This is a genomic window from Streptococcus sp. CCUG 71758, assembly GCF_011714815.1.
Taxonomy (GTDB): Bacteria; Bacillota; Bacilli; order Lactobacillales; family Streptococcaceae; genus Streptococcus; species Streptococcus halitosis.
This window is the reverse complement of the sequence record NZ_RXXO01000002.1, coordinates 576,297-617,114: the sequence shown is the minus strand read 5'-3', so window position 1 is coordinate 617,114 and position 40,818 is coordinate 576,297. Positions and strand designations below refer to the sequence as shown.

The following is a 40,818-nucleotide window of genomic DNA, read 5'->3' as shown; positions in this document are numbered from 1 at the left end:
TATCTTCATAACTCAATTTCATAATAAAACACCCCAAAAGTTAGATTCTTTCTGTCTAACTTTTGGGGTGCAGTTCAAATTTAAAGCTTTTTTCTTTTTTGCTTATCTAAAAAAGATTGCGATTGCTAGAATCCAGTTAAGAACAGAAACTACAAGTCCTACGATATTGAGAATTTTTTCTGTTTTATAGTCTAGTCCAGATTCTTTTTGGTATGAAAAAGCCAAGACCAATCCTATGATCCCCAAAATCAGACCCACTATTGGAGATAGCAAACCGAGCACAATAGATAAGATACCTAAAATAAGTGAAGGTTTTTTCTTTTGTTGTGAATTCATATTACAAAATCTCCTTAAATTTAATATAAATGATGATACCATAAAATGCTAGCTTTATCTATCATTCGACAGTTTTTAACAGAATGTTAACTATTCTTCACTTTCCCTTTCCAGGAATCTAGTCCATAAGAAAGGATATAAATCTCAGAGAAACCTTGTTTTTTCAAATAAAGTGCTGCATTGGTCACTCGTTGTCCACGTTGGTTTTCGTAGAGAAGGACAGGTTTATCCTTGCGAAGGGCTGCAAGGCTTGACTTCAACTGATTTGAAGGAATATTGCGAGCTCCGAGGATATGTTTTCTGTGAAATTCTGCTGGTTCACGGACATCAATCAATTGCCCTTTTCGAATCAAGGCTTCAAATTCTGCATTGTCTACAATCTTAGCCGCACGACGAATACGAAGGTAGTTATAGCCCATCCATGCCACCATCGCTAGTACGATTCCCCACAAAATCCAGATTGTCATAAGTTCTTATCTCCATTTTTCTCTATATAGTCTAATTCTATCTTGTGCTCTCTACGAAGAACAGCTTCCGCCTCTAGATAGTCTAGCTTGTCCATCAGACCTGCATCATAGATCCGAGAGAGTTCGAGCTTCATCAGTTCAATATCATACAAGCGCTTCCCCATGTAAACAATAATGCCAAACTGTTTGAGAAATTGCTGCACATCATAGAATGTTTTCATAGCTTTCATTTTAGCAGATTATAGACTTTTTTTCAATACTGGACCGGCTCTTTCCCCCTATTTTCTTCGTCTTCATTGCCCATTCTTCCGCAAGTGTGGTACAATAAAAACATGAGAATTCAACAACTACACTATATTATCAAAATCGTCGAAACTGGCTCTATGAATGAAGCAGCCAAGCAGCTCTTTATCACCCAACCCAGTCTCTCTAATGCTGTTCGAGACTTGGAAAATGAAATGGGCATTGAAATCTTTATCCGCAATCCCAAGGGCATTACCTTGACTCGTGATGGGATGGAGTTTCTCTCCTATGCCCGTCAGGTCGTTGAGCAAACCCAGCTTCTGGAGGAACGCTATAAAAATCCTGTCGCCCACCGCGAACTTTTCAGTGTTTCTTCTCAGCACTATGCCTTTGTAGTCAATGCCTTTGTTTCTTTGCTCAAGAAAAGTGATATGGAAAAATACGAGCTCTTCCTTCGTGAAACTCGGACTTGGGAGATTATCGATGACGTCAAGAACTTCCGTAGTGAAGTCGGTGTCCTCTTTTTAAACAGCTACAACCGCGATGTTTTAACGAAAATGCTGGATGACAATCACCTGCTAGCTCACCACCTCTTCACAGCCCAACCCCATATCTTTGTCAGCAAGACCAACCCTCTAGCTAAAAAAGACAAGGTCAAACTGGCTGATTTGGAAGACTTCCCTTATCTGAGTTATGACCAGGGGACGCACAACTCCTTCTACTTTTCAGAGGAGATTCTTTCACAAGAGCACCACAAGAAATCCATTGTTGTCAGTGACCGTGCTACCCTCTTTAACCTCTTGATTGGTTTGGATGGTTACACCATTGCAACAGGGATTTTGAATAGTAACCTCAACGGAGACAATATCGTTTCCATTCCGCTGGACATTGACGACCCGATTGAACTAGTCTATATCCAGCATGAAAAAACCAGCCTGTCTAAGATGGGCGAACGCTTTATCGAATACTTACTAGAAGAAGTTCAATTCGATAGTTAATAGGAAAAAGGAAAAAGGGAAAAAGAAAAAGTTAGGAAATAGAAAGTGAAAAAGATACTACTGACCAGTGCTTTAATCCTTTCAATCACAGGATTAGCACCCGCATCCGTCTTAGGAGAAGAAAACACAACTCAACCCACATCTGCTGTCAAGGAAGCAATTGCCAAAGAAGAAAAGAAAGAGTCGAGTGTTGAGGAAAACTCTAAATCAGAAGTTCTTCCGAAAGTAGATGTGCAAGAAGACAAGTCAAAAAAAGAAGGGTGGTACCAAGAAAATCACCACTGGCGTTTTTACCAAGATGATAAACCTGCTTTGAACTGGAAACAAATCCAAGGCAAATGGTACTACTTCGATCAAGATGGTAATCGTCTTCATTCTACTGTCTACAAAGGTTATGCCTTTGACCAAGATGGTGTCATGATAGAAAATAGCTGGACCAAACTGGACAATCAATGGTACTATGCTGATTCTTCTGGACGACTAGCTCAGAACAGTTGGAAAAAAATTAACGGCTCTTGGTACTATTTTGATCAAACTGGAAGTATGCTCAGCAACACTGCCGTTGACGGCTATCTGCTCACAAAAAGCGGAGCTATGGCAGAAAAGGGCTGGACTAAATTAGACCAAATTTGGTATTATGTCACACCATCTGGCAGAATCTCGCAAGACAAATGGGAAAAAGTAAACGGTGCTTGGTATTATTTTGACAAAAGCGGCGTGATGCTCAGCCAGACAACCATTGGTGCTTACCTGCTCAGCAATAGCGGGGCTATGGCGGAAAACTCTTGGGTGAGAATCAATGAAAATTGGTATTACGCTAATGAATATGGGAAATACAGCCAAGACAAATGGGAGAAAATCAATGGCTCTTGGTATGCTTTTGAACAAAATGGAGTCATGCTTTCCAATAAATGGAAAGAAAGCTACTACCTCAAAGCCAGTGGAGCCATGGCGGAAAAAGAGTGGATTTTTGATAAATCCTACAATAGCTGGTTCTATCTAAAAGCGGATGGCCGTTATGCAAATCAGGAGTGGATTGGAGCATACTACCTCAAGTCTGGCGGTTATATGGCCAAGAATGAGTGGATTTACGACGACTATTACAAGGCTCGTTACTATCTGGATGATAGTGGACATTATGTTTCAGGAACTTACAAGATAGACGGCAAGGAACACTTGTTCCAAAAATATGGCCAATGGATTTCTGAAGTTTCAACTGAAGGTGGATTTACAAAAGGTCAATACAGCAATACTATCTTCCTAGATCCTGGGCATGGTGGTCAAGATTCAGGTGCCTTCTACTACAATGTCGCTGAAAAAGATCTCAATATGCAAATCTATCGCAAACTTCGCGCTAAGTTAGAAGAACTGGGCTACAAGGTCCTCACTTCTCGTGATAGTGATATTGACGTTGATTTTGTTACCGAACGTTCTCGTATGGTTAATAAGACCAACTCTGATATTTTTATCAGTATTCACTTCAACGCTACTGGTAATACCTACTCAAAAGCGAGCGGTATACAAACCTACTCCTATAGCGATGAACCTGATTATCCAAGTAAGATTAATAAATACTGGCACAATCACCCTGATCGTATGAGTGAAAGCAAACGCCTCGCTGCTGCTATCCACTCCTCTCTTCTTGCAGAAACAGGAGCTAAGGATGCTGGTCTGTTGGAGAGCAGCTTTGCTGTCCTACGCGAAACAGCCAAACCAGCGGTTCTCCTAGAGCTTGGTTATATGGATAATTTCTCCGAAAACCAACAAATCAGAGATAGCCACTACCAAGATAAACTGGTCGCAGGCATCGTAAAGGGGATCCAAAAATATTACGCTGGTCAGTAAAAAAGTCTCGAGAAATCTCGAGACTTTTTATTTGCCTTCTTTTTTATCTTTATCAGGAAAGAGGTAACCAAGTCCTACACAAGCTAGCACACCAGCACCAATCACCAAACCACTTGAAATTGGCAAGAGATCAAAAATAGCATTTGCAATTATAAAGCCGATAATCAAGCACATCAAGCTAGCCTTATAGTCTTTTTTCAAAAAGTTTTCTAGTGTGAAATAGAGGAACAATCCTACCGGAATGAGTGACCAGAGATTGACATCTAAACTTGGCCAACCAACAGAACCGAAATACAATACTAGCGCTGCTGCTACTAAAAATACAAGTCCCAATAATTTTTTCATTTTTTTGTCTCCATTTTCTTTTTTTGGTTCTTGAGTTGTCTGATACTGACCCCTCACGTCCCTTACATGAATCATTATAGCAGAGGAATTTTTCAATAACAAGCCCTTTTGCCTATCTGGTCAATATCTCTGTCTATGTGGTTGAATAGTCGTGATAAAAGAAAAAGAAGCCCGTTTGGACTTCTTGATTTTGCCGATTGCAGGGATCGAACCTGTGACCTACGCGTTACGAGTGCGTTGCTCTACCAACTGAGCTAAATCGGCAATTACCCTTTTAGTATAGCACTCTGAGAATAGATGTCAAGAAATTTTCATCTTAATTAGACAAAGCCTGTCCTGAGACAAGGCTTTGAGTTCCTTCCTTTTACGAACCCGCACTTTCGTAGGCATCTAAGCCCTTGTCCCATAGTTTCAAAGAAATGACAAAGAAGACAAGGGAAATCAGAATCAAACCACCGATATTAAAGAGTCCATCCTTGTCCTGCAAGAAATAGCTAGCAGGATAGTAGGCTGTAAAGGCGAAAGGGATGATAAAGCTAATCAACCAACGAAGAAGGGAATTGTAGATGGAAATCGGATATTTGGCAAAATCATTAAACATATAAAAAATGTAAATCATGGCGCCTGACTGCTTGGTCCAAAAAGCGATACTGGCAGTCGCGATTTTCAAGGAAGTATAGATCAAGGTCGCAAAAGGAATGCAGACTAGAAAAATCAGGAATTTTGGAAGAGTCCAAGCAATACTAGATACCGTTGTCGCTAGCAAAATCCCTCCGACCAAAAGTTCACCTAAGGCATCAATCTGAAAGGTCTCAACCAGAATGTGAAAAAGAGGATTGATAGGACGAGTCAGATACTTATCAAACTCTCCTTTTCGCACCAAGCGTTGTCCCAATGCCCAGAGATTATCAAAAAAGAGATGGTCCAGTCCCTTGGGAATCAAGGAAAATCCATAGATAAAAGCGATTTCTTGAAAAGTCCAGCCTTCTAGCGAGGGAATGTGTTGAAAGATGACATTGAGAAACAAAAGATTCAAGCCTTGGGTCAGGAAAACACCTAAAACACCAACCACAAAATCCACCTTGTATTCCATGATTTGCTTGATGTATTGCCTGATAAAAATCAGATGCATGCGTTGATATTTTTTCATACTAACCTCCTTGAATGGTGATGAAGGACTGGACTCGTTTCCAAATCAGCTGAGACAAGCCCACCATCACTAAGAGCCAGAAAAACTGCAAAGCGAATGCCAGAAGAATCTGACTGGCATCGTATTTCCCAACAATGATCATAACTGGAGTATAAATTAAAGATGAAAAAGGCAAGAAGGACAGAATATCAGAAACAATCTTTGGAAAGAAAGCCAAGGGAATTAAACTTCCAGACATAAAGGCTACTATGGAAGTCTTGAGTAGATTGGAACCCCATAGATTTTTAAATATAAAGGCTGAAAATCCAAAGCAGATATTAAAGAAAAAGTTAATCAGGTAGGCCAGTGTTAAGCTAAAAAGATAAAGGACAGTTAAGCCCAGTACTTCTACAATCCCTTGACCCGATAAGATTTTCATCAAGACAATGACACTTAAAAATGGCAGTCCAACAGAGATAAAAATCAACCACTTGGACCCAAGCTCGGTAAAGAGGTAAGAAGCCGCAAAATGTACTGGTCTCAGCAAGCGCATGATAATGGAACCATCCTTGACCTCCTCCCCAATCATGAAGGAAGAATCTGACTTGGTCAACAGATTGGTCACAAAACTCATGATGATGTAGAGGGTGATATCTGCCATACTAAAGCCTTGAATCAAAGACTCCTGCGAGGAATCAAAGACTGCCTTCCAGAGATAAAAGGCCACAAAGGCCCCCATGACATCGCCAATCCGATAGAGAATAAAGTTGACTCGATAAGTGATCAACTCCTGAATTCCTGCATTAATAAAGGGTTTATAACGTCTCCACAATTTGAACATCTTAGAGCTCCTTTCGGTAGAAGCGACGGATAATATCCTCGATATCCGTATCCAACATCTTCAAATCGCGAATTTCAAAATCAGACAGGGTTTGCTTGATAATATCGGCCGACTGGTAGCAGGAACTATCGAATTCAATATTGAGGCTGTTTCCTTGTCTATCAATAGTCATATCAGACATGCCTTCATAGTGAGAAAGGAGATGACTTTGACCTGGCACCAGTTCAAAAGAAAGAGTCTTCATCTTGCCAAAGGTTTCCTTGAGCTGGCTGACCGTTCCATCAAAAATCTCTTGCCCCTTGTCAATCATGAAAATCCGATCACAGAGTTGCTCAATATCACTCAGATCGTGAGTAGTCAAGAGAATGGTAGTCTCTTCCTCCTGATTGATCTGGGTGATGGCGCGACGAATATTGTCCTTGACCGACACATCCAAGCCAATGGTCGGCTCATCTAAAAAGAGAACCTTAGGATTGTGGAGCAAGGAAGCCGCAATGTCCGCCCGCATCCGTTGGCCAAGTGAAAGAGTCCGCACGGGGTCTTTGATAAATTCCTTCAAATCCAAGACTTCATTCAAAAAGTCCATGCGCTTATGAAAGAGCGAGTCTGGCACATCGTATATCTCTTTCAAAACCGTGTAGGTCTCTTGCAGAGCCAAATCCCACCATAGCTGGGTTCGTTGTCCAAAGACCACTCCAATATCCTTGACATAATCTTGGCGATTATCCTGAGGAATCTTGCCGTTAATCCGACAATAGCCCGATGTCGGTTTCAAAATCCCTGTCAGCATTTTGATGGTTGTCGACTTCCCAGCTCCATTGGCCCCGATAAAGCCCAAAATTTGGCCCTTGGGTACCTCAAAAGTCAAATCCTTGACCGCTTCAAATGTCTGCTTTTCAGGATGAATAAAGGAGCGCAAAGCCCCCTTTAACCCCGGCTCCTTTACTGTCTTCACAAAATTTTTCTGAAGATGTTCCACTTCTATCATTGACATATCTATCTCCCTATCGCAAGGAATAGCAACATTGTATTTTTGACTACAAATATTCTAAATCCTTACTTTCTAGACCCTCTACATTTTATTATTACAGAAGGCTTTATACCAACCTATTATAGTCTAATGAAAAATGGAATGCAAGCGTTTGCCTGAAGATTATGAAATTAGAGATTTTACTCTTAAAATAATAGTTTTAATCAAAAATTCTGGTTTAATAGTTTCCTTAAAACACCAAAAAACCTGCCATTAGGGGCAGGTTTGTATTAACAGTGATTTTATCTCAAATATTCAATTTAATCAAGACATTCCCCATTTTCATTAACTCTATACCCGTCTATGGTAGTGCTAACTGCAAGCTCTCCTGATGAATATGAATAATACCATTTTTCACCAATTTGGTACCAACCAGTTACCATTGAACCGTCATCTTTTAAATAATACCATTTTCCTGAATCTTGAATCCAACCTGTCGCCATAGCTCCATTATCTTTCAAGTAATACCAGGCATCATTATATTTTAACCAACCAGTTACTAGGACGCCATCATCACTTAGATAGTACCAATGTTCATTATCTTGAATCCACCCCTTTGCTAATGAACCGCTATTATTTAGATAGTACCAAGCACCATTATTTTGATCCCATCCTGATTCCGATGGGTCTTGAACATCATTTATTACTTGGACAGCCTCAATAATTTCCTTCAACTCAACCCGCTTTCTATCTTTTATGACAGACTTAACTTTTTCTTCAACAAACTCTTTCGCATAAGTTCGACTATTTTCTTTTCTCTGGAACATATCCTTCAATAAACCTTCTAATTGTTCATTAAAGACATCTTCTTGGATTTTTTTAAACTCTTTCTGAGATAGCGAAATAACCATCACAATATCAATAAACTCTTCTTTTAATTGAGCAAACATTTCCACACGGTCATCTTCTATGAATTGATCCGCAATTGCTTTTGCTCCTATTCCTCCTGCAATTCCTCCTATAATCGCACCCGCTAATGCTCCTATTGGTCCAGCAATTGCACCACCAACCGCACCTGCACCAGCTCCTGCCATCATACCGCCCCCAGCAACTGCTGCATTTTTTAATAGCTGCTGTGAAGAAATTCTTCCAACAAGCGCTTCAAAAATATCTGGACCCATAATAACAGCGAACGATATCACTGGTGCAGCTCGTCTTGCAACCACTTCAGCTGTAATTTTTTTTCCCAAAAAATCATTAATTTGTTTTGTAAATATTTTTGCAAATTGCTGTGACGCAACATAGATACTAGTTCCCATAGCTAGGGTTCGTAATCCTGCTTTACCAGCCATTAGAGCCGCATCTTTGGTTTCTGCACCCGACCATTTAGCCTGAGAAAAGACAATAACAAAGCTTATACCTACACCTGGTAATGAATTAATAGCTCCATCAATTGCATCAAATTTAATCGAGGTCAAATTACCTCCTTTGGCTATCAATTTTGCTTCATTATAGGTAATATTACCTTTTCTGATGATATTTTTTGCCTCAGCTGGATTATTAACTCCCTCAACTTTACCTTGTCTAATTTTTTCTTCAAATAATTCAACTGCTCTATCATACTGATCTTTAGGAACTTCCAATTGCATTCCTTTATACTTATACATTCCTCCTTCGCTTTTAGACTCGAAAGCTGAGTTTACAGTTCCGCTTGCTCTTGCATAATATTTAGTTTGAATTTTTTGATTTCCAACCATTCGATCCGCGCCATTTTTGGCATTATCTTGACCAGTTTGTTTTACATGGTGAAATGGATATTTAATCTTATCCATTAGATTATTTGCAAACTCAGCTGCATGTCCATGCCCTGAAGGAGCGCTAACCATTGCATTTATTTGAGCTTTATGCAATCTATCACCAACACTTAATAAAATCCAAGAAACAACTCCTATCTCAGTTCCTCTTCTAAAGGTAGTTGAATTAACATTCTTTTTACCAATTTTTAATAACTGTGTGTTTAAATTTTCAACTTGTACATCATTTGTATAACCAGAGGCAATCAATTCATTCAATTCCCTAACAACATAGTTCAAACTATTCGAAACATTCAAACGTTTAATAATCCCATATGGATAGTAAAATGCTAACTGATCATTATCATCTACCTCTACTTTCCATAAATTTGAAAAAGGGAAAAATTGTACATTACACCAGTCTTTATCCTTGATTTGCATTTTTTCGAAAATTCCATACTGGGTCAAGAGTAAACCATATTCTTTGAAATCTTCTTCCTTTAAACTTCTAACCGGAGAATAACCAAAATATTCAAATTCAGTATTAGAGAATTCATTATAAAATTCTTTTTCTGACTCAATAAACCACTTAGCCCGTCCATAAGGTACTGACTCACCATAATAATCAAATCCATTCTGTGCAATAGACCTAAGCACTCTTCTAACACTATCCTCACTGTGAGTATGAACCTCTTTAATTTTTCTTTTCCAAAAAAAATACTGAAAAAAACTTACAATATTATCTTTCATCTCTAACCTAAACTCCAATAATTCTAATATACTAAAACTAGCTAGTAACTTTATCAAGTTTTAAAACTATATAGTACCACACATTAAAAGTCGAAATTTTTAAAATAACTTGATATTTACCTTTAATCTAAATTAATGATATCAAAGGCATAATACAAAGTCTATATCATTTATTTTATTTTTACCAACCAAAAAACCTGCCCAATGGCAGGTTCTATCTGTATTGTTCAGCTAAATTAAGCTTTACCTTCTGAACCGAATACGTCGATACGTTCTTCAACAGCTTCTGTAATTGCTTCGAAACCTGGTTTCAAGAATTTACGTGGGTCAAAGAGTTTCTTCTTATCGTATTCTGCTTCGTTTGCTTCGTATTCAGCAACAAATTTACGAGTTGCGTTAGCAAATGCGATTTGGCATTCAGTGTTAACGTTAACTTTCGCAACACCAAGTTTGATAGCTGCTTGGATTTGGTCATCAGGAATACCTGAACCACCATGCAATACGATTGGGAAGCCTGGAACTGCTTCTGTCAATTTTTGCAAGTGATCAAGGTGAAGACCTTTCCAGTTTGCTGGGTAAGGACCGTGGATGTTACCAATACCAGCTGCCAAGAAGTCAATACCAGTTGCAACCATTGCTTTAGCATCTTCAATTGGAGCCAATTCGCCATCACCAATGATTCCGTCTTCTTCACCACCGATAGTACCAACTTCAGCTTCTACTGATACGCCGTTTGCATGAGCAAATTCTACAACTTTACGAGCTTTTTCAAGGTTTTCTTCAACTGGAAGGTGTGAGCCGTCAAACATAACTGAAGTATAACCAACTCGGATACATTCAAGTGCATCTTCATAATGACCATGGTCAAGGTGAATAGCAACTGGTACAGTAATTCCCATTGATTCTACAAGGTTTTCGATGAGAAGTTTACATACTTTGTAACCACCCATGTATTTCGCAGCACCCATAGAAGTTTGGATCAAAACTGGAGCTTTTTTAGCTTCTGCTGCACGCAAGATAGCTTGAGTCCACTCAAGGTTGTTTGTGTTAAATCCACCAACTGCATAACCGTTGTCACGAGCTGCTTGGACAAATTTTTCTGCTGAAACGATTGCCATTTTATCAGGCCTCCTGTATATTTTTATGGGTCAACCCATTTACATTGTTCATTTTATCACTTTTTGATAAAAAAAGCTAGTTTTTCCCATACTTTAGATTGAATTTCTTCTAATTCGATTGATGTAAGCCTTTTCTTTTTAATCTTGGCTAACTCTAGGAAAGCGTATAAAGAAAGTCAAGCGATCATCCTGCCTTACAAAACGATAAGGCAATTTCTCATGTTCTAATAAACTTTTGACCACAAAGAGTCCCATCCCCGAACCCTTGGCCTTGCGACTAGCATTTCCAGAAAAAGACTGGGCCAATTGTTCTTGTTCTTCAGGACTACAGCTATTCTCGATAAAGAGCTCCCCTTCCCTCTCGCCAATGCGGACCAAGCCGCCTGTAGTGGAGTGCTTGATAGCATTGCTGATGAGATTCGATAGGATTAGTTTCATGACAGATGGGTTTATGTAAGCCTGCTGATGGGTTAGGCTAATGTCTACCTGAAGTTCTCTCTCCTTGGCGAGCAAAGCATAATCCTTAACCAGACTTTGCGTCATCTGAAGGAGGTCAACCTCTTCTTTCTCCTCTCGAATTTCCTGCACAGAAGAGAGAGAAAGTATCTGGAGAACGTGGTGACTGAGGTCGTCTACAATTCCCAAGGCAACTCCCAGATAGTGGTCTCTATCCTTATAACGACCGACATTTTCTTTCATATTTTCAATCAGAATTTTCAAGCTAGCCAGAGGTGTTTTCAATTCATGAGAAGCCCCTCGTAGGAACTCAACCTTCATCTTCTCCAGCTGGAGAATAGCTTCATTCTTGTCATGCAAGTCCGCAATGACAGTCAAAAGATGCTGGTAAAGGCTATTGATTTGTTCCTTGAGATCACCAATCTCATCCTTAGAATCCACACGCAACCGTACTTCAGCATCCAGGTCCATCATCCGACGGGTCACCCGCTTGATTTCCAAAATCGGGGCAACAATGGTCCGAGCATAGATGTAGGCCACCAAGAGGGAAATTAGAAAGGATGCCAACAAAGTATAGGGAAGAAACTGGAGACTGATCTGCTCTGCTTCCTTTTGCAAATCCATGGAAGCTAGAAACTGAAGAGTCATAGTGCTATCATCTTGCGTTTTTACCTCGCGTTCCTCAATGAAGAGTGAAGTTGTCTGGCGAGCTGTATCTAGTGGAAAATTGTCCTTAACCTCTAACTTGTCCTCAGTCATCTCACCCTTAACGGACCCTTTGATATCACTGGTCTGGGAATACAAATCTAACACTTGCTCGATACTTTTCCTATCTTTTCCGTCAAGGGACTGGGCAATGGCTGTCGCTTTCTGGCCAATGGTTTCTTGACGATGACTCAGATAAGTTGACGGAAAGAGAAAATAAATGGCTAAATGAAGACAAATAACCAGAACACTAAAAATTGAGAAGGTATAGATAAATATCTTTGTAAATAGACCTGTTCGTTTCATTTTCGCTCCAATTTATAACCGACATTGCGCACAGTGAGGATACAATCCAAGTCTAGCTTTTTCCGCAGTTCCTTGATATAGACATCAATGACACGGTCAAAGGGAACCTCATCTGTCACCTTCCAAACCGCATCAATTATCTGAGAACGAGTCAAGGCCCGGCCTTCATTTTTCACCAGATAGTCCAGAATTTCCAACTCTTTGGCATTGATAGCCACTTCTTGACCTGCGAGGCTTGCACTATAACTCTCAAAGTCTACCTTGGTATCCTTATAAGAGAAGACTCGTCCCGTATCGTAGTAGCGCTTGAAAATTGCATCTACCCTCACTTTTAAAAGAGAGAGAGAAAAGGGCTTTTCCAGATAGCCGTCTGCCAGAGAGGCAAAGGCGCTCATCTTGTATTCTTCATCCTGAAAGGCGGTCAGCATCAGGACAGGAACTTGACTGCTTTTACGAATCTCAGCTAGGACTTCGAGGCCATTAAGCTTGGGCATCTGGATATCCAGCAGTACTAGAGCAACTTCATAGCTGGAAAATTTTTCCAGAGCTTCCTGACCGTCTGCTGCTTCAATGGTTTCATAACCACAATCTGTCAAATAGTCACTGATTCCCTCACGAATCATCTCCTCATCTTCTACAATTAAAATTTTCATAGAAAAAACGTTTCACATTCCTTTAAATTTTTTGTAAATCTTCTCTGTTTCATCCTGATAGGAAGAGGCCTTATACTCAATGAAAATCAAAGAGCAAACTAGGAAGCTAGCCGCAGGCTGTACTTGAGTACGGCAAGGTGAAGCTGACGTGGTTTGAATTTGATTTTCGAAGAGTATTATCAAGATGAAATAGATAAAAATGCTACCTATATTATACCCCATTTAGGAGAGAATAGGTAGCAAGTTTTTTATTCACTATCGAGCAAGAGCTCTTTTGGTTGTTTTCTAAGGAGATTGCTTGAAGCAAGCGCCATAACGAGAACCACTAGAACCAAAGCAAGGACAAAGACGATGATAAAGTCTGATGTCTGAATGGAAATGTCTAGGCTCGACAAGGTCTTGCTAAAGCCGTCTACTTCTGCACCACCACCAAGGTTAGAGGTTTGAGCAGCCTTGCTGGCTTGCTTGGCAACACCTGAAGTGACATTGGCAAGAACAGTATTTCCGATTGCTCGAGCTGTGTAGTTGGCTAGGAAGTAAGCCGAAACGAGAGCAGGGATAGCGATCAGGATCGATTCGGTGATGAATTGCCCCAAGATACTTGCCTGCTTGAGACCGATAGAGAGGAGGATTCCCACTTCCTTGCGACGGGCGTTGATCCAAAGGCTGAGCAAGAGTGCAAGGAGAAGGACTGAGAAGCTCAAGCTACCCCAGAAGAGGAGGTTGGCCATCTTGTACATACCAGAGATGGATTGCTCAAGAGCTGGGTAGTTAGAGGAGCTCTTCACAAGTGTGTAGCTCTTCCAGTTGATACCACTGATACCATTCAACTCTTTCATGACGTCATCCAAGTTCTTGTCTGCTGTTACAAAGAAGGTTGCGTCCCCATAAATAGCTGTATCTTCTGTGTATCCATAAAGTTTTGCAGCAGTGTGAATGTCTGTGATAGCTGTATTTTCATAGAGTTCTTGTGAGTAGGTTACTGCTGTCTTATTGTGACCATCAAAGAGTCCCTTGATTGTCACTTCAACTGTTTCCTTGGCACCTTTTTCATTGTCTGCATCGTAAACATTGGAGTCTAGTTTGACCTTATCTCCGACTTTCCATCCGTGTTTGGCTGCCAAGTCCTTGTGCATGAGGATCTTGTCTTTGTCGTCGTTGGTTAGGTGCTCACCTTCAACCAGCTTATATGAGCCAGAGACAAACTTGTCTTCTTTAGAGGAGTCATTGACACCTGTAATCATCAAACTGCTTCCAAACCGTTTGGCACGGTCTGCAGTGAGATTTTTCTTGGTTTCTGGCGTTTCGATGAGGTCGTATCCAGTCAAATCTCCGATAGCGTTGATGCGTTTAACATAAGACTCGATGGCCTTATTTTCGGTGATTTTTTTGATATCCTCACCCTTGATATTCCCAGCACCACGTGGCGTTCCTTGGTTGACGCGACGATTGATTTGCATGGAGAAGCTATTGGTGATATTTTTAAAGGTCTCCTGAGAAGCCTTGGCTGTAGCTCCCTTGATCGACAATCCGACCAAACTCAAGCTCGCCATGAGGAGAATAATCAGGAAGATAACAATCGATTTGAAAAACTTCCTTGTAACATAGGCAAATGCGTTGTGTAACATAGGTTCCCTTTCTAGATTTGATTTAATAATTCTATCAAAACAAGCTCATCTTATTTTGTAGTATTGCGAGTTTCAGTTAGTTTCTTATTCTTCAATTCAAGTGTAATATCTGACGCTTGTGCCACTTCTTTACTGTGGGTGACGACGATCACACATTTACCTGTTTTCTCGGCAAGTGATTTGAGCAGTTCGATAATATCTCCGGCAGTTTTAGGGTCCAGATTTCCTGTTGGCTCATCAGCTAGAATAACCGGAGCTTCTGAGACTAAACTGCGAGCGATGGCTACACGTTGCTGTTGACCACCTGATAACTGGAGAACATTCCGCTTGATCTGACTCTCATCCAAACCAAGCTCAAGAAGCGTATCCTTGCTTGCTTTTTTGTTGACCAAGCGGATATTTTCCAGCGGAGAAAGATAATCTATCAAGTTATAATTTTGAAAGACCAGGGAAATATGGTGCATGCGATGGTATGAATACCCCTTGTTCCGAATGTCCTCTCCTTGGAAAAGGATAGAACCTTCAACAGGGCTATCTAGACCAGCCAGTAGGGACAAGAGAGTGGATTTTCCTGCTCCTGACTCACCAATGATACTATAAAATTTTCCGGGTTCAAAATTATACTTGATCTGATATAAAACTGCCTCAGCAGTGTTCTTATAACGGTAGGTAACATCTTGCAATTGTAATAAAGTCATGATTTCTCCTTCTTATACTCAATGAAAATCAAAGATTAAACTAGAAAGCTAACCGCAGGTTGCTCAAAGCACAGCTTTGAGGTTGCAGATAAGGCCGACACGGTCTAAAGAGATTTTCGAAGAGTATTAACTAATAGATGATAAAATTTCTTTCGGTGATTTTCTAAATAGAAATACGAAACAAAGGGCTACAGACAAGCAACCAATCAGGAGCAGAAAGACATAGGATTCTGCAAAGGATAGGAGACTAGTTGATAGACCGCTTGCTTTGGCCAGCGTGTCTTGTAAGCTTGCCTGATCTCCACTGGCTAGTACAGTTTGGAGCAGATAGGATGTGATGGCATTTCCAGCGATAAAGGATGGAAGCAAAGCTCCGAGAGATACCAACACTACCTCTAAACAGAACTGTAGGAAGATCGAGCTCTTGCTTTTTCCAAGTGCGAGTAAAATTCCCACTTCGTAGACTCTTTCTCTCAACCAGAGAGACAAGACCAAAATCAAAGCTCCTGCTCCTGCTATCAACATCCCATAAAGGAAGATGGTGAGGAAGGTTTGGAAGGTTGCAACTGAGTCTTTGATTTGTTCAAAGGCCTTGTTTTCCTTCTCAACTTGGTAACCTTGACTTTCTAAATCCAAGTTTTCCACCTGCTTCATGAGTCCGTCCATTTCCTTAGGATTTTCTACATAGAAGCGTGCTGCACTGACTTGAGGTTCACTATTTCCCAGAAGGGTCTGGCTACTTTCATAGTCTGTAAAGACCTGGTTTTCACTGAAGTCAGAGGACAAGCCTGTGAATTTTTCTTGTTTCTTACCAGAAAAGATGCCGACAATCTCAAACTCTACTGTTTGCCCTTTTCCAGCTTCTGACTGACCAGCGTCCAAGCGAATCTTGTCATGAAGTGAAAGAGCGTTCTTCTTAGCCAACTCTTCGTGGATCAGGATTTTCTTGGAATCTCCTTTTTGAAGGTGTCGCCCTTCTTTTAGATTGAAAGCCGAACTGGTAAAGGTGACATCCTTGGATGAATCTTCAAGAGCCGTTAAGCTAACCAAGTTCTTGTCCGCAGCCGACAAATCATCACGTTCTACGCTCTGCTCACCACTCACCGCTTCCTTGTCTTTCAGTTTTGCGACCATTTCGAGTTCAGGAGAGACATTTTCCAGCCCCTTAATCTTGCTCACGGATGCTAGATTAGACAATTTGAAGGTCTGTCCATTTTCTATCTTTTTGATAGAAAACGAAGTATTGAGTGATTTGTAAAGATTTGTTTCTACTGTTTTGTTGGACTTCATCAGAGTCAAACAGGCTGAAATTCCTGCTAAAAGGACAAATAAAATCAGAAATAAAATAAAACTTCTCAGTCGTTTTCTGCTGACATAAGCCCAAGCTCTTTGGATTGGATTCATTTGTCACCTCCATATTTGTAAGACTATTATAAAATCCAAATATGAAATGTTTATGAAATCGAAAAAAATTTTTGATTTATCTTTTTTTTAAAAAACAAAAAGCTAGCAAACGCTAACTTTTCTTCCTATATAAACAAACAATTTACTAATCTAAAATCCACACCATTCTATAAATGATGGGTATCATCTTTCAGCTAAGTATTGCTTAATTTCTTCAGCTTTTAATTTCCTGACTTGTGTTTGAGGAAATTCTTGATAAGGAAAATGGAGAAACTCGATTCAACTATTCTGATAAAATAACAGCTTTTGATACCGATCTTTCGACATTCAAAATCAGCCCCTAATCTTCTTTGGAATAACAAAAAGAGCTAGCCAAAGCTAACTCTTACCCTATGCGGAGAGAGGGACTTGAACCCTCACGACCTAAAGCGGTCACAGGATCCTTAGTCCTGCGCGTCTGCCAATTCCGCCATCCCCGCGTCGATTACTTTACTAGTATATCAACTTTCAAAATCTTTGTCAACACTTTTTTCAGATTTTTTTCATTTTTCCAAGGGAATTATTCTTGGATTTCAGCCAGATTTTCATCCAGCAACTTGGCTCCCAGAGTGTTCTTAAAATGACCAAGAGCAAACTGATGATTTTCTGGCCAGATAGAGGCAACCGCAGGCTTGACAACCTCGATTTGATAACCTAGATTATAAGCATCAATAGCCGTATGAAGAACACAAATATCAGTCAAAACACCTGTTAAGATAACAGTATCAACCCGACGTTCCCGCAAACGAATATCAAGATCCGTTCCTGAAAATGCTGAATAGTGACGCTTGTCCATCCAAAAGACGCGATTATCCGCCTCATGCTCAGCATAAAAGTCAGCTAGGGGACCATAGAGATTACGACCACTAGTTCCGATGATGTTGTGCGGTGGAAAGAGCTTGCTTTCTGGGTGGAATGTATCCTTCTCCTCATGGGCATCAATGGTGAAAAAGATATAGTCCCCACGTTCAAAAGCCAGTCTGGTTACCTGATCAATGGCTTTTGATATTGCTTGAGCAGGTGCTCCAGCAGTTAGCTTTCCATGGTCTGCTACGAAATCCTCTGTATAGTCAATCGAGATTAAAGCCTTTGCCATTAGTAGTCCCTCTTTTTCACTTCCTCAAAAATATCACCAATTAGAACTTTGAGATAAGTCCCCTTCATTCCGAGTGAACGGCTCTCAATAATTCCAGCCGACTCCAATTTACGAAGCGCATTGACAATCACTGAGCGCGTAATGCCAATACGATCTGCAATAACTGATGCAGTCAGCTGCCCTTCATTTCCATCCAATTCAGCTAAAATAGCTGATACGGCACGAAGTTCTGAATAGGAAAGGGTATTAACCGCCATGGTAACAGCAGTACGACGGCGAATATTTTTCTCATCCTCTTCACGTTGGAAGTTCAACAGTTGAATCCCTACCACCGTGCTCGCAATCTCGACAAGGATCAAATCTTCATCTTCAAATTTCTTATCATTGCGCCAAATAATCAACGAACCTAGGCGAATCCCTGATACATGAATCGGAGCAATCGTTGTCAACCCATCCGGAAAATCCGCACGGCTCTCTACAGGGAAAATGGTCAAATCATGTTCAACAGGAAGGTTGGCTTCCGTATCATAGATCATGTTTGCACCTTGAATATAATCATCTGGAAAAATCTTAGTTTGAAAAAACTGCTCTACACGATCTGTATTCGTTTTATAACGCATGAAGTAGCCTAAAAGGCGTCCCTTGCTATTCACAATACAAGCGTTACAATCAATAATATCTGCCAACTGGCGTGTAATCGCATTGTAAGGAAGTTCATCTTGAAGTTGCTCCTCTGAGCGTTTCAAAATAGAAGTAATTTTTCTTGTTTTTTCTAATAAGTGTGCCATTTTTTACCTCGCATTTAATCGCTACCATTATAACATAAAGAGCGTGAATTTTCAATTATTATCTGAAAATTGCTTATTTAATTGCAATTTTGAACAGCAAAAATATTTTAGAAAAAAGCGATTTTTTATTGACATCCTATTTTATTTTTGATATTATAATATTATAAGAAGATGACATGATAAATCCCTTTCCGTTTCACCTATCCTTTACTATCACCATCTTCTTTTACTATCGGTCTCCTTATATATAAAAGCGATTCACAGTGTGAATCGCTTTTTTCTATTTGTCTCCTTTGTTACGAATAACAAAGCCGGTTTTCTTTTCGCTTGAAGTGTTGCGAGGTTTTTTATTGTCTTTATTACGGTAACGTCTGTCTTTATCAAAACGATCGTTTCCACGGTTGCCTTTCTTGAAGTCATCACGGCGACCATTGCCACGGCGATCACGATCTCGACGGTCGTCTCCACGACGACCTCCTCGACCTCCCTTACCTTTGCCACCAAAGCCATTACCTGATGGTTTAAATGGCAGTGGTTTTTCACGCGCAATCTCCACTTCAGGAAGGCTGTCTGGATCTTGGACTGTCAGACTCAAGATATACATAGCCAATTCTTCTGGACTAAATTCTGCAGCTAACTTACGAGCATCTTTAGTAAATTTCTCAAAGTTCTCACGAATAGTTTCATCCGCAAAATCACGTTCGATTTTCTTGAGAGCTACTTGTTTCTTAGCTTGGAAGGCTTCTTCAGCTGTCGCTGGTTTAAGACCTTTCATGCGTTTCTTAGTCAAGTTTTCGATGATTTGAAGGTAGCCCATTTCATTTGGTGCTACGAAAGTAATAGATTGACCTGACTTACCAGCACGACCTGTACGCCCGATACGGTGAACATAACTTTCAGGATCTTGTGGAATATCGTAGTTGTAGACATGGGTCACACCTGAGATATCCAAACCACGTGCTGCCACGTCTGTCGCAACTAGAACATCAAGATTCCCATTTTTAAAATCACGAAGGACACGAAGGCGTTTATTTTGGTCCAAATCACCATGAATTCCTTCTGCACGGAAGCCACGAATTTTCAGTCCACGAGTCAATTCATCTACACGGCGTTTGGTACGACCAAATACGATAGCAAGTTCTGGTTGTTCCACATCCATAAGACGTGTCATGGTATCAAATTTCTCTTGTTCCTTGACACGGATATAGTACTGATCAACCAGCTCTGTTGTCAATTCCTTGGCAGCAATCTTGACATGTTCAGGTTCTTTCATAAACTGAACGCCAATACGTTTGATAGCGTCTGGCATGGTTGCTGAGAAGAGCAAGGTTTGACGACTGTCAGGGACACGAGAGATAATAGCTTCGATGTCTTCAAGGAAGCCCATGTTGAGCATTTCATCCGCTTCATCAAGGATCAGGGTTTCAATGTCTTGTAATTTCAAGGCCTTGCGTTTAATCAAGTCCAAGAGACGGCCTGGTGTTCCTACCACGATGTGGGCACCAGATTTAAGTGCCTTGATTTGTTTTTCAATGCTTGAACCACCGTAAACTGAGCGAACTTTCACCCCCTTACTACGGCCAAAGCGGAACAATTCCTCTTGGCTTTGAACAGCAAGTTCACGAGTTGGAGCGATAACCAAGGCTTGGATGGTTGCTTCTTCTGTACGGATTTTTTCAAGAGTTGGCAAGCCAAAGGCTGCAGTTTTTCCTGTACCAGTCTGAGCTTGACCGATAACGTCTTTTCCTTCGAGAGCCAAGGGAATGGTCTGTTCTTGGATGGGACTGGCTTCTACAAATCCAGCTTTTTCAATCTCTGCTAGCAATTCAGCAGACAAGTCAAATTCATTAAATTTCACGTTATTCTTCTTTCTAAAGGTGGTGCGAAGCCACCCTATAGGGCTTTAGTTTATACTTTTCTTTTCATGATGTATCTTCTTAAAAAACGAGATACCGTGTTGCTTCTTTTCCACGAAAGAAAAGTACGAGTTTCTTTGCAACCTATCTAGTATAACACAAGAGCGGGGCAAAAGATAGTCTAACCACTTGATTAAAACATGTAAACGATTTTCTAGCTGTAAAGTAGCCTGAAACTTGTTTATCAAAGGATTTGAAGGGACCATTTCAAACGTACTTCATTTCCCGTAGCAGATTTGTGCAAAAGTTTTTTTCTTGTGCTAGAATTAAATCAAATAGGAGGATTTAAAAATGTTAACATACGATTTAATTGTCATTGGATTTGGTAAAGCCGGTAAGACTTTGGCTGCTAAGATGAATGCGGCTGGAAAAAAAGTTGCTGTCATCGAGCGCAGTAAAGCGATGTATGGTGGTACTTGCATTAATATTGCTTGTATCCCAACCAAGACTATGATTGTAGCGGCTGAAAAGGGCTGGTCATTTGACGATACCATGAAAGAGCGTGGTGCGGTGACTGGTCGTCTTAACGCTAAAAATTATAAAATGTTGGCCGATAATGGCGTTGATGTCATTGATGCAGAGGCACATTTCGTGTCAAATAAGGTGATCGAGATCCAGGCTGGTGACGAAAAACAAGAAATGACTGCTGAAACAATCGTCATCAACACTGGCGCTGTTTCAAACGTCTTGCCAATTCCTGGACTTGCTACAAGTAAAAATGTCTTTGACTCAACAGGTATCCAAAACTTGGACAAATTGCCTGAAAAACTTGGAGTCCTTGGTGGTGGAAACATCGGTCTTGAATTTGCTGGACTCTACAACAAACTTGGTAGCAAAGTCACAGTCCTAGATGCCTTGGATACATTCCTTCCTCGTGCAGAACCTTCCATCGCAGCTCTTGCTAAACAATACATGGAAGAAGACGGTATTGAATTGCTTCAAAACATCCATACTACTGAAATCAAAAACGACGGTGATCAAGTCCTCGTCGTAACTGAAAAGGAAACTTACCGTTTCGATGCCCTTCTCTACGCAACTGGACGTAAACCGAATGTAGAACCACTTCAACTTGAAAATACAGATATTGAACTAACGGAGCGTGGTGCTATCAAGGTCGACAAACACTGCCAAACAAACGTTCCTGGTGTCTTTGCAGTTGGAGACGTCAATGGTGGACTTCAATTCACCTACATTTCACTTGATGACTTCCGTGTTGTCTACAGCTACCTTGCTGGAGATGGCAGCTACACACTTGAAGACCGTCTCAATGTACCAAACACCATGTTCATCACACCAGCTCTTTCTCAAGTTGGCTTGACGGAAAGCCAAGCAGCTGATTTGAAACTCCCTTACGCTGTTAAGGAAATCCCTGTTGCTACTATGCCTCGTGGTCACGTAAATGGAGACCTTCGCGGAGCCTTCAAAGCTGTTGTCAATACTGAAACAAAAGAGATTCTCGGTGCAACTATCTTCTCAGAAGGTTCTCAAGAAATCATCAACATCATCACTGTTGCGATGGACAACAAGATCCCTTACACTTACTTCACAAAACAAATCTTCACTCACCCAACCTTGGCTGAGAACTTGAATGACTTGTTTGCGATTTAAGATTTCAAATATTCTACACAAGACAAGTATCCATTTTGGTGCTTGTCTTTTTCTATCCAGTCCATAGTTTCCTTACAAGATTATTTGTGCTTTTAGCTGTAAAAGCTTATAATATAGGTGTAGGATGTTGTCTTCATTTTCTGTTCAAAGAGGAGGCTAATCAAATGGGAAAGCAAGTTAAATCACAAAAACACACTTCTTTTTCCTTCCTATCCAAAGAAAAAAGTACGGCTGTGAAAACACTGGTTTTCTGTGTTAGTACAGTCTTCATTTTTCTCCTACTTTGTTGGATGCTTTTTAGCTTGATTTCACCTCAAAAACAGCGATTCACAGTCAATCAAGCTGCTGATTTTTACCTTGTCAATTCGAAATCCATTCAAAGTTATCAGTTGCAAAACGATCAGTTTCAACTCATAAAGACTGAGGATGTTTCCATTGCAGAAGATGTCAATTTCTGGTTTCCTCAGGGACGGTTTGACAATCGCTATCTCGTCTTCTCATCTGGAAATACCAGAGGGAAAGCATCCACTCAAAACATTGTATCCCTTGACTTTCAGACAGGGGACATCCGAAAAACTTCAACTCCCTTCTATGCTTATTCAGGAGCTGGAGTATCAGACAAATTCTTCTACACAGGACAAACTACAACTGAGGATAGTGTGCTCAGTATGTTTGACATCTCAGGAAAGCTGATTACTCAGAAAACATTCTCCGAATCCACTTCCTTTCCGATCCAGTTTCATGGAAGAGGGAATCGCCTCTACCTCGGTCTGGGGTTTCATGATGAGTCCCGTCAACGACCCGCTTTAGTTTTTGATGCCTATTTAGTTGAATTAGACGAAAATGACCAACTAAAAGAATTGTCTCGTACGCCTCTGACAAGCGAAGGCAAGATCGTTGAAATGCTGACTTCTTCTGAATTAATCGGTGACAATTATTACAGTAGCGTTGCCTATACTCGAAATACAGAAACTTTCTCCAAGGATCCAAACAATCGCATACTTGTCATGAACTTGTCTAGTAAGGAAAAGCACTTCATCAAGCTACCAGAGGACAACCCAAATCTTCTTTATAAAACACCGAAAGAAGACCGATTGATTGTTAAACATGAGGCGGATGGAAATGATCGCTGTGCCTTATCTATTGTTAATCTCTCTGATGAATCTAGCTATCTAATCAATGTCAGAAAAGATTTACCTGACTCTACAGAAGAGATAATACACATCGATACAAGTTTGACAAACAAGGTATTGATCGTAACTAATCAACATTTGTTATTGTATTCATTAGAAAATGGGCAACTTCTAACCAAAACAAAACTGGAACTGAAACAAAACGACTTCCCAATCGCAACTTGGTTTCAGAACTAATCACTAACAGCCCTCCTCGGGCTGTTTTTGTTTCTGCGAAATCTCAAATCTGTCTTTTCCCTCTTTTATGATATAATGTCCAAACTTTACTTAGCAGTCCTAATTATATATTGAGTCTCAGGTCACTCTTTCAAATATCAGCAATACATATGACTTTGAATAACTCGCTTCAGCTCATCATTTTATGGGTAATTTAAAAAGTATATTTTGCAATGATTGTTTCATGCCTAATTAGTAAATTATCCACTCTTTGCGCGGGTCGTATGTGTATTTTCATCGTTTGTGGAAAGGTTTTACCGTTTGCCAATTGATGGCTAAGTCGATATATTTTTTCTTCTTAAATATTTTCCAAATTATTTAATCTTTTTAAAGATAAGAATCACTTTCTAATCAATCAAAGGATACTTCAAATTTCTTCATTCTTGATAATATGAGCAATACCCTGCAAAATGTTTAAACTTTATCATTGTAAAAAATATCGAAAGAAATCCCATATTACATTAGTATATATTTGGTATGGGATGAAATTGACTTTCGAAAACATTAACTATATAATGTCTGTAAACAAGAAATAATGAGGTAACGATTATGAATAAAACAGAATTACTGTTACAAAGACTAGATGATATTGGTCAGTCTCTAAAAGATTCTAGACAAGCACTAGCTTTGCTGGCACTTGGTTCTTGCGGAGTAGAAAGAGACCGATTGGATCAATACTCAGATTTGGATTTTTTTGTTATTGTAAAAGATGGCTACAAGCAGGCCTATATACAAGATCTAACTTGGTTAAGTAATCTAGAACCAATTGCATTTCACTACCAAAATACAGTGGACGGACATAAAGTTCTATTTGAAGATGATGTTTTTTGTGAATTTGCTGTCTTTGAAGCTCATGAACTAGTAAACATTCCCTTCGCTGAAGGCAAGATTATCTGGAAGGAGGTCGGTTTTGATGGAACAATCTGCCAGCCACAAAGATTGCCATCAAAAGAAAATAGAGACCGTGAATGGCTGTTGGGAGAAATTTTATGCAATCTATATATAGGACTAGGTCGCTATCAACGAGGCGAAAAATTAGCTGCTTATGATTTCATCCAAAACAGATCCGTCAAGCTTTGGACCGAACTAATCAATTTGGAAAAAACCTCTAAATCTGATTTTATAGATATTTTTAACAGCAACAGAAGATTTGAAAAAGGTTATCCAAACGAGGCCAAACAATTACCCTACTTTTTGCAAGGTTACGAACGAATTTCTGAATCTGCTCAGGCACTCCTAGAATATCTTGATAAACACTATCCTCTTAACGCATTTATAAAAGAAAAAATTCGTAATTTATTATAAAAGAGACTTTCCAAAAAATAATCTAAATCCCAAAAGTTAGGTATCTCTGTCAGTTATAATGGATTAATGAAATTTTAAAACCTGTAGAGGATAATCGATGTCCTCTCCTTTCTTATATTCAGAGTGAGAAAGATTTATTTCTTAAAGTTGCCAAAGTTATCAAATCCAAAGATATTGTATTTGATTGGTTTGGTTTAATCAGAACCTAAAAAGCACTTCTAAGGTTACTTCTTTAGTTGTTCTTAGAGGTTACTTTAGTTATTGGACTGCTGGGCGCAGTATGATATAATAGAAACATGAAATTAAAAACTACTTTGGGCCTCCTAGCTGGGCGTTCTTCTCACTTCGTTTTAAGCCGTCTTGGCCGCGGAAGTACGCTCCCAGGAAAACTCGCCCTTCAATTTGATAAAGATATTTTACAAAATTTAGCTAAGAACTACGAGATTGTCGTGGTCACTGGAACCAACGGGAAAACCCTGACAACTGCCCTCACTGTCGGCATTTTAAAAGAAGTTTATGGTCAGGTTCTGACAAATCCTAGTGGTGCCAACATGATCACAGGAATTACAACAACCTTCTTGACCGCCAAATCTTCTAAAACTGGGAAAAACATTGCCGTCCTCGAAATTGACGAGGCCAGTCTTTCTCGTATCTGTGACTATATCCATCCTAGCCTTTTTGTCATCACTAACATTTTCCGTGACCAGATGGACCGCTACGGTGAAATTTACACAACTTATAACATGATTTTGGATGCCATTCGTAAGGTTCCTACGGCTACTGTTCTCCTCAATGGTGACAGTCCACTTTTCTACAAGCCAGCTATTCCAAATCCTGTTCAGTATTTTGGTTTTGACTTGGAAAAAGGACCAGCCAAACTAGCTCACTACAATACCGAAGGGATTCTCTGCCCTGACTGTCAAGGCATCCTCAAATATGAGCACAATACCTATGCCAACTTGGGGGCCTATATCTGTGAAAATTGTGGCTGCAAACGTCCTGAACTCGACTATCGTTTGACAGAACTGGTTGAGTTGACCAACAATCGCTCTCGCTTTGTCATCGACGGACAAGAATACGGTATTCAAATCGGTGGACTCTACAACATCTACAACGCTCTCGCTGCGGTTGCTATTGCCCGTTTTCTCGGGGCTGATTCGCAACTCATCAAGCAAGGATTTGATAAGAGCCGTGCTGTCTTTGGACGCCAGGAAACCTTCCATATCGGTGATAAAGAATGTACTCTTGTCTTGATTAAAAATCCTGTTGGTGCTACCCAAGCTATCGAGATGATCAAACTAGCGCCTTATCCATTTAGTTTATCTGTTCTCCTTAATGCCAACTATGCTGATGGAATTGATACTAGCTGGATCTGGGATGCGGACTTTGAACAAATCACTGACATGGACATTCCAGAAATTAACGCTGGTGGTGTTCGTCATTCTGAAATCGCACGCCGTCTTCGAGTGACTGGCTACCCAGCTGATAAAATCACTGAAACAAGTAGTCTGGAACAAGTTCTCAAGACCATTGAGAACCAAGACTGCAAACATGCCTATATCCTGGCTACCTATACTGCTATGCTGGAATTCCGAGAACTGCTGGCTAGTCGTCAGATTGTTAGAAAGGAGATGAACTAATGGTTTATACTTCACTTTCCTCAAAAGCTGGCAATTACCCTTATCAGCTCAACATTGCCCACCTCTATGGAAACCTCATGAATACCTACGGGGACAACGGCAATATCCTCATGCTCAAGTATGTGGCTGAAAAACTGGGAGCTCATGTAACAGTTGATATCGTTTCTCTCCATGATGACTTTGACGAAAATCACTACGATATCGCCTTTTTCGGTGGTGGTCAAGACTTTGAACAAAGTATCATCGCAGGCGATCTACCTGCCAAGAAAGAGAGCATTGACAACTACATCCAAAACGATGGTGTGGTTCTAGCCATCTGCGGTGGTTTCCAACTATTGGGCCAATATTATGTTGAAGCTTCCGGTAAACGTATCGAAGGGCTAGGGGTCATGGGCCACTACACCCTCAACCAGACCAATAACCGTTTTATCGGTGACATCAAGATTCACAATGAAGACTTCGACGAAACCTACTATGGATTTGAAAATCACCAGGGCCGTACCTTCCTTTCTGATGACCAAAAACCGCTGGGTCAGGTTGTCTATGGGAATGGAAATAACGAAGAAAAGATCGGCGAAGGGGTTCATTATAAGAATGTCTTTGGTTCCTATTTCCACGGACCTATCCTCTCACGTAATGCCAATCTAGCTTATCGCCTAGTTACTACTGCCCTCAAGAAGAAATATGGTCAGGATATCCAACTCCCTGCCTATGAAGACATTCTCAGTCAAGAAATCGCTGAAGAATACAGCGACGTAAAAAGCAAGGCAGACTTTTCTTAAACTAAAGAAAACTATATCAAAGAGCTCCGCTATCATATCGGAGTTCTTTTTGCCTGCTCTTTTACCCTTCTCCCTTGCATTTTCTCTCTTTTTTTGCCAAAATAGAGGGGTAGAAAGAAGGTAGCATATGTCTAAATTACAACAAATCGTAACATATCTTGAATCAGAAAAACTAGACGTCGCTGTCGTATCTGACCCCGTCACTATCAATTACCTCACTGGCTTTTACAGTGATCCCCATGAACGCCAAATGTTCCTCTTTGTCCTAGCGGATCAAGAACCCCTCCTCTTTGTCCCAGCCCTTGAAGTGGAGCGTGCAACCAGCACTGTTTCCTTCCCAGTTGTGGGTTATGTAGATTCTGAAAATCCATGGCAAAAAATCAAAAATGCCTTGCCACAGCACGACTTCAAACGTGTCGCTGTTGAGTTTGACAATCTCATCTTGACCAAATACCATGGCTTGAAAACAGTTTTTGAAACTGCTGAGTTTGAAAATCTCACTCCTCGCATCCAACGCATGCGCCTCATCAAATCAGCTGATGAAGTACAAAAAATGATGGTTGCAGGTCTCTATGCTGATAAAGCTGTAAAAGTTGGTTTTGACAACATTTCTCTTGATAAGACTGAGACAGATATCATCGCCCAAATCGACTTTGCCTTAAAGCGTGAAGGCTATGAAATGAGTTTTGATACCATGGTTTTGACTGGTGATAATGCTGCAAATCCACACGGAATTCCTGGTGCAAACAAGGTCGAAAAAGACGCCCTTCTCCTCTTTGACCTCGGTGTCATGGTTAATGGCTATGCCTCAGATATGACACGTACGGTCGCTGTCGGTAAGCCTGACCAATTCAAGAAAGATATTTACAACTTGACACTTGAAGCCCAACAAGCTGCCCTTGACTTCATCAAGCCAGGTGTGACTGCACATGAAGTGGACCGCGCTGCCCGTGAAGTCATCGAAAAAGCTGGTTACGGTGAGTACTTCAACCACCGTCTCGGTCACGGTATCGGTATGGATGTCCACGAATTCCCATCTATCATGGAAGGAAACGACATGGTCATCGAAGAAGGCATGTGCTTCTCTGTTGAACCTGGTATCTATATCCCTGGTAAAGTTGGCGTTCGTATCGAAGACTGCGGTGTTGTTACCAAGGATGGCTTTGACCTCTTTACAAGCACCAGCAAAGACTTGCTTTATTTTGATTAAATCTAGACAAGCAAAAAGTCAGCTATTGAAGCTGACTTTTTTATTTTATCTTCTTGACGCTCTGAAAGACTACAAATCCTACAACCATACCCACGATATTTTGCAGGAAGTTTGGTAAGATTTCTGGTAGGGCTGCCACCCAGCCATTCATCAAAGTTGAACCCAAGGCATAGCCCCCTACCATGACAATCGTTGCCAAGATAAGTCCTAACCACTGAGATTTCCCTTTAAATCCTGCGAAAAATCCCTGCAAGCCATGGTTGATCAAGCTAAAGAACATCCACTGAGGGTAGCCTGATAAGAGGTCAATCAAGAAACCTGCTAGACCTCCAACGACAGCCCCCTCTTTACTACCAAAGTAGAAGGCCGCAAAGAAGATACCCGCATCTAAGAGAGTTAGAATACCTGTTGGTGTCGGGATTTTTAAGAAATAACCTAGGACCACAGAAAGGGCAGTTAAAAGGGATACAAGAGCGATTTTAGTTGTTTTGGTTTGCTTCATATTGTCTTACTCCATATTGATCTGCTTGTGCAATAGCACGGTAAACGAAAGCTTTCGAGCTCTCTACTGCTGGTAAAAGTTCATCCCCTTTAACCAAGTGACTGGCAATACTTGAGGCAAAGGTACAACCTGCACCAGCATTTTGGCCTTGGATAACAGGATTTTCTAGGACAGTAAAGGTTTGTCCATCATAAAAGATATCTACAGCCTTGTCCTGACTAAGGCGATTGCCTCCCTTGATAATGACTGCTGACGCTCCTAAATCATGCAATTTCTGCGCTGCAGCTTTCATATCTTCCAATGTTTTAATTTCCTGACCAGCCAATAATTCTGCTTCAGGAAGATTTGGCGTAATCACACTGACATGAGGGAAAAAACGAATCAACTCTTGACAGAGTTCACTGACAGCCACGTCGTGCGTTTCCTTGCAGACCAAGACGGGGTCCAGTACCACAGGCACTCCAGGACGTTGCTTGATAAAGTCCAAGGCCTTCTCAGCCACGCTGACAGTAGGAAGAAGGCCAATCTTAATCCCCGCAAACTCGACATCACGCAAGCTATTCAACTCATGTTGGAAAATAGTATCATCTGTTGGAAAGACCTCAAAGCCCTTTTCGGTCAAGGCCGTCAAACAAGTGACAGCTACAAAGCCATGCAAGCTGTTTAAGGTATAGGTGGCCAAATCAGCTGACAAACCACCACCACTAAAAATATCATTCCCAGAAAGGGCTAAAATACGATTATTCTTCATAACGAATCTCCTTTAAATACAAGCCATTCGGTGCAGCCGTGGGACCTGCAAGTTGCCTGTCCCTCTTCTCCAAAATCAAGTCAATCTGCTCAACTGGCATCCGATTATTTCCGATTTTGAGCAGCGTCCCCACCATATTGCGAATCTGCTTATACAAGAAACCATTTCCTGAAAAGGTAAAGGTCAAAAATTGGCCTGTCTCATCAACACTAAGGCTGGCTTCTGTAATGGTTCGAACCTTATCCTCTACACTAGTCCCAGATGCTGTAAAACCGGTAAAATCATGGGTTCCTTCTAATTTCTTGACAGCCTCCTGCATCCGCTCCACATCGAGCGGATAAGGAAAGTGAGTGGCATAGTGACGACGCATCGGATTCTTAGGACGCCCCCTATCCACGATAAACTCATATGTCTTGCTATGTTTTGCATAACGGCAATGAAAATCATCCGCCACAAGATCAATTGAAATCACATCGATATCTTCTGGTGACTGGGTATCCAGAGCAAAACGGAGTTTTTCCTCATCCATCTGATAGGGCAGATCAAAATGAATAACCTGTCCCAGAGCATGGACCCCACTATCCGTCCTACCAGCACCATGAACAGCGATGGCTTGCCCCTTATTCAATCTAGTCAACGTTTTTTCAATTTCTTCCTGAACGCTCCGCGCATGAGGCTGGCGCTGAAAACCAGCAAAGGCATAACCGTCATAGGAAATGATTGCTTTATATCTTGTCATAACTTCTATTTTATCAGGAAATAAAAGTGTAAACAAGTTTAAAAAACAATAATTGTCTGGGTACAAAATTCCCAGAAAGAAAAACTTAGGAAATTAATCCTAAGCTCTCTTTTGAAGTGCGTACATAACAAAGATAGAAGTGACAATCAACCAACATCCTAAAATGGTGAAGACCAACATACCGTTTTGAGTCACCAAGCCAATCGCCCCAAGAATAAACGGTGTCGTAAAGGCTCCAAAGCTACATCCTAGCACTGCAAAAGATGTTGCCTGATTAAGGAGCTTGGCTGGGATCCTTTCGGAAAGAAGCTGAAAGACAGTGGTCAAGGCCACACTGTAAGAAAAACCTGCCACAACACTTCCAACTACCATCACACCCAATGACGGAGACAAGGCAATCACAATCTGCCCCAATCCAAAGGTGATACCTGACCAAAGGAGCAACCTTTCTTTAAACAGAGAGATAAAGAAAGAAAAACTCACACCTGCCAAGATACCAATCAACTGCATGATACTTAAAACCAAGCTCGATAACTGGGCATCCCCTAGACCTCTTTCCACCATCAGACTAGGAATACGAATGGTGATAGCTGTGTTGGTGCAGACAACAACTGCTGCTTCGACAGCCAATAGAAAAATTAATCCTTTCATCTTTCCTGTCAAACGAGTCGTTTCGGTCTCTTTTTTCTTTGTTTCTTTCTTTTCTTTCCCATAAGGGACAAAGAGCAGATAAAGGATCAATACTAAAAATCCCGCACTGTAGGCCAAGAAGGTCACTGTCCATCCCAAGGATAAGAGTTGACCGACCACTAGAGTCAAAATCGATGCCCCGACAACTTCTGCTGATCCGCGAAGACCCAACATCTGGATCCGTGTCTTTCCATGATAGCGTTCACTGATGATGGAAATGGCCTTGGCATTGATCATCCCAACACCCAAGCCAAATAAAATCCGCATCGCAAAGACAAAGTTGTACTCCTGATACCAGAAAGGGGCTGTCCCCCCGATAGAAAGGATGAGAAGACCTAGACTAATCTGAAATCGCTCAGGAAATAACCGCTCCAAAAACCCATTTAAAACCAGCATAATCATAATCCCAAAAGAAGGAAGACTGACCAGGAGCTCGATTTGTTCTTTGGGATAGCCTTGATAGTAGTCAAACATGGCTGGCAGAGCACTTGAGATGGAGAAGGAGGTAATCAAAACGAGGGAGAGGGCCAAAATACTAGCCCGTTCTAAAAATTGTTTCATGAATTTTCTTTCTGTATATTTCTCACTGTTGATCCTTTTAGAAGGAAGATGGCAAGAAAAGAAGGAGCCCGATTGAACTAAAGACTCCGTCCTAACTTTCCTAATAGGAAGACTATTTTCGCTTGATTTGCTTGATCAGATAGAAGATGAAGCCTGCAACCATATACGCTGCAAAAATGATCAAACACCATTTGATGACCACGTCCCAACCCTTGTTCACATTTAAAAAGAAATAAGGGAAGGGATTGTCCTTGGAATTCGGAATATTGAGTTTTAAGACCAGGCCGTTAAACAAGGCAAAAATCATATAAACTAAGGGCAAGATGGTCCACAAGACTGGATCCCATATCTTGTATTGACCCCGTTTATCAAAGAAGAGGGTGTCGGCTAAAAACCAGAGTGGAACGATATAGTGGCAAAGGAAATTTTCCACACGGTAAAAGTCTGTCGCGATCGGAGCAAGCATAAAATGGTAAATCACACAGGTAATCATGATACTCATGGTAACGCCACCCTTGAGACGAAGCAAGGTCGGACTTTGCCAATTTTCACCTGAACGGCTCATCACACGGAGCAGATAGCCCGTGAAAATCGTTACCAAAAGATTGGACAATACTGTGTAGTAAAGGAGCATACCAAAACCACCATGCTTGGTGATCTCTAAATAAACTCCTGTAAATGCCGCTAAGAACAAGAGCACACGACTATAAAAGATAAATTTGTAGTTCGTTTTCATAGCTAGATTTTCTTAACAAACTCTGACTTCAATTTCATAGCTCCAAAACCATCAATCTTACAGTCGATGTTGTGGTCACCTTCTACGATACGGATATTTTTAACACGAGTTCCTTGTTTCAAATCCTTTGGTGCACCTTTTACTTTCAAGTCCTTGATAAGGGTCACAGTATCGCCGTCAGCCAGTTTATTTCCATTGGCATCGATAGCAACTACACCTTCTTCTACTTCTGCAACTTCTGCAGGATTCCACTCATAGGCACACTCTGGGCATACCAAGAGATTTCCATCTTCGTAGACATATTCTGAATTACATTTTGGGCAATTTGGTAAATTGTTCATGGGTTCTCCTTATAACATTTCACTATTCTTTGAAAATCAAAATTTCTCGAACAGCAACTATTATACCGTAAAATCCTACTTTTGACAATGTGTCCTAAGTCTAGCAGACAAAAAAGTCATGCAACTTTTCACAGTTACATGACTTTTAAAAGATGATTGGTCATGGGCACTTATCAAGCACCTCATGATAAAAGGGGTAGCAACTATATCTTACAAACCAGGAGCTTGTCCAAGTTCTGCTGCAACCATCCAAACTGTTTTCTCAAGTTCAGCCTTAGCACCAACAAAGATATCGTTTGTAACATCATCGCCTTCTTCATCTGTCACATCCAAAGCTTTTTGGAAAAGAGCGATGAGGTAGCGGTAAATCGCTAGAACACGTTCCAAGCTTTCTTCAACATTACGGAATTCTCCTTCTTCTTCTTCGATTTCACTGTGTTGAAGGAATTCTGTCAAAGTTGAGTAAGGTTTGCCACCAAGGGTGATCAAACGTTCGCTGATTTCATCAAGATAACCATCAAGGCTGTCCATGTATTCATCCATTTTTGGATGCCATACGAGGAAACCACGACCACGCATATACCAGTGAACTTGGTGAAGGGCAATGTGAGCCACATACAAGTCTGCTACTGCTTGGTTCAATACTTCTTTTGTTTTTGCCAATGCTACTGGCGCTGTTTTAGATAATGTTGTAACGTCTTTTACTGCTTCTTTTTTCAATTCAACCATATTTCTTACCTCTTTCTTTTTTTGTAACCATCTTCTTAGTGGTTACAGTATAAGTATACTACTACCATAAAACGATAGCAAGGAAAGTGTACTATCTGAGAAAAGTTGTAATAGACTGATAATTTAAGAATAGTCTGGACAGTTTTGATTAGCCGACTTGCTCGGATTTACTTGAAAATTGACTTTGATATAGGTCATAATAAAAACCTTTTGCTTGGAGCAAGCTTTCATGATTTCCCTGCTCAATAATCTGACCATCCTTAAGAACGAGAATCTTATCTGCTTCTTGAATAGTAGAGAGACGGTGGGCGATGACAAAGCTGGTTCTTCCTTTCATCAAGCGTTTCATAGCTTTTTGAATCAAGAGTTCCAAACGGGTGTCAACAGAGGAAGTCGCTTCATCCAAAATGAGAATTTTAGGATTGGCTAGGAGAGCACGCGCGATGGTCAAGAGTTGTTTTTGCCCGAGGGAAATATTACTTGACTCTTGGTTCATCTCCATGTTGTAACCGCCAGGAAGAGTTCGGATAAAGTGGTCTACATTTGCTGCTTTGGCAGCTTCTATTATTTCCTTGTCACTGGCGTCAAGATTTCCAAAACGTAGGTTTTCTTTGATTGTCCCTTCATAAAGCCAAGCATCCTGCAAGACCATCCCAAACTGACGTCGGTAGTCTTGTCGTGAAAACTGGCGAATATCCTGCCCGTCAACTAAGATTGCACCTGCTGTGACATCGTAAAAGCGCATAAGCAGATTGATCAAGGTCGTCTTACCAGCTCCAGTAGGACCAACAATCGCCACCATCTCTCCCGGTTGAACTTCTAGATTAAAGTCTCGAATCAATGGTTTGTTTTCAACATACTGGAAGTCAACATGTTGGAAGGTCACCTGACCTGTTAAGGGTTCAAGGATTTCGAGTTCTTCTCCCTTGACTTCCTCTGTCTCATCCAAGATATCGAAGATGCGGTCTAGCGAAGACTTAGCACTTTGCATTTGACCCGCAAGTTGTGTGATGTTTTGAATAGGCTGGCTGATCTGCCAAACGTACTGAACAAAGGCCTGCATATTCCCCACTGTCAAACGACCCGCAATCACTTGCAAACCACCAAGAACTGCAACGATCAGATAGGTTAAGTCCGATACAGCATGAAGGGCTGGCATCATAAGCCCAGAGATAAAGCTGGCTTTAAAGCCAACACGTTGGAGGTCGTCTGTAATCTTAGAAAATTCTTTATGAGAAGTTTCCTCACGACCGTAGAGTTTCAAGACATTAAAACCTGTAAGATTTTCCTGCACATAGCCATTCATCCGTCCTAAAATAGCCGCCTGCTCTTTAAAATAAGGCTGAGAACGTTTCAGGATACTTCTTGCACCGAAATAGGTCACTGGAATGGATAGAATCACCACTATAGCCAGTTGAAAGTTCAAGTATAAAACCATTCCCATGACGAGAACAATCGTCAAAACGGCATTTACAATTTGGAGAAAAGACTGTTGAAGAGCATTAGACACTGTCTCAACATCACTGGTAAAGCGCCCCAATAAATCGCCAAATTGGTGTTTGTCAAAGAAAGACACAGGGATACGATTGATCTTTTCAGTCATTTCATTTCGCAGATCCTGAGTCATGGACTGGACCGCATTGGTCATGAAATAATTGGAATAATAAGACCCAAGTTCATACAAGAGCCCTCTAAAAAGGTAAATGATTAAAACAGTTCCGATGTAGCCAGTATTGATGCTAGCACCTGAAAGGCCATTAGCCATATCTAAGAGATTCTTTGTCAACTCCGTAATGGCTAACCCCAAGACAAAAGGCTCCAAGACACTCATGACTACGCTTAAAACTTTTAGAAAAACCGCAAAAAAGACAGAAAAACGGTAGGCTTTCAAATAGCTCCACAAACGAGCCAAACTAGATTGTGTTTTCATATTTCCTCCTATTCCTCTGTTAGAGATGCATTTTTCAACTGCGACTCAGCAATCTCACGATAGATGGCATTGGTCTCCATCAATTCTTCATGTCGACCACGACCCACGATTTCACCCTTATCCAGAACGATGATCTGGTCCGCATCCATGATGGTTCCGACACGTTGAGCAACAATTAAAACCGTTGCATTCTGTGTTACTTCCTTGAGACGACGGCGCAAAATGGCATCCGTACGATAATCCAAGGCTGAGAAAGAATCGTCAAAAATATAGATATCAGGATTCTTTATAACCGCTCTTGCAATTGAGAGACGTTGTTTCTGTCCTCCAGAAAGGTTGCTCCCACCTTCAGCTAGATGGGTCGCAAAGCCTTCTTCTCGGCTTTCGATAAAATCTTTGGCTTGCGCCACATCCGCTGCCTGATGTAGGTCTTTGTGACTAGCATCTTCCTTCCCATAGCGGATATTTTCAGCGATAGTTCCTGTAAAGAGCAAGGCCTTCTGCGGGATAAAACCAATCTTTTGACGAAGAGACTTGAGGCGATAATCCCTCACATCGACACCATCAACCTTGATTTTCCCAAGCGTGACATCGTAAAAACGAGGAATCAATTGTACAAGAGAGGACTTGCCCGACCCGGTTGATCCGATAAAGGCAATGGTTTCACCTGGTTTAGCGCTGAAAGAAATGTTATGCAAAACAGGATTTTCCGTCTCGCCAGGATAGGCAAAGGTGACATTTTCAAATTCCAAATATCCGTGGGTTGCTGTCTCTCTGACTCCTCCTTCATTGGGATCAATAGAAATCGGCATATCCATGACTTCTTTCAAACGTTCACTCGAAACGGCTGTACGAGGATACATGGTGAAGAGATTGGATAGGAAAAGGAAGGACAAGAGGGCGTGGAAACTATATTCGATAAAGGCTACTAGGTCCCCAATTTGCAAGCTTCCTTGTTTGATAGGGTCCAGAGCAAACCAGACAATGGCTACAATCATGGCAATGATAATTTGAACAAACAAGGGTTCTGTCAAGCCAGTTAGTTTAAACAGACGATTGGAATTAGCTGCATAGACTGCATTTTGTCCTGCAAAACGTTCCTCTTGAAACTCCTCACGGGCAAAGGCACGAATGACACGGAGTCCCATCAGATTTTCCCTGGCATATTGGTTTATCTTATCTAAGGTAGCCTGCTGTTTCTCTGATAATGGTCGAGTCTTGACCGCTACATAAATGACCACCACGGCTAAGAAAGGTACTGCAAAGGCCACTATCCAGGCTAATGACGGACTGGTCAGGAAGATCATTAAGATACTAGACAGCATCATCATGGGGGTGATGACACCCAGTTTTAAGGTCTGTTCTGCAAACTGCATGAGAACAAAGGCATCACTGGTAATGCGAGTAACCAGTGAAGACACTCCAATCTTTTCATATTCGTGATGAGAATACTCTTGTAATTTGGCATAGAGATCATCCCTCATATCCTTGACCATATTGGTCGTCAGCTTACTAGCAGCGTAGGCTAAGACTATACGCCCCAAGGTTCCACATAGGATAATCACCAGCATAATTGCAGCCCAAACATACAATTGCTGTTCATTCCCTTTATTCACACCTTCATCAATCATCCGAGCCAGAACAGTTGGCAGCCCAAGATTGACAATAACAAAGAAAACCGCTCCAAAGAAATCCAAGAATAACCACTTGGGATATTTTTTCAAATAAGACCAAATATAGAGCATAACTCCCCCCTTTCATAACCTTTTGATATAGAAAAGAGCGCGCATCTGCACGCCTTTCTTTCCCTAAGGAACTTTCCTAGTCTAGAAAAATCCCTCTTTCACAAGAATGCTCCAAGTAAAAATAAGACAGGCAGTCAAAGTCACTTAGTACTTTTAACTGTCTGTCTAGAATGAGCTAGATTATTTTACAAAATCAAGCAATGCCAAGAAGCTTTCAGCTTCAAGTGACGCACCACCAACAAGGGCACCGTCAACGTCTGGGCAAGCCATGTATGAAGCAACGTTTTCAGGTTTAACAGAACCACCGTATTGAACACGAACTTTGTCCGCAACTTCTTGACCGAAGTCGGCAGCTACAACGTCACGAACAACTTTACACATTTTTTGTGCATCGTCTTGTGAAGCTGATTTACCAGTACCGATAGCCCAGATTGGCTCGTAAGCGATAACTGTTGAAGCAACTTGTTCAGCTGTCAAGCCAGCCAATGCAGCAGATACTTGAGCACCTACGAATTCAGCCGCTTTACCAGCTTCGTAAGTTTCAAGTGACTCACCACAACAGATGATTGGAAGCATACCGTTTGAAAAGATTGCTTTTGCTTTTTTGTTGATATCTTCGTCAGTTTCATGGAAGTAGTCACGACGTTCTGAGTGACCGATCACAACGTAGTCTGTACCGATTTCTTTCAAAACTTGTGGGCTAGTTTCACCAGTGAACGCACCTGCATTTTCAAAGTAGCAGTTTTGAGCAGCAACTTTAAGGTTTGAACCTTTAGCAGCAGCAAGAACAGCTGTCAAATCAACTGCAGGAGCTGCGATACCTGCTTCAACAAGGTCTGATGAAGGAAGTTTTGATGCAACGGCTTCAACGAATGCTTTTGCTTCTTCTGGATTTTTGTTCATTTTCCAGTTACCAGCGATAAATGGTTTACGTGACATTTCACATACCTCTTTTTTCATTTTATTCACTATTATTCTATCATATTTATAAGGAGCTTGCAAATCTTACTCTAATTTTCAAGATTTTTCAAGCGACTAATCTTGCCACAAATTCATGGCATCGAGGAAATCAGCTGAAGCCTGAACTTGTTTGGGATTGTTCGCTTCTCGCTCTGCTCGTTTGGCCTCCACCTGAGCCACAGACTGGATACCTTCATGGCGCCAGTTACGAAGGATTGCCTGAATGTACTTCCAGTTTGGTTTGCCATTAAAAACCGCCTCTCGGAGAGCTTCCTTGATCAAATCCGCCTTGATTCCATCTTCTTTGACAGTCTTGGAAAGATCTTCGATTTCAAATGGTGTTAACAAGCGCCCCAATTCCTGCTGAAAGGTTTCAACCAGATCCTTCAATTGATTTTTGGAGTTTGGGGCAGTTGTAGCTGGAGCTTGGGTATCTAGCAAGCTATCCAAGCGTTCAAAAGCCAGACTAGCATCAAAAATCAGCTCAATTTCCCCATTTAGTTCAATGGTCCGATATTGTAGCAAACCATTTTCAGTCAAATTCGAAATGGATTGGTTGACATCTGCCACTTCTTTCCCAATGATTTCAGCTATTTGGCTAGGCGAAACATCTCCTAAGGCTGTGGTATTTTGTAAATAGAAAAATTGCCAGACGAGAAAATCTTCGCTGGAAGGAAAGAGTTCCTTAAAATGCAAGAGCAGGGCACTTGGTAAAACCAAGTTCCCTGATTTAAAAGCGTCAAAATATGTCATAATTCCTCTTATAAATATCCAAATGCAGCCGCATCATCCTCTACCTTTTTCCAGTCAAAAGGGGTTTCCTGATAAACTGCATAGTTCACCCAATTGCTGAAAAAGAGGGCAGCTGATGAAGACCAACAGAGACACGGTGTCTCATTCACATCATCATTTTTAAAGTAGTTCTCTGGGATATGAGGGTCGAGCCCCGCCTCATAATCACGAAAATACTCTCTTGCTAAAGTGTCACGATCGTACTCCAAATGACCAAAACTATAAATCTCACGCAAATCTCGACTAGCTAAGATAGAAACACCAACCTCAAGACCTTCTGACAGAATCTCTAGATTGGTCTTGTTTAAGATTTCTTCTTTTAAAATCTCAGTGTGACGAGAATGAGGAGCTACATAGCGATCATCAAAACCTCTAAAAAGAAGGTGCCCTTCTTTCAAGGTATCCTGTGGGTAAATACCTGATAGCTTCCGATCCATCTGGTGCTTTTCAACACCATAGCGAGCATAAAGACCTGCTTGGGCACCCCAGCAGATATGAAGGGTCGAATAGACATGGGTCTTGGACCACTCAAGCACCTGACTGAATTCCTCCCAATAGTCCACTTCCTCAAATGGTAAATGCTCAATCGGAGCCCCTGTGATAATCATCCCATCAAAATACTCGTCCTTGACTTCAGGAAAAGTTTTATAAAAAGTCTCCATATGCTCTGCACGAGTCGTCTTGGAACGGTGGCTCTCCATATAGAGAAAGTCTATGTCCAATTGCAAAGGAGTATTTGCTAAATGCCGTAACAACTGGGTCTCTGTGACCACTTTTTTGGGCATTAGGTTTAAAATCAAAATTTTCAAGGGACGGATATCTTGGTGGGCCGCACGTTGATCATCCATGACAAAGATATTCTCTGTCCGTAAAATCTCAACAGCTGGCAATTTTTTATCAATTCTAATCGGCATAACCTTCTCCTAACTGTACTCTTTTAGAAATAATTGAATGTGTTTGAAGTCAAATTTCAAACACTTAGTCCTTTTATTATACTGCAAGAAGATATAGTTTTCAATTATAGTTTTTCTCTAACTAGCTATAGTTTGTTTATATAGCAGATGAAGAGAAAACAGCCCCAAGGACTGTTTTTCATTAATAATGCATAAGTACCTTGTAATCGTAATCTCCGATTTTTTCACGGCCTTTAAGCTCATCCAACTCAATCAAGAAGGCACAACCGGCTACAACTCCACCAAGTCTTTCAATCATCTCAATGGTTGCTTTGACAGTTCCACCTGTTGCCAAAAGATCATCTACGATGAGAACACGTTGACCTGGCTTAATCGCATCAGCATGCATGGTCAAGGTATCAATACCGTACTCTTTCTCATAGTCAGCAGAAATGACTTCACGTGGCAATTTCCCTGGTTTACGAACAGGTGCAAAGCCAATTCCCAACTCAAAAGCAACAGGACAGCCCACGATAAAGCCGCGAGCCTCTGGGCCCACGATCATGTCGATTTTCTTATCAGTTGCATACTGAACAATTTCACGAACAGCGTAGCTATAAGCATTTCCATCTGCCATCAAAGGGCTGATATCACGGAAGGTAATACCTTCCTTAGGATAATTTTCAATCGTTGCGATATAATCTTTTAAATTCATCTTTTTCTTTCTTTCAAAGTTTTTTACTCTCTATTATAGCATATTTTCTGTGAAAGAAGAAGAGGAAACGCACTATTGCTACAAAGCTGATCAATGAACTGATTTTTCTAAAAGGTCATACTCATAAAAAAACGAGCACTTTCGTACTCGTCTTCTCTTTTATAAACTACTGATTAAAGTGAGTTTACGTCAACTTTGATACCAACACCTTGAGTAGTTGTGATTGTCAAGTTTGTTACGTAAGTTCCTTTAGCTG

Annotated in this window: 39 protein-coding genes and 2 tRNA genes (1 of these 41 cut by a window edge); 8 read left to right on the top strand and 33 right to left on the bottom strand. The window is 40.9% G+C overall.

Translation table 11 applies throughout. The features are described 5' to 3' along the window. Positions 1 to 102 precede the first annotated feature (102 nt). From EKB01_RS06415 to EKB01_RS06405, 3 genes are all read right to left on the bottom strand, one after another. Complete coding sequence (locus EKB01_RS06415) at positions 103 to 336, bottom strand: hypothetical protein (protein WP_049504694.1); 234 nt, start codon at positions 334 to 336, stop codon at positions 103 to 105. An 86-nt stretch (positions 337 to 422) separates the two neighbouring features. Further along, positions 423 to 803 (bottom strand): rhodanese-like domain-containing protein, encoded by a 381-nt coding sequence (locus EKB01_RS06410; protein ID WP_084940108.1) that lies wholly within the window; start codon positions 801 to 803, stop codon positions 423 to 425. Further along, positions 800 to 1,033, bottom strand: a complete 234-nt coding sequence (locus EKB01_RS06405) for a YqgQ family protein (protein ID WP_000646473.1) — start codon at positions 1,031 to 1,033, stop codon at positions 800 to 802. Before EKB01_RS06405 ends, EKB01_RS06410 begins: the two co-directional genes overlap by 4 nt. Positions 1,034 to 1,135: 102 nt before the next feature. Here EKB01_RS06405 and EKB01_RS06400 point away from each other — a divergent pair, with 102 nt between their 5' ends. Further along, complete coding sequence (locus tag EKB01_RS06400; protein WP_001222585.1) at positions 1,136 to 2,044, top strand: LysR family transcriptional regulator; 909 nt, start codon at positions 1,136 to 1,138, stop codon at positions 2,042 to 2,044. A 45-nt stretch (positions 2,045 to 2,089) separates the two neighbouring features. Then, positions 2,090 to 3,889, top strand: coding sequence for an N-acetylmuramoyl-L-alanine amidase (locus EKB01_RS06395; protein ID WP_084940106.1), 1,800 nt, complete (start codon positions 2,090 to 2,092; stop codon positions 3,887 to 3,889). Between the two features lie 27 nt (positions 3,890 to 3,916). Here EKB01_RS06395 and EKB01_RS06390 read toward each other — a convergent pair whose 3' ends face one another. The 16 genes from EKB01_RS06390 to EKB01_RS06315 form a co-directional block, all read right to left on the bottom strand. Further along, a complete protein-coding gene (locus tag EKB01_RS06390) occupies positions 3,917 to 4,234 on the bottom strand; it encodes a hypothetical protein (protein WP_167266168.1) in 318 nt (105 codons plus the stop codon). A 191-nt stretch (positions 4,235 to 4,425) separates the two neighbouring features. After that, positions 4,426 to 4,498, bottom strand: a tRNA-Thr gene (locus tag EKB01_RS06385). A gap of 100 nt (positions 4,499 to 4,598) precedes the next feature. Beyond that, complete coding sequence (locus EKB01_RS06380) at positions 4,599 to 5,384, bottom strand: ABC transporter permease (protein WP_000760722.1); 786 nt, start codon at positions 5,382 to 5,384, stop codon at positions 4,599 to 4,601. A gap of 1 nt (position 5,385) precedes the next feature. Then, positions 5,386 to 6,204, bottom strand: coding sequence for an ABC-2 family transporter protein (locus EKB01_RS06375; protein WP_167266166.1), 819 nt, complete (start codon positions 6,202 to 6,204; stop codon positions 5,386 to 5,388). A gap of 1 nt (position 6,205) precedes the next feature. Next, complete coding sequence (locus tag EKB01_RS06370; protein WP_167266163.1) at positions 6,206 to 7,198, bottom strand: ATP-binding cassette domain-containing protein; 993 nt, start codon at positions 7,196 to 7,198, stop codon at positions 6,206 to 6,208. 296 nt (positions 7,199 to 7,494) lie between these two features. After that, a complete protein-coding gene (locus tag EKB01_RS09350) occupies positions 7,495 to 9,717 on the bottom strand; it encodes an N-acetylmuramoyl-L-alanine amidase family protein (RefSeq protein ID WP_167266160.1) in 2,223 nt (740 codons plus the stop codon). A gap of 236 nt (positions 9,718 to 9,953) precedes the next feature. Continuing rightward, the gene (locus tag EKB01_RS06360; protein ID WP_001019007.1) at positions 9,954 to 10,835 is read right to left on the bottom strand and encodes a class II fructose-bisphosphate aldolase; all 882 of its coding nucleotides are present in this window, start codon (positions 10,833 to 10,835) and stop codon (positions 9,954 to 9,956) included. Between the two features lie 138 nt (positions 10,836 to 10,973). Continuing rightward, on the bottom strand, positions 10,974 to 12,302 hold the full coding sequence (gene vncS / locus EKB01_RS06355) for a sensor histidine kinase VncS (protein ID WP_109289747.1): 1,329 nt from the start codon (positions 12,300 to 12,302) through the stop codon (positions 10,974 to 10,976). Beyond that, a complete protein-coding gene (gene vncR / locus EKB01_RS06350; RefSeq protein ID WP_000697936.1) occupies positions 12,299 to 12,955 on the bottom strand; it encodes a response regulator transcription factor VncR in 657 nt (218 codons plus the stop codon). The genes vncS and vncR overlap by 4 nt, the downstream gene beginning before the upstream one ends. A 248-nt stretch (positions 12,956 to 13,203) precedes the next feature. Next, positions 13,204 to 14,583: an ABC transporter permease subunit Vex3 gene (gene vex3, locus EKB01_RS06345; protein ID WP_109289746.1), complete on the bottom strand. Its 1,380-nt coding sequence runs from the start codon at positions 14,581 to 14,583 to the stop codon at positions 13,204 to 13,206. Positions 14,584 to 14,633: 50 nt separating this feature from the next. Further along, positions 14,634 to 15,281 (bottom strand): ABC transporter ATP-binding subunit Vex2, encoded by a 648-nt coding sequence (gene vex2, locus EKB01_RS06340; protein WP_000173736.1) that lies wholly within the window; start codon positions 15,279 to 15,281, stop codon positions 14,634 to 14,636. Positions 15,282 to 15,407: 126 nt separating this feature from the next. Continuing rightward, positions 15,408 to 16,685 carry an ABC transporter permease gene (locus tag EKB01_RS06335; protein WP_167266157.1) on the bottom strand — a complete coding sequence of 426 codons (1,278 nt, stop codon included), beginning with the start codon at positions 16,683 to 16,685 and terminating at the stop codon, positions 15,408 to 15,410. A gap of 393 nt (positions 16,686 to 17,078) precedes the next feature. Next, positions 17,079 to 17,164 (bottom strand) — tRNA-Leu (locus tag EKB01_RS06330). A gap of 80 nt (positions 17,165 to 17,244) precedes the next feature. After that, positions 17,245 to 17,820, bottom strand: a complete 576-nt coding sequence (locus EKB01_RS06325; protein WP_109289744.1) for an isochorismatase family cysteine hydrolase — start codon at positions 17,818 to 17,820, stop codon at positions 17,245 to 17,247. Then, complete coding sequence (gene codY, locus EKB01_RS06320; protein WP_000940727.1) at positions 17,820 to 18,608, bottom strand: GTP-sensing pleiotropic transcriptional regulator CodY; 789 nt, start codon at positions 18,606 to 18,608, stop codon at positions 17,820 to 17,822. The genes EKB01_RS06325 and codY overlap by 1 nt, the downstream gene beginning before the upstream one ends. A 280-nt stretch (positions 18,609 to 18,888) precedes the next feature. Beyond that, positions 18,889 to 20,466 (bottom strand): DEAD/DEAH box helicase, encoded by a 1,578-nt coding sequence (locus EKB01_RS06315; RefSeq protein WP_167266154.1) that lies wholly within the window; start codon positions 20,464 to 20,466, stop codon positions 18,889 to 18,891. A 349-nt stretch (positions 20,467 to 20,815) separates the two neighbouring features. Between EKB01_RS06315 and EKB01_RS06310 the strand changes: the two genes are divergently transcribed. The 6 genes from EKB01_RS06310 to EKB01_RS06285 all read left to right on the top strand — a co-directional run bounded on the left by EKB01_RS06310 (position 20,816) and on the right by EKB01_RS06285 (position 28,478). Continuing rightward, positions 20,816 to 22,132 (top strand): FAD-containing oxidoreductase, encoded by a 1,317-nt coding sequence (locus EKB01_RS06310; RefSeq protein ID WP_000958903.1) that lies wholly within the window; start codon positions 20,816 to 20,818, stop codon positions 22,130 to 22,132. A 164-nt stretch (positions 22,133 to 22,296) separates the two neighbouring features. Then, positions 22,297 to 23,502, top strand: coding sequence for a hypothetical protein (locus EKB01_RS06305; protein ID WP_167266152.1), 1,206 nt, complete (start codon positions 22,297 to 22,299; stop codon positions 23,500 to 23,502). A 588-nt stretch (positions 23,503 to 24,090) separates the two neighbouring features. Further along, positions 24,091 to 24,846, top strand: coding sequence for a hypothetical protein (locus EKB01_RS06300; RefSeq protein ID WP_033583501.1), 756 nt, complete (start codon positions 24,091 to 24,093; stop codon positions 24,844 to 24,846). A 296-nt stretch (positions 24,847 to 25,142) separates the two neighbouring features. After that, positions 25,143 to 26,486, top strand: coding sequence for a lipid II isoglutaminyl synthase subunit MurT (gene murT, locus EKB01_RS06295; RefSeq protein ID WP_033583500.1), 1,344 nt, complete (start codon positions 25,143 to 25,145; stop codon positions 26,484 to 26,486). Continuing rightward, the gene (gene gatD, locus EKB01_RS06290; RefSeq protein WP_033583499.1) at positions 26,486 to 27,268 is read left to right on the top strand and encodes a lipid II isoglutaminyl synthase subunit GatD; all 783 of its coding nucleotides are present in this window, start codon (positions 26,486 to 26,488) and stop codon (positions 27,266 to 27,268) included. The genes murT and gatD overlap by 1 nt, the downstream gene beginning before the upstream one ends. Positions 27,269 to 27,395: 127 nt before the next feature. Continuing rightward, positions 27,396 to 28,478: a Xaa-Pro peptidase family protein gene (locus EKB01_RS06285; RefSeq protein WP_000040932.1), complete on the top strand. Its 1,083-nt coding sequence runs from the start codon at positions 27,396 to 27,398 to the stop codon at positions 28,476 to 28,478. Positions 28,479 to 28,518: 40 nt separating this feature from the next. Here EKB01_RS06285 and EKB01_RS06280 read toward each other — a convergent pair whose 3' ends face one another. The 14 genes from EKB01_RS06280 to rplA all read right to left on the bottom strand — a co-directional run. Further along, positions 28,519 to 28,980 (bottom strand): ECF transporter S component, encoded by a 462-nt coding sequence (locus EKB01_RS06280; protein ID WP_167266150.1) that lies wholly within the window; start codon positions 28,978 to 28,980, stop codon positions 28,519 to 28,521. Next, positions 28,958 to 29,731, bottom strand: coding sequence for a bifunctional hydroxymethylpyrimidine kinase/phosphomethylpyrimidine kinase (locus EKB01_RS06275; protein ID WP_167266147.1), 774 nt, complete (start codon positions 29,729 to 29,731; stop codon positions 28,958 to 28,960). The genes EKB01_RS06280 and EKB01_RS06275 overlap by 23 nt, the downstream gene beginning before the upstream one ends. Further along, on the bottom strand, positions 29,721 to 30,470 hold the full coding sequence (gene truA, locus EKB01_RS06270) for a tRNA pseudouridine(38-40) synthase TruA (protein ID WP_167266144.1): 750 nt from the start codon (positions 30,468 to 30,470) through the stop codon (positions 29,721 to 29,723). Before truA ends, EKB01_RS06275 begins: the two co-directional genes overlap by 11 nt. 99 nt (positions 30,471 to 30,569) lie before the next feature. Next, positions 30,570 to 31,721, bottom strand: a complete 1,152-nt coding sequence (locus EKB01_RS06265; protein ID WP_167266140.1) for an MFS transporter — start codon at positions 31,719 to 31,721, stop codon at positions 30,570 to 30,572. A gap of 112 nt (positions 31,722 to 31,833) precedes the next feature. Continuing rightward, positions 31,834 to 32,457 carry a Pr6Pr family membrane protein gene (locus tag EKB01_RS06260; protein ID WP_084910792.1) on the bottom strand — a complete coding sequence of 208 codons (624 nt, stop codon included), beginning with the start codon at positions 32,455 to 32,457 and terminating at the stop codon, positions 31,834 to 31,836. Positions 32,458 to 32,459: 2 nt separating this feature from the next. Continuing rightward, positions 32,460 to 32,798 (bottom strand): zinc ribbon domain-containing protein YjdM, encoded by a 339-nt coding sequence (locus EKB01_RS06255; RefSeq protein WP_001061598.1) that lies wholly within the window; start codon positions 32,796 to 32,798, stop codon positions 32,460 to 32,462. Between the two features lie 210 nt (positions 32,799 to 33,008). After that, on the bottom strand, positions 33,009 to 33,527 hold the full coding sequence (locus EKB01_RS06250; protein WP_167266137.1) for a Dps family protein: 519 nt from the start codon (positions 33,525 to 33,527) through the stop codon (positions 33,009 to 33,011). 148 nt (positions 33,528 to 33,675) lie between these two features. Beyond that, positions 33,676 to 35,457: an ABC transporter ATP-binding protein gene (locus tag EKB01_RS06245; protein ID WP_167266135.1), complete on the bottom strand. Its 1,782-nt coding sequence runs from the start codon at positions 35,455 to 35,457 to the stop codon at positions 33,676 to 33,678. An 8-nt stretch (positions 35,458 to 35,465) separates the two neighbouring features. Next, complete coding sequence (locus tag EKB01_RS06240; protein WP_084910787.1) at positions 35,466 to 37,202, bottom strand: ABC transporter ATP-binding protein; 1,737 nt, start codon at positions 37,200 to 37,202, stop codon at positions 35,466 to 35,468. Positions 37,203 to 37,382: 180 nt separating this feature from the next. Continuing rightward, positions 37,383 to 38,141, bottom strand: coding sequence for a triose-phosphate isomerase (tpiA, locus tag EKB01_RS06235; protein WP_000087901.1), 759 nt, complete (start codon positions 38,139 to 38,141; stop codon positions 37,383 to 37,385). A gap of 96 nt (positions 38,142 to 38,237) precedes the next feature. After that, the gene (locus EKB01_RS06230; protein ID WP_084910785.1) at positions 38,238 to 38,915 is read right to left on the bottom strand and encodes a DnaD domain-containing protein; all 678 of its coding nucleotides are present in this window, start codon (positions 38,913 to 38,915) and stop codon (positions 38,238 to 38,240) included. 8 nt (positions 38,916 to 38,923) lie between these two features. Continuing rightward, positions 38,924 to 39,868, bottom strand: coding sequence for a homoserine O-succinyltransferase (gene metA, locus EKB01_RS06225; protein ID WP_109289736.1), 945 nt, complete (start codon positions 39,866 to 39,868; stop codon positions 38,924 to 38,926). A gap of 181 nt (positions 39,869 to 40,049) precedes the next feature. Then, on the bottom strand, positions 40,050 to 40,562 hold the full coding sequence (locus tag EKB01_RS06220; protein ID WP_001049316.1) for an adenine phosphoribosyltransferase: 513 nt from the start codon (positions 40,560 to 40,562) through the stop codon (positions 40,050 to 40,052). Positions 40,563 to 40,735: 173 nt separating this feature from the next. After that, positions 40,736 to 40,818: the final stretch of a 50S ribosomal protein L1 gene (gene rplA, locus EKB01_RS06215; RefSeq protein WP_001085676.1), read on the bottom strand. 607 nt of this gene lie beyond the right edge of the window; 83 of the gene's 690 nt are visible here — the last part of the coding sequence; the start codon falls outside the window, past its right edge; the stop codon is at positions 40,736 to 40,738.

Coding starts and splice junctions, on each gene's coding strand:
- EKB01_RS06415 (WP_049504694.1), bottom strand. CDS start 336: ATGAATTCACAACAAAAGAAAAAACCTTCACTTATTTTAGGTATCTTA.
- EKB01_RS06410 (WP_084940108.1), bottom strand. CDS start 803: ATGACAATCTGGATTTTGTGGGGAATCGTACTAGCGATGGTGGCATGG.
- EKB01_RS06405 (WP_000646473.1), bottom strand. CDS start 1,033: ATGAAAGCTATGAAAACATTCTATGATGTGCAGCAATTTCTCAAACAG.
- EKB01_RS06400 (WP_001222585.1), top strand. CDS start 1,136: ATGAGAATTCAACAACTACACTATATTATCAAAATCGTCGAAACTGGC.
- EKB01_RS06390 (WP_167266168.1), bottom strand. CDS start 4,234: ATGAAAAAATTATTGGGACTTGTATTTTTAGTAGCAGCAGCGCTAGTA.
- EKB01_RS06380 (WP_000760722.1), bottom strand. CDS start 5,384: ATGAAAAAATATCAACGCATGCATCTGATTTTTATCAGGCAATACATC.
- EKB01_RS06375 (WP_167266166.1), bottom strand. CDS start 6,204: ATGTTCAAATTGTGGAGACGTTATAAACCCTTTATTAATGCAGGAATT.
- EKB01_RS06370 (WP_167266163.1), bottom strand. CDS start 7,198: ATGTCAATGATAGAAGTGGAACATCTTCAGAAAAATTTTGTGAAGACA.
- EKB01_RS09350 (WP_167266160.1), bottom strand. CDS start 9,717: ATGAAAGATAATATTGTAAGTTTTTTTCAGTATTTTTTTTGGAAAAGA.
- EKB01_RS06360 (WP_001019007.1), bottom strand. CDS start 10,835: ATGGCAATCGTTTCAGCAGAAAAATTTGTCCAAGCAGCTCGTGACAAC.
- vncS (WP_109289747.1), bottom strand. CDS start 12,302: ATGAAACGAACAGGTCTATTTACAAAGATATTTATCTATACCTTCTCA.
- vncR (WP_000697936.1), bottom strand. CDS start 12,955: ATGAAAATTTTAATTGTAGAAGATGAGGAGATGATTCGTGAGGGAATC.
- vex3 (WP_109289746.1), bottom strand. CDS start 14,583: ATGTTACACAACGCATTTGCCTATGTTACAAGGAAGTTTTTCAAATCG.
- vex2 (WP_000173736.1), bottom strand. CDS start 15,281: ATGACTTTATTACAATTGCAAGATGTTACCTACCGTTATAAGAACACT.
- EKB01_RS06335 (WP_167266157.1), bottom strand. CDS start 16,685: ATGAATCCAATCCAAAGAGCTTGGGCTTATGTCAGCAGAAAACGACTG.
- EKB01_RS06325 (WP_109289744.1), bottom strand. CDS start 17,820: ATGGCAAAGGCTTTAATCTCGATTGACTATACAGAGGATTTCGTAGCA.
- codY (WP_000940727.1), bottom strand. CDS start 18,608: ATGGCACACTTATTAGAAAAAACAAGAAAAATTACTTCTATTTTGAAA.
- EKB01_RS06310 (WP_000958903.1), top strand. CDS start 20,816: ATGTTAACATACGATTTAATTGTCATTGGATTTGGTAAAGCCGGTAAG.
- EKB01_RS06305 (WP_167266152.1), top strand. CDS start 22,297: ATGGGAAAGCAAGTTAAATCACAAAAACACACTTCTTTTTCCTTCCTA.
- EKB01_RS06300 (WP_033583501.1), top strand. CDS start 24,091: ATGAATAAAACAGAATTACTGTTACAAAGACTAGATGATATTGGTCAG.
- murT (WP_033583500.1), top strand. CDS start 25,143: ATGAAATTAAAAACTACTTTGGGCCTCCTAGCTGGGCGTTCTTCTCAC.
- gatD (WP_033583499.1), top strand. CDS start 26,486: ATGGTTTATACTTCACTTTCCTCAAAAGCTGGCAATTACCCTTATCAG.
- EKB01_RS06285 (WP_000040932.1), top strand. CDS start 27,396: ATGTCTAAATTACAACAAATCGTAACATATCTTGAATCAGAAAAACTA.
- EKB01_RS06280 (WP_167266150.1), bottom strand. CDS start 28,980: ATGAAGCAAACCAAAACAACTAAAATCGCTCTTGTATCCCTTTTAACT.
- EKB01_RS06275 (WP_167266147.1), bottom strand. CDS start 29,731: ATGAAGAATAATCGTATTTTAGCCCTTTCTGGGAATGATATTTTTAGT.
- truA (WP_167266144.1), bottom strand. CDS start 30,470: ATGACAAGATATAAAGCAATCATTTCCTATGACGGTTATGCCTTTGCT.
- EKB01_RS06265 (WP_167266140.1), bottom strand. CDS start 31,721: ATGAAACAATTTTTAGAACGGGCTAGTATTTTGGCCCTCTCCCTCGTT.
- EKB01_RS06260 (WP_084910792.1), bottom strand. CDS start 32,457: ATGAAAACGAACTACAAATTTATCTTTTATAGTCGTGTGCTCTTGTTC.
- EKB01_RS06255 (WP_001061598.1), bottom strand. CDS start 32,798: ATGAACAATTTACCAAATTGCCCAAAATGTAATTCAGAATATGTCTAC.
- EKB01_RS06250 (WP_167266137.1), bottom strand. CDS start 33,527: ATGGTTGAATTGAAAAAAGAAGCAGTAAAAGACGTTACAACATTATCT.
- EKB01_RS06245 (WP_167266135.1), bottom strand. CDS start 35,457: ATGAAAACACAATCTAGTTTGGCTCGTTTGTGGAGCTATTTGAAAGCC.
- EKB01_RS06240 (WP_084910787.1), bottom strand. CDS start 37,202: ATGCTCTATATTTGGTCTTATTTGAAAAAATATCCCAAGTGGTTATTC.
- tpiA (WP_000087901.1), bottom strand. CDS start 38,141: ATGTCACGTAAACCATTTATCGCTGGTAACTGGAAAATGAACAAAAAT.
- EKB01_RS06230 (WP_084910785.1), bottom strand. CDS start 38,915: ATGACATATTTTGACGCTTTTAAATCAGGGAACTTGGTTTTACCAAGT.
- metA (WP_109289736.1), bottom strand. CDS start 39,868: ATGCCGATTAGAATTGATAAAAAATTGCCAGCTGTTGAGATTTTACGG.
- EKB01_RS06220 (WP_001049316.1), bottom strand. CDS start 40,562: ATGAATTTAAAAGATTATATCGCAACGATTGAAAATTATCCTAAGGAA.